The organism is Marinobacter sp. ST-43 (assembly GCF_030541085.1).
Taxonomy (GTDB): Bacteria; Pseudomonadota; Gammaproteobacteria; order Pseudomonadales; family Oleiphilaceae; genus Marinobacter; species Marinobacter nauticus.
Genome location: NZ_JASSVO010000018.1, coordinates 1 through 57,671, shown reverse-complemented (window position 1 = coordinate 57,671; position 57,671 = coordinate 1). Strand labels below are relative to the sequence as shown.

Here is a 57,671-nt window from a genome sequence, read left to right as displayed (position 1 = left end):
CGGAAGGTCACCGGGGCTGTTAACGAGGTATAGGTTTCCAGCTGGCGCAGGGAGGTAAGCAATCTCGGTACGCCGAAATCCAGATAGGGATCGGCAAAAAACAGGTTGTCGGTGTGTTCAGACAACGCCTTGGCAATTCGGTAGCCGGCCTGGCCGTTCAGAAACAGTACCCGGGCGTTGTCAAAAAAGTGCCCCAGCTCAGTCTGCGTATGGCGTACCGCCCATTCCTGTAAGATACCCCGGAGGCCGGCACCGGTCGTCACCGGTTTGTCCGGAATACAGGCCTCAAGGCGAGCCGTATCGGGATGTTCCAGCTGTTCACGGCCCACCTGGTAGTGATCATGAATCATGCTCAGGCCAATGGCATCGGCCTCCCCGCAAACGGAATCCAGCACCGCCTCAGCACGCTCCAGGTTGCCATCCGTGCCTACCCGAATAATCCGGAAAGGCTGTTCCAGGAATGTGGTTTCCAGTTCGTAATCGTATTCCGATGATCCCTGGCTGACACTAACGACCGTTTTCATGGCGCGGGCATCCTTGTTGTTTTGTTATGCAATCAGTTTAGAAGATGGAGCGCTCAGCTGCTTTAGCTCAGATCAAATAGCAGGCACAAAATAACCGGCTAAACTCATGCTGTGTCGAATCCTCAAACCCCAGTCCGATTCAGGGAGGCTCCATGACCATTCAGGAAGAACTCAACGCCACCATTGCCGATCTGGTGCAACCGGGCAAAGGTATTCTGGCCGCAGACGAAAGCTCACCGACCATTGCCAAACGCTTCAAAGCCGTAGGCGTTGAATCCACGGAAGCCACGCGGCGCGAATACCGAAGCATTATTTCTCCACGCCCGGACTTGGCGACCACATCAGTGGCGTGATTCTTTACGAAGAGACCCTGGAACAACTGAGCCTGGAAGACGTTGCTATTCCCAAGCTCCTTGCCAGCCAGGGCATGGTGCCGGGTATCAAGGTCGATCAGGGCAAGGGGCCTCTGGTGAATGCTCCTGGTGACGAGATTACCTACGGGCTGGATGGCCTGGCTGCCCGGCTTGAGCACTACAAGGCCATGGGTGCCCGCTTCGCCAAGTGGCGGGATGTGTTCCATATCTCGGATACCCTGCCCTCGATCCAATGCCGAGGTGCTGGCCCGCTATGCCGCCGTGTGCCAGTCGATGGGTATTGTGCCGATTGTTGAGCCGGAGGTACTGATTGACGGAAATCACACCATTGAGCGGGCTGCAGAAGTTAGCGAAGACGTATTGCTGGAAGTGTTCAAGGCCCTGCATCGGCACCGGGTGAACCTGGAATGCATGGTGCTGAAGCCCAGCATGGTGATACCGGGCAAGGAATCCGGCAAAGCCACACCTGAACAGGTTGCCGAAGCGACGCTCAGCGTTTTCCGGCGAGTGGTGCCGCCGGCTGTGCCGGGGATTTTCTTCCTTTCCGGAGGCCAAACGCCGGAAGAATCCACCGAAAACCTCAATGCTTTGAACAGCATGGGCTACCATCCCTGGGAGCTGAGTTTCTCCTATGGCCGGGCTCTGCAGGAACCTGCCCAGAAAGCCTGGGCCGGAAAGCTGGAGAATGCAGGGGCAGCACAGGCGGCCATGAAAAAACGGGCCAGGCTCAATGGAAGCTGATAATTAGGCTGCGTTGGTGTGGCGCTGCGGCAGATCTAACGTCTGATCCAGACAGGCCAGCATCGGCGCTACTCCCCGGATTTTACGGGCCTGGGGCCAAAGCGCCTCGGCTTCGGCAAAGCCCTGGCGCAGGTAATTGAGCCATTGCTTGATCCGGCCGGTCACATATTTGTCTTCCAGGCGGGTTTGCAGGGCGGCCGCGTATTCCCGCACCAGCACGACAGCCTCTGCCCAGCTCATGGGGTCCCGTGTTTCACCGCTCTGGGAGGCCTTGATCTGGGCCGCCAGGTCTGGCCTGGCGATCAGGCCACGGCCGATCATTACATCGTCGCAGCCGGAGACTTTCCGGCAGCGCCAGTAGTCTTCCACGGTCCAGATTTCGCCATTGGCAATCACATGGCTGTTCACGGCTTCGCGTACCCTGGCGATTTCTTCCCAGTAGGCGGGCGGCTTGTAGCCATCTACTTTGCTGCGGGCGTGAATCACGATTTCCGAGGCCCCGGCGGCTTCCAACGCCTGGCCACAGGCCACACCCATGGAACGGTCGTCATAGCCCAGGCGCATCTTGGCGGTTACCGGAATATCCGCAGGCACGGCTTTGCGAACGGCCGCAGTGATTTCATACATCAGCTCCGGTTCGCGCATTAGCACGCAACCACCTTTGTGTTTGTTCACGGTCTTGGCCGGGCAGCCGAAATTGATGTCCACCTGCCCTGCTCCAAGCTCGGCAGCCTTGGCACCGTGACGGCCCATCATGTCGGCGTTGGAGCCCAGCAGTTGAACGGCCACGGGTGTACCTACTTCTGTGAGCGCACCGTTGTGCAGCTCCGGAGCGTACTTGTAGAAAATCCGGGGCGGCAACATGCCGTGGGTCACGCGAATAAATTCCGTCACGCACCGGTCAATCCCACCGACCTTGGTCAGGGTTTCACGAATGGGTGCGTCGACCAGCCCTTCCATCGGGGCAAGGATGATTCGCATGAAGGCTCCAGAAACTGAGAGAAGTGAATCAGAGTGCGGCTGATCAAAAATCAGGCGGAGCGGATTGTAAGGAATTCGGGGGGAAATAGGTAGCCGGGCATCCCGAAACAGGATGCCCGGCTTATCACTACAGATTTACTTCTTCACGTCGAAGCGGTCATTGTTCATGACCTTGGCCCAGGCGGCAACGAAGTCGTTCACGAACTTCTCCTGGTTGTCGTCCTGAGCGTACACCTCGGCGTAGGAACGCAGGATGGAGTTGGAGCCAAACACCAAGTCTACACGGCTAGCCGTCCACTTGGTGCTACCACTTTTGCGATCCACGATGTCGTAGACATTGTTGCCCTTCGGCACCCAACGGTACGACATGTCGGTCAGGTTCACGAAGAAGTCGTTGGTGAGCTGGCCCTCGCGATCGGTGAAAACACCGTGCTTGGTGCCACCGTGGTTGGTACCAAGTACTCGCATACCACCGACCAGTACAGTCATTTCCGGTGCGGTCAGGCCCATCAGCTGCGCCCGATCCAGCAGCATTTCTTCCGGTTTGACCACGTACTCCTTTTTCTGCCAGTTTCGGAAGCCATCCGCCAACGGCTCCAGCGGCTCAAAAGATTCCGCATCCGTCATCTCATCGGTGGCATCGCCACGACCTTTCAGGAAAGGCACGTGTACCGGATAACCTGCCGCTCTGGCAGCCTTTTCAATACCCAGATTACCGCCAAGCACAATGACATCGGCAATGCTGGCACCGGTATCAGCGGAGATCTTTTCGTAAACCTTCAGCACCTTGGCCAGACGCTGGGGTTCGTTGCCTTCCCAGTCCTTCTGGGGGGCCAGGCGAATACGGGCACCATTGGCACCGCCGCGCATGTCGGAGCCGCGGAAGGTACGGGCGCTGTCCCAGGCCGTTGTGATCAGCTCGTTAAGGGTCAGTCCGGCTTCGTCGATCTTCTCTTTGACCACTTCCTCGATATAGTTGGTCTCGCCCTGGGGAATCGGATCCTGCCAGATCAGATCTTCGGCCGGCACATCCGGGCCGATGTAGCGGGATTTCGGCCCCATATCCCGGTGGGTCAGCTTGAACCAGGCGCGGGCGAAGCAGTCCTTGAAGTACTCCGGGTCCTTCATGAACTTTTCACAGATCGGCCGGAAAGTCGGGTGCATCTTCATGGCCATATCCGCATCGGTCATGATCGGATTGTGGCGTTTGGAAGGATCCGTGGCGTCTACCGGCTTGTGCTCTTCCTTGATATCAATCGGTTCCCACTGGTTGGCACCGGCTGGGCTCTTTTTCAGCTCCCACTCGTAGCCAAACAGCAACTCGAAGTAACCCATGTCAAACTGGGTCGGGTTAGTAGTCCAGGCACCTTCAATACCGGAAGTGATGGCGTTAGCCGCTTTTCCACACATATTCGGGTTGTGCCAGCCCAGGCCCTGCTCGTGCACATCGGCACCTTCAGGCTCGGGGCCAAGGGCGCCGGCATCACCATTACCGTGGGTCTTGCCAACGGTATGCCCACCGGCTGTCAGTGCAGCAGTTTCTTCCGCATTCATCGCCATACGGGCGAAGGTTTCCAGCACCTGGTCACCGGACTTGATCGGATCGGATACGCCGTTAACGCCCTCAGGGTTTACGTAAATCAGACCCATCTGTACCGCTGCCAGCGGATTTTCCATGGTGTCTGGCTTCTCTACGTTCTCATAACGTTCGTCGGAAGGTGCCAGCCACTCCTTCTCAGCACCCCAGTAGATATCTTTCTCCGGATGCCAGATGTCTGCCCGGCCGTACGAGAAACCGAAAGTCTTGAAGCCCATGGATTCATAGGCAATGTTGCCGGCCAGGATAAACAGATCGGCCCAGCTCACCTTGTTGCCATACTTCTTCTTCAAGGGCCAAAGAAGTCTGCGGGCCTTGTCGAGGTTGCCGTTATCAGGCCAGGAATTCAGAGGAGCGAAGCGCTGGTTACCGGTACCACCGCCGCCACGCCCATCGGCCAGTCGGTATGTGCCTGCTGCGTGCCAGGCAAGCCGGATCATCAAACCACCGTAATGCCCCCAGTCAGCCGGCCACCAGTCCTGGCTGTTAGTCATCAAGTCGTGCATGTCCTTTTCGAGGGCTTCGTAGTCGAGTTTCCTGACCTCTTCGCGATAATCGAAGTCTTCCCCCATGGGGTTGGTCTTTTGGTCGTGCTGGTGCAGGATGTCCAGGTTCAGGGCCTCAGGCCACCAGTTGGTATTGTCCTGGGCGTGGGCGGTACTACCGCCGTGCATAACCGGGCACTTACCACCAGAATTCGTCTCACTCATCGTACTCTCCTGCTTCTGCGTCATTGGCAAAAAGGCGATTCTTATTCAAGAGCAACTATCAATATAGATCATTCACAGTTGGCTGCTTGAATGTTTCCTACCGCCAGAATAGTGAAGGACTATCGACTCTCCCGCTTCACTGGCAAATCTGTAACTCACTGGGCAATCGCATAATTCCCGCAGTAATCCGCCAGAATTCCCAGAGAGTCACTCCATGCTACCGATGTGAGATAGGACAACGCTGACATAGGGCAACTCCTGTGTTAACGAGAACACCGTTACCTTACCGCCGACGCCTTCAAGAGGAACAATTAATTAAAAATAAATTTACGAGAGCTTTTATTTATCGATTAAAGGCGCTCGATAGAGGTGAACTTTCCGGCATCGTCAAACAGGATGCGGAAGCTGCCACGTACGCCGTCGTTGAGGAAAAAACGGGAGAGGATACGGGCCGGGAAGCGGACAGAACGTCCGTCCCGGGCCGTGGTGTGAACATCGGTGGCCACGCCCTGATAGAGCTTGATCCACTCATCAGGGCTGATGCTGATGTCCACAATGATCTGCTGCATTGGCGCGCCTGGCTCAGTTGGCCAGTTCAAGCAGCAGTCGGTTCAGGCGGCTTACGTAGGCGCCCGGGTCTTTCAACTGCTCACCACTGGCCAATGTGGCCTGATCGAACAGAACGGCAGACAGCTCCTTGAAGCGCTCTTCGCCCTGTTCGGTTTCCAACCGCTGTACCAGCGGGTGATCCACATTGATCTCAAAGATCGGCTTGCTCTCCGGTACCTTCTGGCCCGCGGCTTCCATGATCTTCTTCATCTGGGCGCCCATATCGAACTGCCCCACCACCAGGCACGCCGGTGAATCGGTCAGACGGTTGGTTACCCGTACTTCCTGCACCTGATCTTCCAGAGCGGTCTTGATGCGCTCCAGCAGATCCTTGTGCTCTTTGGCGGCTTCTTCCTGGTGCTTCTTGTCTTCCTCGGTTTCCACTTCACCCAGGTCGAGATCACCACGGGCAACGTCCTGGAACTGCTTGCCATCGTATTCACTCAGATAGCCCATCATCCATTCGTCGATGCGGTCAGAGAGGATGAGTACCTCGATCCCCTTCTTGCGGAATACTTCCAGGTGCGGGCTGCTCTTGGCGGCGGCAAAGTTGTCGCCGGTGATGTAGTAGATCTTGTTCTGGCCTTCCTTCATCCGGCTGATGTAATCATCCAGAGACACGTTCTGGGTGGCTTCGCCGGTATGGGTGGTGGCAAAGCGCAACAGTCCCGCAATTTTTTCGCGGTTGCTGAAGTCTTCAGCCGGACCTTCTTTCAGAACGGTACCAAACTCGTCCCAGAAGCCCTGGTATTCGTCGCCGCCTTTCTTGGCCAGCTTGGACAGCATATCCAGTACCCGCTTGGTCAGCGCTGTACGGATGCTTTCTACAGTACTGTCATTCTGCAGAATCTCCCGTGACACGTTCAGGGACAGATCGTTGGAATCGATCACACCCTTGGTGAAGCGCAGGTACAGCGGCAAGAACTGCTCGGCGTCGTCCATGATGAACACACGCTGCACGTACAGCTTCAGGCCACGGGGCGCTTCCCGGTTGTACAAATCGAACGGCGCACGCTTGGGGATATACAGCAGGCTGGTGTAGTCCAGCTTGCCTTCTACCTTGTTGTGGGACCAGGTCAGCGGGTCTTCGAAGTCGTGGGCGATGTGTTTGTAGAACTCCTTGTACTCTTCGTCTTTGATCTCGGTACGGGGCAAGGTCCACAGGGCGGTGGCATCGTTTACCGTCTCTTCTTCGCCCTTCTTGTCCTCTTCTTCCGATTCGGACTTCATTACCACCGGGAACGAGATGTGGTCAGAGTACTTCTTCACCAGGCTGCGCAGCTTCCAGCCATCGGCAAACTCTTTATCCTCGGGTTTCAGGTGCAGCACGATTTCGGCACCACGCTGCTCGCGGGTCACCGGCTCGATGGTGAACTCGCCATCGCCCTTGGATTCCCAGTGCACGCCGTTGTCGGCAGGCTCGCCCGCCTTGCGGGTGAACACTTCCACTTTGTCCGCCACGATGAACGCGGAGTAGAAACCAACACCGAACTGACCGATCAGCTTGCTGTCTTTTTTCTCGTCGCCAGACAGCTGCTTGAGGAACTCGGCGGTGCCGGACTTGGCGATGGTGCCCAGGTTGGCAATCACATCGTCGCGGTTCATGCCGATGCCGTTGTCGGCGATGGTGATGGTTCCGGCATCTTTGTCGTAGTCCAGGCGGATTCTGAGGTCGGAATCGCTTTCGTAGAGTTTGTCGTCTTTCAGGGCGGCGAAGCGGAGTTTGTCTTCGGCGTCTGAGGCGTTTGAGATGAGCTCACGAAGGAAGATCTCTTTGTTCGAGTACAGAGAGTGGATCATCAGGTGAAGCAGTTGCTTCACTTCGGTCTGGAATCCCAGGGTCTCTTTGTTGGCTTCTACCGTCATGGCTGGTTTGGTCTCCTGCTGTGTCACAAATAAAGAAACAGTTTTATGAGCAAGAGAGTGGGGGTTGGCCGGAGTATTTCAACCCCGGCGAGCACCCAAAATCAGTCTTCGAGCAGGAAGTGAGCGCGGGCGGTAGCGATGGGCTGGGAGCGAGACTTCTGCCAGGCGGAGATCATCACATTGGCCACGCGGTTACCCTGGCGGGTAAGCCGGCACTCGGCGTAGGTTTCCCGGTTCAGGCCGGCCCGAAGATAGTCGAGGGAGAAATCGACAATTCGGGGCATGCGGAAGGTGTCCTGGGACATAATCAGATAAATAGCCGCAGACATTTCCATAAAACCACCAATCACACCGCCATGAATGGCAGGCAGGATCGGATTGCCCAGGTTCTCTTCCTTTGCGGGCAGGCGGAAGATCAGGTCATCACCAAATCGGTCGCACTGCAGGCCAATCCAGCTGGCGTACGGGATACTCTCCATCATGCGCGAGAAGTCGCCGGTTTCCTGGGTGTAGCGCAGAATTTCCGGGTCGGTCATTCCTCACCTCCGGTGATCAGGTCGCGATAGGATTTCGGCGTGGCTTCTTTGCCAATGCGCATGAAGGTACCCACACAGTTGGCGATGGTTTCACCCCCCTCCTGATAGGCCTCGCAGCGCGTAAAGATGATGTTACGGGTGATCTTGTAGGTCTCTGCCCTCGCGTACACCGGCTTCCGGGGCTCCGCCGGGCGCATGTAATCCACTCTGAGATCCAGGGTCGGACACAGCTCAAATTCGTCCAGACCACAGATCATTACCGAACCGGAGGCAGTATCCATCAGGGTGGTGATGGCGCCACCGTGGATAACGCCGGTGTCCGGGTTGCCAATAATCTTGTCGCTGTAAGGTAATTCCATGACCAGGTAACCTTCACCCGCATCCGTTGCGTTCAAACCCAGTTCCCTTGCCTGGTTGAGTGTGCTGATAAACCGGTTAACGCGGTTTATTCGGGTTTCATCATTCATTCAGGACTGTCCTGCAGATCAGCTCTTGGATTTCACGTCCGCGTCGGCACGGGCGGGTATGGCCTCTTCGAAGACCTTGCCGTCCCGCAGGGCGGATAATGCGTCTGAGTGGAATTCCCGGCGGTAGAGTACGTACACCACCAGGGTTGAGGCGGCCATAAAGGCCACCGGATGAATGAACCAGGCCACCACCGCCAGCGCATAGTAGTAAGAACGCAGCCCCAGGTTGAAGGCGTCGCCGGCCAGGTTACAGATGTTTCCCGCGCTGCGGGCAAAGGCTTCCCTCGCTGCCGGGCTGGTTTTGCTGTCATCTGGCAGGGGCGCACTGCCAATCATGACGGCCACGAAGTTGTACATTCTCATGGACCAGGTGAACTTGAAAAACGCGTAAATGAAGACCACCAGCAACACCACCAATCGCAATTCCCAGATTTCCCGGCTGGGTACGGCGGAAAATGGCATGGTGGCGAAAATCTCCATGGCCTCGCGGGTATACCCCAGGGCGGTGATAATACCGGCGAGAATCAACAGACAGCTGGAGGCAAAAAACGCACCATTGCGTTCCAGGTTGCCGACAACCGAGGCGTCTGAAATGCGGTTTTCACGCTTGAGCATGACCCGCATCCAGTCTTCCCGGTATAAATCCAGGGTGTTCGACAGACACGAGCGAGAGTTGGCGCGATTGCGCGAATACCAGGTGTACCCTCCCCAGCAGACAAAAAACCAGATCAGTGCCAAAAATTCCAGATAGTAGCTCATTGGGTGGTTAAAAAAGCCTGGATTGGGGAGATAAATAGGGCGAAAACTTCCGTTATGATACGCCAAGGGGAGCGCGCCGACCACTGTCTGTCGGGCGGTGCCGACGTCGGAAACCGGTCTGTGCTATAAACTTACCCCAACGTTAAGGAGACATAAGTGAGACCCGGAATGTTGACCAGATATATCGCGATAGCGGCAATCGCCCTCACACTGACAGGGCTGGGTGGGTGTTCTGTGAACCCGGTAACCGGAGAGAAGCAGCTGTCTCTGATTTCAGAGAACCAGGAGCTGGCACTGGGGGCGGAACAGTACACCCCCACACAACAGACCCAGGGCGGCCGCTTCTACATCGACCCGGAACTTTCCATTTATGTGCGTGATGTGGGCCAGAAGCTGGCGCGCGTGAGTGACCGACCAGACCTTCCCTATGAATTTGTCGTGCTCAACAACAGCGTGCCCAATGCCTGGGCCCTGCCCGGCGGCAAGATAGCCATCAACCGGGGCCTGCTGGTAGAGCTGGAGGATGAGGCACAGCTGGCATCCGTACTGGGCCATGAGATTGTCCATGCCGCGGCTCGCCACAGCGTACAGCGCATGCAACAGAGCATGCTGATCAGTGCCGGAGTGGCCGGGCTGGGGTTCGCTCTTTCCGATAATGAGTGGGCCGGGCTGATCATGGGCGGTGCGGCTCTGGGCGCACAGCTGGCACTGGCCCAATACAGCCAGGGGGATGAACTGGAATCCGATGCCTACGGTATCCGATATATGAAAGAAGCCGGCTATGATCCGCAAGCCGCCGTGGAGCTGCAACAGCTGTTTCTGAAGTTATCGGAAGGGCGCCAGAGCGGATGGCTGGATGGCCTGTTCGCTACACACCCGCCCTCTGCAAAACGGGTTCAGGAAAACCAGGAACTGGTTCAGAACATCGGTTCCGGCGGTTATCGCGGCCGGGATGTTTACCAGCGTCGTATCGCCAAGCTCAAGGAACTTCAGCCGGCCTACGATGCCCATGATGAAGCGATGAAGCTGGCGTCGGAAGGCAAGTTCGAAGCCGCACTCGATCAGGTCAACAAGGCCATCAAGCTGGAGCCCCGGGAGGCCATGTTCTTTGCCCTGCGCGGCCGGATCTATCGCGGCATGGAGCAGCCGGAGAAGGCCAAGGCCGACTTCGACAAGGCCGTGTCGCTTTATCCGGAGATGTTCCAGTATCAGCTGTACAGCGGTTTGAACGAACTGGAGCTGAACAACCTTGGCAAGGCAAAAAACCATCTGGAGAAAGCCAATCAGGTGGTACCCACTTCCATTGCCTATCTCCGACTGGGTGATATCGCGCGGCAACAGGGCCAACGCAGTGAGGCGGTAGCCTATTATTCCACCGCCGCCGAAGCCGGTGGTGATGTGGGGGCTGAAGCCCAACGCAAGCTGGCCGAGCTCAGCAACTAAGCCTTTGCTGTGTCGAAAAAAGCCGGGCGCCAACACGCCCGGTTTTTTTATGGCTGTCACATTTGCTGACCTGACACAAAAACCGCGTCAACGATTGCATTGACTTCTAGAGCAATAACTCTAAAAATCAGGATAACCAACAACAATCGGATGGCGACCATGATGGTAAAACGACTTCAGCCGATGATGTCCCACGCACGGCGCAGCTATGTAGAGCTGATGTTCCAGGTGATGGGGCGGGCGCTGCAGGCAATCAGCGAGGTGGATGAAACCACCCGCAACGAAACCCGCGAACTGCCAGAGGGCTTCCTGTTCGAGATGCAGGTGATGCCCAACGGGCCGAAGCTCATCGTAGAACATACCGGCAACGGCAAGCTGCTTTTCCACGGGGATGAGGCTCCGCGTCCCGTTGACCTCTCGATACAGTTCAAGCACATCGCCCATGCCTTCCTGGTGCTTTCGTTTCAGGAGAAGACCTCCGTTGCCTTTGCCAACGATCGCATGCTGGTGGATGGCGATGTGAGTTACGCGGTGCGGATGACCCGGGTTCTCAACCGACTGGAATCCTTCATCCTGCCCAAGCTGATTGCCGAGCGGGCAGTCAAGGAATATCCGGCAACCATCAAACTGCCTGAAAAACTCATCAGTGCCGCCCGCATTTATCTGAAAGTCGCCACCCAATTTGTCGAGACAGTGAGAGCATAATGACCAACAAATACTACGAGTTCTTCTGCCCGGTAAAAGTGATTGCCGGTAAAGCCGCGCTGGAGCACATTCCCTATGAACTGACAGGGCTGGCAGCCAAGCGGCCCATGATTGTGACCGATAAAGGGGTGCGCGCGGCGGGCCTTCTCGACCCGGTGATTGCCGCTTGCGAAGAAAGCGGGCTGGAAATTGTCTCCATCTACGACGATGTGCCGCCGGATTCCTCCACCTCGGTGGTGAAAGACATTGCCGGCGTTTACCGTAAGGAAAAGTGCGACTCGATCATTGCAGTGGGCGGAGGCTCCGCCATTGATACCGGCAAGGCGGTGAATATTCTGGTGTCTGAAGGCGGCGACAATATTGCCAAATACAGTGGTGCCGGTGTTCTCAAGCATCCCCTCAAGCCGTTCTTTGTTGTACCTACCACCGCGGGTACTGGTTCCGAAGTGACCTCGGTGGCGGTCATCACCGATGAGAAAAAAGGCGTAAAACTGCCGTTTACCTCATCATTCCTGCTGCCGAACGCGGCCATCATCGACCCGCGTATGACCCTGACCCTGCCGCCCCACATTACGGCAGCCACCGCCATGGACGCCCTCACCCATGCTACCGAAGCGTTCACCTGCATGGCCAAGAACCCCTTGAGCGACGCCTATGCTACGGCGGCCATCAAGAAGGTGAGCCAGTCCCTGCTTGCGGTCATGGATAACCCGAAAGACAGTGATGGCCGGCTGGAACTGGCCCAGGCTTCCACCATGGCGGGCATTGCCTTCTCCAACTCCATGGTGGGTCTGGTGCATTCTCTCGGCCACGCTACCGGAGCCATCTGCCACCTGCCCCACGGCTTGTGCATGAGCCTGTATCTCCCGTACGTACTGGAGTTCAACCTTGAGAGCATTCGCGAGCCTTTAGGCGAGCTGCTTCTGCACCTGGAAGGCCCGGAGGTCTATTCCGCCACACCCGCGAGCCGACGCGCAGAGGTCAGCATTTCCGCCATTCGTAAACTGCGGGATGCCCTCTACAAGCGCTGCGAACTGCCCCGTACGTTGAAAGAAACCGGCAAAGTACTGGAAAATCAGCTGGAAAGCATTGCCAAGCTGGCCCTGGACGACGGCTCGATCATGTTCAACCCCCGGGAAGTGAGCCACGAAGATGCCATGGCGGTGCTTCGTCGCGCCTGGGCCTGATACCTCAGAGGCATATCTCGCCCCGGCCCTCTCTGGCCGGGGTTAGCCTAAAGTCAGATTCACAATAATTGAAATAAAATAGTAAGAAGGTAATATTTAGCGGGCATTCTGGCAGGGAGTTGGCCGGGTATCGATCTAACCAGCGTATGGGCCTGTCCTATCCAGAGTTCCGCCATGAAGAAACTCCTTTTCAAGCTCTCCTTTACCGCGATCCTGTTGAGCCTGCTAACCACTTTCAGTGGCAATGCCGCTGCCGAAGTGGACAATCAGGAGCGGGTGTTCCGCTTCAACATCTCTCCTAACGGCTACCCACCTTATCTGATCGTTGATGGCAGCAAGCCCTCCGGTATTATGTGGGACGTGGTAAACCTGATTGTCCCCCGCCTGGGCTACGAGGTGGAACCGGTAAAAATCCCCAGAAAACGGGTAGACCCTATGCTTGCCGACGGCTACATTGACGGCACGCCAAGGGCCATAGAGTGGACGGAAGAGCCGGAGAAGTTCCTGTTTACCGACCCGGTCGTTCACGTGGAGGAAGTATTCTTCTTCCCGAAGAGCTCTGAGCTTGAATACAAACACCCCGCAGACCTCTACGGCAAGACGATTGTCACCCCACTGGGATACTACTATCCCTTTCTCGAGCCCTATTTCAAAGATCATCGCATTAAGCGATTTGACGTCTCCAGAGATCGGGAGATTTTCACCTTTGTACTGCATGGCGAGCAGTTTCACGCAGCGCTTGCGGATCGGTTGGTCGGGCAATGGATTCTCAGGAACGAAGGACTGACCGAGCACTTTCGCTCTTCTGTGGAAGGAATCAGCCAGTTCGGCTTCCGGATCATGCTGCGTAAAGACTGGAAAGCGTTTGCCGAGGCCTTCAACCAGGAGCTGGCAAATATCCAGGAGAATGGCGAACTCGACGCCATTCTCTCAAACTATCGCTAAAACCCGATCACTCGAGGCGACGAAGCAGTAGCATCGGCGATACGCTAAGCACTGGTCGTAATTGCCAGCGGCCAAACAACGCCAACAGAATGGCTGCAATCAGCGGTACTGGCAGCATCACCTGCCAGTGCCAGCGGAAAGTGCCCTCGAACATTCCGGCCTGGAGCGCATATACCGCCCCTTCCGCCGCAATCACACCAAGCGTGCCGGCAAAGAACCCCAACAGTGCGAATTCCAGCATGGTACTGCGTGCCAGCAATGACTGCTGGCCGCCCAGGGTTCGCAGCAACGCCCCCTCCCTCTGACGATCCCGCAGGGTGGCACTGACAACTGCTGCCATCACCACCAGGGCGGCCGCGAGAATCAGCGCCAGGATTGCCTCAATGGCCTGAGTTACCTGCTGCACAATCTGCTGGATGCGATCAATGATATGGTCTATCTCCAGCACCGAGACCGTCGGGAACTGGCGCGAGAAGTCGTTCAGAGCCAGTTTATTGTCCGGGTTCAGATAGAACGCGGTAATCCAGGTGGCGGGCATGCCAGTCAGACCGCCATCGGGCGGAAAGGCCATGTAGAAATTGGGTTTCATGCTGTCCCACTGCACAGTACGAATACTCGTTACTGGCTCGGTCACCTTGCTGGAGCCGATGGTGAAGGTCAGCCGATCACCCAGCTGCAAACCGAGTTTCTCCGCCAGCTCAGCTTCTACCGAAACCCCCTCGGTTTCGCCCGGCCCGAACCACTGGCCATCCACAATCCGGTTGTCTTCCGGCAGCTCCGGCATCCAGGTCAGATTCAGCTCCCGGTTCAGCGCACCAACCCGCTCATCCTTGCTGACCGCTTCTTTCACCGGCTCGCCATTCAGTTCGGTCAGGCGACCGCGAACCATCGGATAAAGCGTCTCCAGGGGCGCGCCGCGAGTGGCCCAGAATTCCTCAACATCATCCACCGCATCCGGGGCAATGTTGATCAGGAAATGGTTTGGCGCGTCGTCCGGCAGCTGGGCCTGCCAGTCGTCCAGCAGGGAGGAACGCACCAACACCAGCGTAGCAGCCAGCATAAGCGTCATGGCAAAAACCGCCATCTGCGCCATGCTGGCACGTCGGTGCCGATATAAGCCCACCAGGGCCAGGCGCCAGGAGTTGCCGCCACCCTTCACTCTGCGCAAGAGGGCGACCATGCCCCACCCCAGCAGACCGAGCACACCCAGCAGCAGTACCAGCCCGCCCAAAAGTGCGGCCACCAGCATCAGCTCGCCGGCGTACATCCATACCAACCCAAACACGGCGACCACCGCCAGCAGGATATCCGGAATGGCTTCCCGGCCGGTTTCGCCGGGCTGGGAGCGTAATACCCGCATGGCGGGAACATTACGCAGGCGGCGAATGGGCGGATAGGCAAATGCGAATAGAGAAACCAGTGCCGTTAACAGGGAGGGCGTTAACGCGGAAGGATCCAGGTAGAAATCAACGGGCCGTTCCAGCAGGTCGCTCAGCAAACGCACCAACAGCCAGAACAATGGTAACGCCACTGCCAGACCACCCAACACGCCAACAACACCCCACAGAGTGAGGCGGCGCAGGTAGAGCTCACCAATGCCCCGGCTGGATAATCCAAGGGTTTTCAGCAATGCCACCGTGTCCCTCTGAGACAGAGCGTATTGCCGGCTGGCCACCGCCACGGCTACCGCCGCCAGCAACACCGCAAGACTGCCACCCAGCAGCAGGAAGCGTTCGGCCCGCTCCAGGGAGCGCGAGAAGGTTTCACCGTCTCTGACCCCTTCCCACTCGTGACTGGGCTCCAGCTGTGGTTCCAGCCACTGGTAATAGTCTTCAAGCACACCTTCGGCGCCGGCAAACAGGTAGACATATTCCACGCGGCTACCTTCCTGGACCACACCGGTGCCGGCAACATCGTCCACATGCATCATCACCCGTGGCGCCAGTGATGACAGCCGGAAGCCGCCGTCCGGCTCGCGGATTAATAAGCGGGTGATTTCCAGTTTAAGATTGCCGACTTCCAGAGTATCGCCGATGTCCAGTTCGAGCAGACGCAGCAACCGTGGATTCACCCACACCTGGCCGGGGCCGGGGCCCTGACTGACAATCTGTCTCGGCTCTGCAGCACCGGACTGGATCTCGATTTCGCCGCGCAACGGATATTCGTCGCTCACGGCTTTGACCGAGACCAGCTGAAACCCGCTTTCGCCGAAGACCATGGTGGAGAACTCCACCATGCGCCCGGTTTCGAGGCCTCGGGACTGGGCATTCTCCAACCATTCCGGTGGGATCGGACGGCCGTTCTCGGCTTCCAGTTGCCGGTCTGCCGCCAGAAAGGAGCTGGCAGACGATACCAGGGTACGCTGCAACTGGCTGGCGAACAGCGCAATCGTGGCTACGGTGGCAACAGCAATAATCAGCGCAACCAGCACCACACGAACATCGCGCTCTCGCCAGTCTCGGCTCACGGACATAAGTTTGTTGGAGGCTCTCATCAGTGTGCCGGCTCCCCGACCAGATCCGGCTCAGTCAGCACTCCCGCCTCGATGTGCAGCTGCCGGCCGCAACGTTCTGCAAGGTGTTCATCATGGGTAACCATTACCAGTGTGGTGCCCTGCTCCCGGTTCAGGTCCATCAGAAGGTCAGATACCGCCTGTCCGGTTCGGTTGTCCAGATTGCCCGTGGGCTCATCCGCAAACAGAATGGCGGGGTCGGAGGCAAAGGCCCGCGCAATCGCGACGCGCTGCTGCTCGCCACCGGACAACTGACGAGGGGTATGGTTCAGCCGTTCCCCCAAACCTACACGATCAAGCAATTCTCTGGCCCGCTGCTCCGGTGCCTCCGTGCCACCCAGTTCCAGCGGTAGCATGACATTTTCAAGCGCGGTTAACGCTGGCAGCAACTGGAACGACTGGAACACAAATCCGACCCGACGGGCCCGCAGTTTGGCACGCTCATCTTCACTCAGCTTGCTGATGACCGCACCATCCAGTTCAACGGTGCCTTCCGTGGGTGTATCCAGGCCCGCAAGCAAGCCAAGCAAAGTCGTTTTACCGGAACCGGAGCGACCAACGATGGCTACGGACTCTCCCCGATTGATTTCCAGACTGACCCCCTGCAAGATCGTGAGCGTATCGGTTTCCAGGCTGACCCGGTGGGTCAGATCAGTCACCCGCAACATAGGGTTGCTATCGGTATTACTGAGATCCGTCATCTGGTTCACGGTGACTCCATTGTCTGTATCGTTGAATCTGTAAAGGGTATATGAATTTACTATGCATACGATATCGCTGTACGTCAGATCAATCGTACTATCGGCTCTGTTCTTGCTCACCTTGCCCGCGCTGGCCAGCCAGAACACAGTGCTGGTGGTGGGTGACAGCCTGAGCGCCGCCCACGGCGTACCCTCGGAAACCGCGTGGGTGGAGCTGCTGAGGGACCGTATCAACAGCCGGGAACTGAACTGGACCGTGGTGAATGCCAGTATCGGCGGCGAAACCACCGACGGTGGCCTGCGGCGCCTGCCAGGTCTGCTGGAAACCCACGATCCCACGATTGTAATCATTGAGCTCGGCGGCAATGACGGCCTGCGGGGGTTCCCACCCAATGTGATTGAATCCAATCTGGCCAATATGATCGAGCAGGTACGCGGCATCGGCGCCACACCTTTGCTGGTGGGTATGCAGATCCCGCCAAACTACGGCCAGCGCTACACCACCATGTTCGCCGATATCTTTCCGACTCTTTCAGACCGATACAATACGCCCCTGGTTCCTTTCTTTCTGGACGGCATTTACGATCAGGACGGCTTGATGCAAGGTGACGGCATTCATCCGACGGAAGAGGCACAACCCCGGCTGCTGGATAACATCTGGCCAAAGTTGGAACCGCTGCTGAACAAACAGGCCAGCAGCTGACTACTCAGATTACCTGCCGGACAAACCCTAAAGCTCGGCGTTCAGACCAGTAGTAACCGTCCCGGGCATGTTGGACAAACCCCACATGCCCACCCCACTTCGGGATTTCCATCTGGACGTGATGTCCCAATACCTGACGACTGTCCGGAAAACAGCGGGCCGAAAGGAACGGGTCATCTGCTGCATTCACTACCAGAGCTGGCACCCGGATATCACTCAACCGGAACAGAGCAGAACACCGGGCCCAATAGTCGGCCGCGTCCTGGAATCCATGCAGTGGTGCCGTATAGCGATTATCGAATTCATGAAAACTCCGGATATTTTCAAAACCGCTAACGTCTATCAGATCAGGGAACTTTTCAGCTTTTTCCCGCATCTTGACCTGCAGATCGGTTAAAAACCGTTGCATGTAAATACGCCGGCTGGGTCGCGCCAGCACGTCCGCGCTGCCCGCCAGGTCCAGAGGCACCGAGTAGGCCACCGCACCACTGATACGGCTGTCCACACGCTCCCCCTGCTCGCCCAGGTACAGCAGCGTGAGATTCCCTCCCATACTGAAACCTGACAGGAAGAGGTTCTGATACCGCCGCCCCAGCGCGTGACTGACGACGGCATGCAGATCCGAAGTGGCGCCACTGTGATAGAAGCGCGGCTGTTGATTCATCACCCCGCCGCAGGACCGAAAGTTCCATGCCAGCACATCCCAGCCGTCGGCCATCAATGCTCTGGCCAGACCCAGCACGTAGGGCCGGCGGCTGTGGCCTTCCAGCCCATGGGATATCACCGCCAGCCGGTCACTGCCCTGGCGATACCAGTCCAGATGCAGTTCGTCGTCATCGTCGGTGGCCAGTATGTCGGTTTCCGGTTCCGGCAGGGTCACTTTCCGGAACAGGGTCGGCCATACCGACTGGACGTGGCCATTACGCAACCACACCGGCGGACGATAGGCTTCAAGCTTAGCTTTGTGCAAATTTTGACCTTTCATTTCAGGGGGTTGACGAACCTGATTAAAGTACTTAATATGCGCGCCACATTGATGCTGTTCCCCGATAGCTCAGTTGGTAGAGCAACGGACTGTTAATCCGTTTGTCGCTGGTTCGAGCCCAGCTCGGGGAGCCACTTATTCCGAAAGGCCGCTGATCAGATATCAGCGGCCTTTTCTTTTGGGCCTCAGAAAACCTCGGCCCGCTGCATGAACTCCCGCAACACCTGGAACAGCGTATAACCATCCCGTGTACCGATCATTTCACGAATCGAGTGCATGGCAAACTGGGGTACGCCGATATCCAGCGTGGTCACTCCAAGATTTCCCGCGGTCAACGGCCCGATCGTGCTGCCACACCCCATGTCACTACGCACCACAAATGTCTGGTGCGGCAACCCCAGTTCATCGCTGATGTGGCGATACAGGGCAGCGGAACGACTGTTGGTGGCGTAACGCTGATTGTGGTTTACCTTGATGACCGGCCCCTGATTCAACAATGGCCCATGATTCTCATCATGTCGGTCTGCGTAGTTTGGATGGATACCGTGGGCGTTATCCGCGGAAATCATCATGGAACGAGCAATGGCACGGCTTTTCCCGGCGCCACACCAGCGGTCCAGCACCGCCGTGAGAAACGGCCCCTGGGCACCTTCGGCGGACATACTGCCCACTTCCTCATGGTCATTACAGACCAGTAGTGCCGGCTCGTCACCAGAGGTTTCCAGCAGGGCCTGCAGGCCGATATAACAACTGAGCAGATTATCGAGCCGTGCGGAGGCCAGGAACTCTTCATGCAGCCCCACCAGAGCTGCACCCTGTGCATCGTAAAAACTCAGCTCATAGCCCAGAATCTTGCTGGTCTGCAGCCCGGATTCTTTGGCAATCTGCTGTTTCAGCAACTCGGCAAAGGTGGTGGTATCGGTTTCCGGCACCTGCATAACCACCGGCGGAAGATCAGTCTGGGCATTAACGGTGCGACTGCTGTTCGCCTCCCGGTCCAGATGGATGGCCAGGCTCGGAATGATCGCCACCGGCTTGCGGAAATTCACCAGGGTGTCCCGTACTTTGCCGTTGTCGTCCAATACCGTCACACGGCCGGCCAAAGAAAGATCCCGGTCAAACCAGGGGTTCAGCAATACGCCCCCATACACTTCCACACCCAACTGGAAAAAGCCCTTGCGGCGAATCTCAGGGTTCGGTTTGGCCTTCAGGCAGGGGCTGTCGGTATGGGCTCCCACCATCCGGATGCCGGAACTGACCACATCCTTGGTGCCGGTACGAAAGGCAACAATAGACGAGCCATTACGGGTTACGTAGTAGCCCTGCCCTGGCTGCAACGACCATTCTTCGCGCTCGTCCAGCGGTTGAAATCCCGCTGCTTCAAGACGCGTTTTCATGGTATTGACCGCATGCCACGGAGTCGGCGAGGCATTCAAAAACTCAATCAAGTCTTTATTGAATTCAGTGTGTTCCATGATCTTCCTGATTGCATGATAATGGCGGCTACAGTATGGCATGAAGCCGCGCCGGCTCCTACCGGGTACGCTGCGCACCGCCATAAGCACTCACCGAAGATTCCGGAGTTCACTGTGTCACTACCCCGCTTTCTGGATATCGAATACTGCCAGACCGACGACGCCCTGTTTCCCACGGCCATCGCCTGGTCCCTTGCAGACGGCCAGATGAAAACCGTGGTAATTGCACCGGAGGATGCCTGGTTGCCCGAAGATGGCGACCTGGGCGATGTAGACCTGCTGTATCTGGAAGAACAGGGGGTACCCCTGCTGGAACTGGCCAGGGAGCTGCACGAGGATCTGCCGGACCAGACCGTATACGTGGATGGACTGGATCCGGACGAAATCCTGATAGACCTGATCTTCAGTGCCGTTCGCCAGGAGGCCCCGTTTGAAATCGCCCCCATTTCCGAGCTGATTACCGGCCTGGACAGCGAAGCACTGGAAGACCGCCGCCGGCAGTTGCTCTTTGATGAAGGGCTTGAACCGCAGCTGCCGGAAAACGGCGTATATTCCCTGCTGTTGCTGGCCCGTGAGGAAGGCTACCTGGAGGATTGAGGTCCGGCCCCTGATCACGGGGAACTGTGACATGAGTCCGCGTAACATTGCGTTACACAAGGCAGAATCGGGCGTCAGTACCGTTACTGACAGGAAGCCTGATAATAATGAACAAGGTCACACCCCGTTTCCTCACATCCAGCCTGATAGCGCTTGGCCTGTTTTCTTGCGCCGCCTTTGGCCAGGAGACCCCTCGCTCCGATAAACACTATGTCGGACTGTTGGCGACAGCCATTGAACACCGCTCCATCGGGCAATCCGACGAGGATTGCTGGGGCCAGGCAGCGACACTGGTGATTGGCGGCCACCTGAGCGACCTGATTCATGCAGAGGTGAGGCTGGGGGGCGGCTTGGCAGACGCCGAGATTTCCCGTGGCGACCTGAGCCTGGCCGTCGACTACTTCGGCAGCTGGTACATGGGCCTGCACTACCCCATCGGTGAGCTTGGCAATGTCTATGCCCAGGCTGGCTTTACCCATGTCAGCGGGGAGGCAACCCTCGACAACCGGGATGCCGACGCCAATGCCCAGTTTCGGGATATCGAGGGCGATTACCCGAGCAGCAGCTTCAGCTTCAGCTGGCTGGCCGGCCTGGACCTGGAACTGATGGATAACACCTACCTGGTTTTCGAGGGCGGCAAGCTGTTTGAAGACACGGACACCAGCGCCAATGCCTTCCAGTTCTCCTCAGGTATCCGTTACGAGTTCTGATGCCGGATATGCCAGCACCGATGGATTTTCGGGTTGCGCTGAAAATCCTTGTCCAGAGTGCTGGCACTCACCTCTTTCACTTCAAACTCTGACTCCAGCGCCTCATCCAGCCTGAACTTACGGAAGTTATTGGAGAAAATCAGCAGGCCATCACTGGACAGTCGTGCCATGCACTGCCGCACCAGATCGGCATGATCGCGCTGAATATCGAGAACGCCAGCCATCCGGGCTGAGTTTGAGAAGGTGGGCGGGTCCATGAAAATCAGATCAAAGGTCTGATTCGCGGTTTTTCGGTCTGCCAGCCAGGCCAGACAGTCTGCCTGTTCGACGACATGCTTGCGCGGATCTGCCGAGTTGAGAGCCAGGTTATCCTGAGCCCAGCTGACGTAGGTTTTGGACATGTCCAGGCTCAGGGTGCGGCTGGCTCCGCCAACCGCTGCGTGCACGGTCGCTGCGCCGGTATAACAGAACAGGTTCAGAAAACGCTTGCCCCTGGCATGTTGCTGGATCCAGTAACGTACCGGGCGATGATCCAGGAACAGGCCGGTATCCAGATAGTCTTTCAGGTTCACCTTCAGGGCGCAGCCGTGCTCGTGCACGTTAAAGTACTCGCCGGTCGCCGCCTGTTTTTCATATTGCCGGGTACCGGTCTGGCGCTGACGTTGCTTGCACACCAGATCCTCCGGCGCGACCTCAAGCACTTCCGGGATCACCGCCATGGCTTCGGCAAGGCGCTCTCTGGCTGCCTTTTCGTCGACGGATTTCGGGGCCAGGTATTCCTGAACATGCACCCGCCCCTCGTAGATATCGATCGCCAAGGCATATTCCGGCATATCGGCATCGTATAGGCGGTAACAGCCAATGTTCTGCTTCCTGGCCCACTGGCCAATCGTTTTCAGATTCTTCTTGAGACGGTTACGCAGCATGTCTGCCCGTTCGGCGTTGGCGATGCGAGGCATAATCTGCCCCGGCGCGGCCGGATCACGGGGCGTGCGGGCATTCTCCGGCTGTACATCGAACAGCAACAGCTGCGCCGGCAGCTTGCCATTGAACAACTTGTACTGCTTGAAGCTTCGCAAACCGAGGGATTTTCCGAACTCCGGCGCACCGGTGAACACCCCCAGGCGCCATCCGGTGAGCTCCCGGGCCACAACCTCTCCAAGGGCCTGGTACAGGGCCGCCAGTTCCTTGCGCTCACTCAACCGCTCACCGTAGGGCGGGTTGGTCAGCACCAGGCCAGTATCGCTCCAGTCATTCTTGCGAGTGAATTCGGAGATCGGCCTGGCTTCTACACGAACGATACCTTCCAGGCCAGCTCGCAGGATGTTCTTCTCCGCAGTCGCAATCACGCGACCATCCCGATCAAAACCATAAAAAGTGGGAATGCGCCCCTGCTTGCCCTCATGGGCCCGACGCTCCGCTTCCTGGCGCAGCGACAGCCAAAGCTCGGGCTGGTGTCCTGGCCACTTTTCGAACCCGAACCGCTCCTGCTTCCGCCCCGGCGCAATGTCCAGCGCCATCAACGCAGCTTCAACCACCAGCGTACCGGAACCGCACATCAGGTCCACAAAGTCACCACCGTTAGCGGCAATCTCTGGCCACCCTGCCCGCAGCAGCAAAGCCGCTGCAAGGTTTTCTTTCAAGGGCGCGATACCCTTTTCGGTTCGGTAGCCCCGCATATGAAGGCTGTGACCACTCAGATCAATCCCCAACGACAAGCGGCCCCGGTTCAACCGCGCCGATACCGTGACATCCGGGTCTTTCGGCGCAACCGAGGGCCTGGGTGCACCGGCACCCCGAATGCTGTCAACAATGCCATCTTTCACTTTCTGGGCGCCAAACTGAGTGTTCCGGATGGCTTCGTTCTGGCCAAGAAACGTTACCCGGAAGCTCCCCCCCGCGGGTATATGGGCCTGCCAGTCAAGATCCACGACACCGGCATAAAGTTCGTCGGCGCTCCGGGCATCCACATCCGCCACATTCAGAATCACCCTGTTCGCCAGACGGGACCACAGGCAGGCCCGATAGCCACTCTCCAGCTCGCCCTCAACCCAGACACCAGCGGGTGCATTCCGCACAAGGTTCAGGCCGAATTCTTTCAATTCATCGGCCAGGAGGTACTCGACGCCTTTGGGGCAGGTTACGAAAAAGACATGCTTGGACAAGATCAACTCCTGGTTTTCTGAATAGGGCCGGTAAGTTTCCGGAATGGCAGTAAAAGCCTTTTAGCGACTGTCATCGTTATTTCACAAAAATATAAAAGAAGCGCCATATAGATGAAATAAATAGTGTACACCGGCGCGAGGTTCGTCTTACCTTGTAGTTGACGCGTCGTTCCGGAGGCCGAATAAAAGTCTCCGTTAACAGGATCCTGACTGCTCTGACCGGAGCTGGCAATAGTGGGTTGTCCCGGAGAGGCTCCCGACTGCCAAGGTCACTGCAGATGTGTACACGCTTGTTCTGTTAATCCATCAGTGAGGAACGGCATGAAAAGACAGAAGAGAGACATGTACGCTCGTGCATTCAAGCGGGGTTATCTCGCTGGCGTGTCCGGCAAATCCAAAGACAGCTGCCCGTTAGAACAACCGGAAGTCCGCCAGGAATGGCTGAACGGGTGGCGAGAAGGCCGCACAGATAACTGGGAGGGCATGACCGGCGTCTCCGGCATCCATAAACTGGCCAACGTAACCGCAACGTAATGGCCAACCCCGTTTAACCCTGATCTGTTTTTTTCAATTTTTACGCACAAATCACAATCAGAGCAGTAACCAGAGCAACCCAAACGGGGCCTCCCGCCCCGTACCATGCGAAGAAGCGCTACGGGGTTTATTCCCCGCAAGGGCCCGCTCAGCGGGCCCACCTTCTTTCTGGCCTCAGCTGATTTCTTTCCGGATTGCTTCCACAGCTTCGTTGATCAACGACGGGCCTCGATAAATAAACCCGGTATAGATCTGCACCAGCTTTGCGCCTGCGCGAATCTTCTCTGCCGCACTGTCGCCATCCGTGATGCCGCCCACGCCAATAATCGGCAGCCGATCGCCCAGCTCAGCATACAGCCCCTGAATCACTTTCACAGACGCTTCCCGTACCGGTGCACCGCTGAGACCGCCCGCCTCCCGCTCGTGAGCGTGCCCCTTCACCGCCTCCCGGCTGATCGTGGTGTTGGTGGCAATCACACCATCCAGGCCAGCTTCGAGCAATGCTGCAGCCACAAAGCGAATGCCCTGCTCATCCATATCCGGGGCGATCTTTACAGCCACCGGCACATAGCGGCCATGCTTTTGCTCACACGCTGCCTGCTCTTCCTTTATGGCGTGCAAAAGCTGCTTGAGCGAATCGCCAAACTGCAGATCCCGGAGGCCCGGCGTATTGGGAGAAGATACATTAACGGTGATGTAGTCGGCATAGGGGTAAACAGCCGCTATTCCTTTACGGTAGTCCTGTTCAGACTGCTCATTCGGGGTGTCTTTGTTCTTGCCGACATTAATGCCCAGTACGCCCCGGTAACGGCGGTGGCGGACATTGGTAATGAGGTGTTCCAGGCCTTCATTATTGAACCCCATGCGGTTAATGATGGCCTGGTGCTCCGGCAACCGGAACATTCGGGGTTTTGGATTACCGGGCTGTGCCAGAGGCGTAACAGTGCCCACTTCGATAAACCCGAAACCAAGAGCACCAAGAGCATCAATGTGGTCGGCGTTTTTGTCCAGCCCAGCAGCCAATCCAACCGGATTCGGGAATTCCAGGCCCATCACGTTTACCGGGCAAGGCTCCGGCTGTCGGGTAAATGTATTCAGGATGCCCAGTTTTTGAGCAACATCCAGGCTGCCAAGGGCAACATTATGGGCCCGCTCCGGTGGCAATCGGAACAGCAGGTTTCTCAGAAGGCCGTACATCGTCAAACTCCTTTCTCCGGGTGGCAGGAGTATACCGAAAGTTTTCCACACCATCTTGTGTAAACCCCAATTAGTCCCGAATACCCCGCCCTGTATAGCCTCCCGACGCTTTTCCACGGAATCTGTGGATAACCCTGTTGAAAATTGCCGAGCAAGCGCCCCGACCCCTTGATAACTGCGCCAGCCTACAAATTGATCATTTTTTGATCAGTTATTTTCCCTTTATTTATCAATAGCTTAAATAGATAAAATTATCATTTGACGGCTTTGGTAACAAAATGCTAACGGGTAACCAATTCGTCATGATGTGCATAAATCGATCACAGCCAGGCCATTAATTCCACCCATTTCTACGTTTAATCCCGTTATACTGCCCTCATCGCGAAAAGCCCGGAGTGAATCCAATGGAACAGCCTGATCAACCCAGCCAGCAGCGCCAGAATAATCTCGAATCCGAGAAGCATGCGGCGACCCGGGTCACGATCATTGGCATGATTCTCGATGCCGTTCTGGGCATCATAAAAGTCATTGGCGGCACTCTTTTTAATTCCCAGGCGCTACTGGTGGATGGTATCCATTCATTTACCGATGTGGCATCGGATTGGGTGGTTCTGGCGGTCATGCGTCTGTCCCGTAAGGAGCCAGATGCGGACCATCCTTACGGACACCAGCGAATCGAAACCCTCGGCACTCTGGTACTGGGCAGCATTCTTATTGCCGTGGGCGCGGCCCTGGCCTGGGAGAACATTCTCAGGCTCCTGTCCGGTGAAGCGCAGCTGGTTCCGGGCTGGCCAGTGCTGGTAGCGGCCGCGGCCTCGGTAGCAGGCAAGGAATGGATCTACCGTTATACTCGCCATGTTGGCATGAAAATCCGCTCAGACCTGATCATTGCCAACGCCTGGCACAGCCGTACCGATGCATTTTCGTCAGTGGTCGTTCTGGTATCTACCATCGGTGCCATGCTGGGTTTCGTCTGGCTCGACGTGGTAGCCGCCGTCCTCATTGCAGCCATCATTGTGCACATCGGCTGGAAATTCACCTGGGACAGCGTGAAAGAACTGGTCGATACAGGTCTGTCCGAAGATGATACCCGGATGTTGAAAACCATTGCCCTGGAAACGGATGGCGTGCGAAATGTTCATGAACTGCGCAGCCGGCGGATGGGGCACGACATCCTGCTGGACGTACACCTGGTAGTTCGCCCGGAAATCAGCGTTTCCGAAGGGCATCAGATTGGTATGAAGGTGGTCACGGGCATGCGGGATGCCCTGGAGAACATTCGGGACATCAACTTCCATATCGACGCCGAGAATGATGAAAAAGTGCCCCACGCCACCGACCCGGGGCTACCCGATCGCGAAGCACTTCGTCGCCTGCTGACAGAGAAGCTGGGAGAGCTACCACCACAAAGCCGGCTCCGGCTTCATTACCTCAAGAATCGCATCCACCTGGAAATCTTCCTGGATGAAAACCATTCCGGGCCACACCTGACCACGGAACAGGTTCGAGCGGTTCTGGCAGACTACCCCTGGTTTGGCAGCGTCCGGGTCTGGGTCGCTGCCAACTGACGCGCCGGTTTAACGGCGCCGGTTCTCCTCCATGCGCGACAGAAATTCCTGCATCACCAGGGTATACAGCTCTCCGCCCAGAAACTTGTCTTCCACACCCGAGTCGATACTCGGGTTGTCATTCACTTCAATCACCGCCACCCGATTCCCGGCTTGTTTGATGTCGACACCGTAAAGCCCATTACCGATCAACCGGGTCGAATTCAATGCCGCCTGGATGACATTGCGAGGCACCTCGTAGGTGGGCATGGTTTCAAAACCGCCACTTTCCACTGTGGCACCACCGTGCTGGTAAATCTGCCAGTGACCTTTCACCATCAGATATTTACAGGCATAGATGGCCCGGCCGCCAAGCACACCAATACGCCAATCGTAATCCGTGTAGAAGTACTCCTGAGCCAATACCAACGCAGACTGTTTGAACAGGTCTTTCAGCCCTGCCCGAAGTTCCTTTTCGTCCTTGGCTTTGATCACACCACGGGAAAAGGCGCCATCCGGAATTTTGATGACCACAGGAAAGCCCAGTTCATTACTCACCTGCTGTACCGCATCCTTCTGATCCTTTGAAAGGATCAGCGTTTTCGGTGTTGGCACCTTGTTGTTTTTAAGCAGGTCCGCCAGAAACACCTTGTTGGTACAACGCAGAATCGACACCGGGTCGTCAATTACCACCATCCCCTCGGCCTCTGCCTTGCGAGCAAACCGATAGGTGTGGTGATCAATAGCGGTGGTTTCACGAATAAACAGACCATCATATTCTGGCAGGCGCATGTAATCCCGGCGGGTAATGCGCTCCACGTTAATTCCCAGCTTTCTGCCAGCACGCTCAAAACGCTTCAGAGCCATCTCATCGCTCGGAGGCAACTCTTCCTCCGGGTTCACCAGCATAGCCAGATCAAAACGGTAGCGGCGACGGGTGCGGGGTTTTCGCCAGATCATGCTGCTGAAGCGATCCAGGGCGGCCGCGAACAAATCCTGCTCGCGCTCGTCAAGATCCGCCGGTGCCGCCGGCTTCATGGTTTCGATCTGCCATTGTTTGCGGTGACGGAACACCACTTCCAGAATCGGGCACGGAAACCGCTCGAACAGGGCACGGGCCACGGGCTTCAGGTCTGGATGTTCGGCCTGGCCAAAATAGGTTCGGATTCGTACTTCATGGGTGGCGTCCCGGTCATCGGTGGCGGGATCGATTTCGGAGGCTGATTTTTCCAGCCACTGGATGACACTGCTGTCCAGCTCTTCGAGTTCAAGCGAAAACAGTCCCTTCCGGCTCAGGTCGTTGAGCGTCATAACCGATGGCACCACGTGGTGCCCGCGCGCTTCCGCAAGCAACGAACAGTAGTAGCCCCGGCTCAGATACCTGGCACTCTGACACAGGTTTATCACCCGCACGCGGCTGTTAACCGGGGCGGTAAACTGAAGGTATTGATCGAAAGTAAGCACGTCTTCGCTGGGGTAGTACGGTGCCCAGTCTTTGGCGCGATCTACAACGATGAGCAATCGGGACATAAAGCGGCATTCCTCCCTGAAGGTAGAGCCTGATAATTCCGGCAACAATACGCCCCATCCCCTTGCCAGACAATCGCCTGAAGATGCGTGCTTTTACGCATCATCCGCTGCTATGACGGGATGGCATCTGTCTACCATAATAGCGGCAATGAGCGTGCCCGCCAGGCGCTACCTTTTTTTGTTTAACCGGGTTCACCAGACCATGACCGATGTAATGCTCCGCCAAGCCCATGCCAGTGATCTGGATGCCCTCGTTCAGCTGGAGAACCGCTGTTTTACCGAGGACAGGATATCCCGGCGCAGCTTCCGCCGCTTTCTGGAGATGCCCAGGGACCGACTGGTTATCGCCGAACTGAACGGCGAACTGGTGGGCTACTGCCTGGTGCTGATGAATGCAGCCACCCGGCTGGCTCGGATTTACTCGATTGCAGTCTCACCCGTTGCCCGCGGCCGCGGTGTGGGTGAAAGACTGGTCCGTGAGGCGGAGAAGGAAGCGGTTGAGGCAGACCGTATCATCATGCGGCTGGAAGTGCGTGAAGACAACATCGGGGCCATTTCCCTGTATCGTCGGCTGGGATATCGGCAGTTTGGCACCTACCGGGACTACTACGAAGATCACGGCGATGCCTTGCGGTTCGAGCGACGGATTCTCTACTACGAGCCCTCTCGCGAATTTCTTCCGGTGCCCTATTACCCCCAGACCACCGAGTTCACCTGCGGTCCGTCTGCATTAATCATGGCGATGGCGGCCCTTGACGAACAGCAACCAGTAAGCACGCTGGAGGAGCTGAAAATCTGGCGTGAAGCCACCACCATCTTCATGCTGGCCGGGCATGGCGGTTGTGGCCCCCATGGGCTTGCGCTATCTGCCTGGCACCGGGGCTTCGAGGCCAGTGCCTGGATCAGCCAGGAAGGCGCGCTGTTCAAAGATACGGTCCGCAACGAAGATAAAAAGCGGGTACTGGAACTGGTGCACGAGGGGTTCCTGCACGATATCGGGCAGACTGAAATCCAGCTGCATCACGACCCGCTAACCCTGGAGGCAATGGAGAAGGCCCTGCATGACGGGCGCATCCCTGTCATCCTGATCAGCACCTGGCAACTGAACCGGAGCCGGGTGCCGCACTGGGTAACCGTATGTGCCATCGACGAGGATTTCGTGTACCTGCATGACCCGGAAATCGATACCGAGGAAGGGGAAACCGTGGCCGACAAGCAATACCTGCCCATCGACCGACGGGTATTCGACAAGATGTCGCGCTATGGCCGCAACCAGCCCCTGCAGGCGGCAGTGATTGTCGGCCCCAAACGCCACTGATCAGCCGGTCCGCAGGGCCGCTTCCTTCAGTTCCGAAATCTGATCCCGCAGGCGCGCCGCGGTCTCGAAATCCAGATCCGCGGCGGCTTTGTACATCTCGTCTTCCAGTTTCGCCACTTCCTTGAGGACATCTTCCGGCGAGCGATTGCCTACCTTTACGCGATAATCCTCGGCTTCTTCAGCAGCCTTCTGCCCGGGACGCTCCGCTTTGCGCCGGCCACGACCCCCGCCGCCCGCGGCACCCTCCATAATATCCGCGATCTTCTTGTTAAGACCGATGGGGGTAATACCATGCTCCTCGTTGTGTGCCATCTGCTTGGCACGACGACGCTCGGTCTCATCAATGGCCCGCTGCATGGAACCGGTGATCCTGTCGCCATACAGAATGGCCTTGCCGTTCACGTTACGGGCGGCCCGACCAATGGTCTGTATGAGCGAACGCTCTGAGCGCAGGAAGCCTTCTTTATCCGCATCCAGTATTGCCACCAGTGACACTTCCGGCATATCCAGCCCCTCCCGGAGCAGGTTGATGCCCACCAGCACGTCAAACTCGCCCCGCCGCAGATCCCGAATAATCTCTACTCGCTCCACGGTATCGATATCTGAATGCAGATAACGCACTCGGATGTCGTGCTCCATCAGGAAGTCGGTCAGATCCTCGGCCATGCGCTTGGTGAGCGTTGTGACCAGCACCCGCTCATTCACCCCGACGCGCTGGTGAATCTCGGACAGCAGATCGTCAACCTGGGTAGAGGCGGGCCGAACCTCAATCTCCGGGTCCAGCAGCCCGGTCGGTCGCACCACTTGCTCCACCACCTGGCCAGCATGCTCGGCCTCATAATTCCCCGGGGTGGCCGAGACAAAGATCATCTGGGGCGCAATTCGCTCCCACTCCTCAAACCGCATGGGGCGGTTGTCCAGTGCTGATGGCAGGCGGAAACCGTACTCCACCAGAGTTTCCTTACGTGACCGGTCGCCCTTGTACATGGCGCCAATCTGCGGGATGGTCACGTGGGACTCGTCCACTACCAGCAAAGCGTTGGGTGGCAGGTAGTCAAACAGTGTGGGTGGCGCTTCACCGGGGTTACGCCCGGAGAGATAGCGGGAGTAGTTCTCGATACCATTGCAGTAACCCAGCTCCAGCATCATCTCGATGTCGTAGCGGGTACGCTCCTCCAGCCGCTGAGCTTCCACCAGCCGGTTGTTATCCCGCAACTGCTGCAGCCGAACATCGAGCTCCTGCTTGATATGCTCGACCGCATCCAGCACGGTCTGCCGGGGCGTGACATAGTGGGACTTCGGGTAGATGGTCACCCGCGGCACCCGCCTGAGCACCTCTCCGGTAAGCGGGTCAAAATAGCTCAGGTTCTCCACTTCATCATCGAAAAGTTCGATGCGAATGGCTTCCTTCTCGGATTCTGCCGGGAAGACATCAATGACATCGCCCCGAACCCGATAATTGGCACGGTGGAACTCGATGTCATTGCGGGTGTACTGAAGTTCCGCCAGCCGGCGCAGGATATACCGTTGATCCATCTGGTCACCCCGGTCCAGGTGCAGCATCATTTTCAGATAGGACTGCGGATCACCCAGACCGTAGATGGAAGAAACCGTCGCGACAATGATGGCATCCGGCCGCTCCAGCAGAGCCTTGGTGGCCGACAGCCGCATCTGCTCAATGTGCTCATTGATGGAGGCGTCTTTTTCGATAAAGGTATCGGAAGACGGTACGTAGGCCTCTGGCTGGTAGTAATCGTAGTAGGAGACAAAGTACTCCACCGCGTTATCGGGGAAGAACTCCTTGAACTCGCCATAGAGCTGTGCCGCCAGGGTCTTGTTGTGGGCCATGATGATGGTTGGCCGCTGGACCTGCTGAACCACATTGGCAATCGTGAAAGTCTTGCCAGAACCGGTTACCCCGAGCAGGGTTTGATGGGCAAGCCCGGATTCAATGCCGTCAACCAGTCCCGCAATCGCTTTGGGCTGGTCACCAGCAGGTTGGTAGGGCGAATCAACGCGAAAGGCCCCTTCCCTTGCACTGGATGCTTTGTTGGCCATATCTGGCGTTTTAACCTCCGGACACCGGAAACGACGGAATATTTGCGTCGCATCCTCAAGAAATTTAGCGTTCTGGCAGCTTCATGATACCATCTGTGCGATCGACGGCTGGGTGAAAAATCAGCCAGTAACTTTGGCTCCAGTTGCCCGGCCGATCGCAGCCCAATAAGACGCAGCTTTAAGGAGCTCAAGTTTGGACCTTCAACTTTCCAGCCGAGTACAGGCGATCAAGCCTTCCCCAACCCTCGCAGTTACCAATAAAGCCGCTGAACTCCGTGCGGCCGGCCAGGACATTATTGGCCTCGGTGCTGGCGAGCCTGACTTCGACACCCCCGATCACATCAAACAGGCGGCTATCGACGCCATCAACAACGGCCAGACCAAGTACACTGCCGTGGATGGTACGCCCGCACTGAAGAAAGCGATTATTGCGAAGTTCAAACGGGACAACGGCCTGGAATACGAAGCCAACCAGATACTGGTAAGCAGTGGTGGCAAACAGAGCTTTTTCAACCTCGCCCTGGCAACATTGAATGAAGGCGACGAGGCCATCATTCCCGCACCCTACTGGGTTTCTTATCCGGACATGGTGCTGGTGGCCGAAGGCAAGCCGGTGATCATCGAGACCACCGCAGAGACTCGCTTCAAGATCACGCCGGAACAGCTGGAAAACGCCATTACTGAGCGCACCCGCCTGTTCGTGATCAACAGCCCGTCCAACCCCAGTGGCATGGCTTACACCATGGAAGAGCTGCAGGCCATCGGTGAGGTGCTTAAAAAGCACCCGAACATCATGGTCGCCACCGATGATATGTACGAGCCGATCCTGTGGACTGGCAAGCCGTTCTGCAACATCCTGAACGCCTGCCCGGAGCTTTATGATCGCACCTTCGTATTGAACGGTGTCTCCAAGGCCTACTCCATGACTGGCTGGCGCATCGGCTATGCCGCTGGCCCGGCAAAAATCATCGGTGCCATGAAGAAGATCCAGTCCCAGAGCACCTCCAACCCCTGCTCTATCTCCCAGGCCGCCGCAACAGCCGCACTGGACGGCGATCAGGCGTGCGTGGGCGAGATGGTCAAGGCTTTCAGGGAACGTCACGACTGGCTGGTAGCGGCCCTGAACAAGCTGCCTGGTGTGGACTGCCTGAACGGTGACGGCACGTTTTATGTCTTCCCGAGCTTCCAGGGTGCCATCGATGCCACTGACGGCGTGAGCACCGATGTCGAATTCGCCGAGAAGCTGCTGACCGAAGCCGGCGTGGCTCTGGTTCCGGGCTCTGCGTTTGGCTGCCCGGGGCACATGCGGCTGAGCTTTGCCACCAGCATGGATAACCTGCAGAAGGCGGTCGAGCGTTTGCAGAAGGCTCTTGGCTAAAATTTTAAGCTGAGGGGTTGACGGGGCGGTATGGCCAACATAATATACGCGCCTCGTCACACGACGACGTTCCCCGATAGCTCAGTTGGTAGAGCAACGGACTGTTAATCCGTTTGTCGCTGGTTCGAGCCCAGCTCGGGGAGCCACTATTTCGAAAGCCCGCTAGTTCTCTGAATTAGCGGGCTTTTTTCGTTAGACCTCGTATTCGTATAATCGCCTGCCGGGCACGGACGGGTGTCGCTCCCGAAAATGTCGGAGGCCATGGATGGCCGGAGAGAAGCGCACATGGATGTGCTTGTAGCGGTTTTCGGGAGCGACACCCGTCCGTGCCCTACCCGCCAAACCGGAAAGCTAGGGACAGGACCCGAAACGGGGGAGAAACTTAGACCGCTACGACCTCAGCGTGAATGGATTCCAAAGCAGCCAAGGGGTCCGGCGCCTGGGTAATCGGGCGACCAATCACCAGGTAGTCAGATCCAGCCTTAAGGGCATCGGTCGGGGTCATGATGCGTTGCTGGTCCCCTTTGTCTGCGGTCAGCGGTCGAATTCCCGGCGTGATCAGTTGGAAGTCACTGCCCTGCTCCGCTTTCAGACGCGGGGCTTCCTGAGCCGAGCAAACCACGCCGTCCAGGCCGCTGTTTTTGGTCAGGGTTGCCAGACGGGAAACATGGGCTTCTGCCGAACCGGTAATACCGATACCAGCAAGGTCCTCGTCAGACATGCTGGTCAATACAGTGACCGCAATCAGGAGCGGGCGGTCATTGCCGAACGCTTCCAGGCGTTCACGGCAGGCCACCATCATCTTCTCGCCGCCTGAGGCATGCACATTCACCATCCACACGCCCAGTTCCGCAGCTGCGACCACCGCGGCCGAGGTGGTATTAGGGATATCGTGAAATTTCAGATCCAGGAAGATATCGAATCCACGACTCTGGAGCGCTTTTACCAGATCCGGGCCTGAGCGCGTAAACAGTTCCTTGCCCACTTTCAGGCGGCATTTTGCCGGATCAAGCTGATCTGCCAGGGCCAAGGCGGGATTCTTGGAAGGAAAGTCGAGCGCGACGATGATTTTCGGGTCGTTCAGGTTTTGCACGTTCAGGTTCCTGGGTAGAAAGGTAATCGGGATGGGTCAAAGCGAGGTTATTCCGCCTCTACGCCCTGAATGGGACGCACGGTTTCCCACTGTTTGCAGCTTGGGCACAGCCAGTGTAACTGTTGGCCGGAGAATCCGCAGCTTACGCAACGATAGACCGGGCGGTTGGCGAGAATCAGGTGCCCTATTCTGCTGACAAGGCGCCCTTCATCGGTGGTCATGCCTTTTTCATAGCCCGCCATCTCCACCAACCGCAAAAGCCCTCGCACGGAGGGCCTGGTCTCCAGCTCCATGCGCAGTAGATCAATGGCCGCCGGCCGGCCGGAGGAACGCTCAACTGACTCCACCAGGGCCAGCAGCAAGCTGGTACTGGGATACTGCTCATAGAGCTTACGAAGCTTTTTATAAAGGCGTGAAACATCACCATGCTCACGCTCCAGCTTCATCAATCGGTCTATCGCTTCCGGACCGAACTCCGGATTCTGGTCGAAAATTTTCAGGGACTGGTTTGCCGCCTCCCGAAAATTGCCCTGCCGAATCTGGAGCTTCATCAGCAGCAGGGTTGCCCGCACACAGGAGCGGTCGTAATCCAGCGCTTCTTTCGCCAGCTTCTGCGCTGTCCAGCGGTCGTCGTTACGGCTCAGGGCGCCATCAGACAATTCGCAGGTAATGTAGGCCAGCGCTTTGAAGGTAGCAGGATCCGCATCACCACGAGTGAGGGTTTTTGCCACCTGGGCAGCTTTCTCCCACTCTCTCTCCTGCTGATAGAGCTCAATCAACGCAATGGCTGAGCGGCGCCCGTACTCGCGGTCGCCCATCAACTGGTGAAACAGTGCTTCGGCCCGGTCGAGCAATCCGGCGTTAAGGTAATCCATTGCCAGCTCCAGGGTAACCTGGGGCGAATAGCGGGCCGGGAGTTCAGGCCGGGCAAGCAGGTTCTGGTGAATCAGAATGGCGCGGTCTGTCTCTCCCTTGTTCCGGAAATGGCTGCCAATGGAGAGATGCAAGCTGACGGTGTCTTTGTTGACGGCAAGGGATTGAACGAAGTTCTCGACGGCCTGATCAGAGTAGTTGGTAAAGAGAAACTGCAGACGGTCCCGAACGGAATCCTCGTCCATAATGGCTCGGGAGGCGCGGCCAGAGCGGTTTCCGTATCGACCTACAGCCCAGCCAGCGGCAACGGCCGCCGTCAGAAGCAGCCACTGAAACAGCATGTCCATCAAAGTGCCCGGTCGTTTTGTGCCCTGGATTTTTCGAGTGCGTGCTCTGTCCGCTCAAGACGCTTCTGCAGATGACGGCGCGATACAGACGTCCGGACGGTAGCCATGGTAGTCACAAGCACCCCAACCAGCGCACCAATCACAAACGCCATGATGATCCAGACAGCAACGCCATGGGGCTGGGTTTCGAACAACAGGAAGTTGAGCGAGACCGCCATCTGATTATTCAGGGAAAACACCAGCGCCAGAAGAATCAGAACCAGAACCAGCAAGGTAATTAGGATCTTCCGCAGTCCTGCCATGTCTTAAGCGCTCCCAACGGGTCAGATGCCCGGTATGTGAGGTTTCGTGTGTTAATTGCCTTCTCGGGGCCTCAGAAACCTTTTTTCATGCTGTCGTTGACCTGCTCTCGCAGCTCTTTGCCGGGCTTGAAGTGCGGCACAAACTTGGCTGGCAGTTGCACGGCGTCTCCGGTTTTCGGGTTACGTCCGGTGCGGGCAGCCCGATGATGCAGGGAAAAACTGCCAAATCCACGGATCTCAATTCGCTGGCCGTCGGCAAGGGACTGAGACATATGCTCGATGATGCTTTTCACCGCGAGCTCAACATCCTTTACGGAGAGCTGAGTCTGCTTCGAAGCGATCAGTTCAACCAGTTCGGACTTCGTCATGAGGCTTTTCCCACTGTCGTTATTATTCCGCAGCAAATTACCGGGTTCCAATGCCTCTAGTTTAGCCAAACCAGAAAAAAACACAAAAAAAACGGGCTCTTAGAGCCCGTTTTTTTGACACCAACCGGAAACTTAGTCCTTGTTAGCGTTCTGCTGCTGCATCTGCTCCTTGATCAGGTCACCGATGGTGGTGGCACCTGAGGATTCTGCAGCCTTACTGCGTACGTTTTCCAGAGCCTGCTTGTCGTCCTCAACGTCTTTGGACTTGACAGACAGGTTGATCACGCGGTTCTTGCGATCGATGCTGATGATCTTCGCTTCAACTTCTTCGCCTTCCTTCAGAACGTTACGCGCGTCTTCTACGCGGTCACGGCTGATTTCAGAGGCTTTCAGTACCGCTTCAACTTCTTCGTTCAGGGCAATGGTGGCGCCTTTGGCGTCAACCGCAGATACGGTGCCCTTAACGATGGAGCCCTTGTCGTTCAGCTGAACGAACTCGGCAAACGGATCGCTTTCCAGCTGTTTGATGCCCAGGGAGATGCGCTCACGCTCTGGATCAACAGACAGGATAACGGTTTCAACTTCGTCGCCCTTCTTGTATTCGCGAACGGCTTCTTCGCCAGTCTCGTTCCAGCTGATGTCAGACAGGTGAACCAGACCATCGATGCCACCGTCCAGGCCGATGAAGATACCGAAGTCCGTGATGGACTTGATCTTGCCGGAGATACGGTCGCCCTTGTTGAAGTTGCTGGAGAAATCTTCCCACGGGTTGGCAACGCACTGCTTGATGCCCAGAGAGATACGACGACGCTCTTCGTCGATATCCAGGATCATCACTTCTACTTCGTCACCTACCTGAACAACCTTGGACGGATGGATGTTCTTGTTGGTCCAATCCATTTCGGATACGTGGACCAGACCTTCAACACCCTCTTCCAGCTCGGCAAAGCAGCCGTAGTCGGTCAGGTTGGTTACGCGAGCAGTAACCTTGGAACCTTCCGGGTAACGACCTTTGATGTCGACCCAGGGATCTTCGCCCAGCTGCTTCAGACCCAGAGACACACGGTTGCGCTCACGGTCAAACTTCAGGACTTTAACATTGATTTCGTCGCCCACATTCACGATTTCGCTCGGATGCTTGATGCGCTTCCAGGCCATATCAGTGATGTGCAGCAGGCCGTCAACACCGCCCAGGTCTACGAATGCACCGTAGTCGGTCAGGTTCTTGACGATACCCTTGATTTCCAGACCTTCGGTCAGGGTTTCCAGCAGAGCTTCACGCTGCTCGCTGTTTTCAGCTTCCAGAACGGCGCGGCGGGAAACAACCACGTTGTTACGCTTCTGGTCCAGCTTGATAACCTTGAATTCAAGCTCTTTGTTCTCCAGGTGCGCAGTGTCGCGAACCGGACGAACGTCTACCAGGGAACCCGGCAGGAAGGCACGGATGCCGGCCAGATCAACAGTGAAACCACCTTTGACCTTGCCATTGATAATACCCTTGACCACTTCTTCAGCTTCGAAGGACTTCTCGAGAACCTTCCACGCTTCAGCGCGCTTGGCCTTTTCACGGGACAGACGGGTTTCACCGAAACCGTCTTCAACTGCATCGAGAGCCACATCGACAACATCGCCGACAGCTACTTCCAACTCGCCTTTTTCGTTCAGGAACTGGGAGGCGGGGATAACGCCTTCGGACTTCAGTCCGGCGTTAACGGTGACCCAGTCGTTGTCGACGTCAACTACGGTTCCCTGGACGATGGAACCCGGTTGCATGTCAATTTCTTTTAGACTTTCTTCAAAAAGATCCGCAAAGCTCTCGCTCATTATGTGCCCTATATGATCAACGCAAGTGTGCTCCGTGTCACCAGCAACACGGTCTGTTAACGATGTCCGGAATCAGCCAGCGGCTGGCAGAGTACGCTGTTCCGGCATTTCAACGACAAAAAGGTGTAGTCAGGCCTGACCTGCTGCGGCCATACACCTGTCTAACACCTCTTCGATACTCAAACCCGTAGAATCAATGACTTGCGCATCATCTGCAGGCTTGAGGGGGGCCGCAGAACGGTTTATATCCCGCTCGTCACGTACCCGTATCTCCTCTAAAAGGGCGTCAATGTTAACATCGACACCTGCTTCCTTCAACTGATTGTAGCGCCTGCGGGCCCGCTCCTCGGCACTGGCGGTCAGGAAGATTTTGACCGGTGCATCCGGAAAGACCACCGTACCCATATCGCGGCCATCGGCCACCAGCCCGGGCGCCACCCGGAAATCCCGCTGGCGCTGCAATAAGGCATCGCGCACCGGTTGCATGACGGCGACTTTTGACGCGTTATCACCGCAGGTCTCGGTGCGGATTTCGGAGGTAACATCTTCCCCGGCCAACAGAACCTTCGCAGGCTCACCCGGAGGCGTCGGCATGAACGCAACATCGAGCCCTGCGGCAACCCGAACCAGTGCCGGCTCGTCGTCCAGCGCAACCCCCTGGCGGGCAGCCGCCAGGGCCGTCAGCCGATACAAGGCACCACTGTCGAGCAGATGCCAGCCCAGTTTGCGGGCCAACATCTGGGTAACGGTACCCTTGCCAGAACCGCCAGGGCCGTCAACCGTAATTACCGGTGCCTTGCTATCACTCATCAATCACTACCTTCTGCGTTAATTCGAATACCTGTCTGCAATGCCAGATCAACAAAACCCGGGAACGATGTGGCGACGTTGGCGCAATCGTTGATCCGGATAGGTCCGGTTGCGCGCAATGATGCCACCGCAAACGACATGGAAATGCGATGATCACCATGGCTTTCCACGGTACCGCCGCCTATTTCCTGGCCGCCATCTATAATGATGCCGTCGGGTGTCACGGTGGTCTCCACACCCAGAGCCGCGAGACCGTCCGCCATCACCTGGATACGATCACTCTCTTTCACCCGAAGTTCCTCGGCGCCGCGCAATACCGTGCGCCCTTCCGCACAGGCAGCGGCGATAAACAGTACCGGGAACTCGTCAATGGCCAGCGGCACCTGCTCTTCCGGAATGTCAATGCCCTTCAAGCGGGCTGACTGTACCCGAAGATCGGCTACCGGCTCTCCACCGATGACCTTCTCATTGAACACTTCAATGTTGGCACCCATCTGTTTCAGGATATTGATTACACCTACACGGGTGGGGTTCATGCCAACGTGGCGAAGCGTCAGGTCAGAATCTTCGGCAATACTGGCCGCCACCAGGAAAAACGCGGCCGAGGAAATATCAGCCGGCACATCAATGGCGCAAGCAGACAGTTTGCCTCCACCGGTGACACTGGCAGTCGCACCATCGCGGTGAACGTGGTAACCGAAACCCTCCAGCATGCGCTCGGTATGATCCCGGGTTGGCGCCGGCTCGGTCACCGAGGTAACACCCTCAGCGTAGAGTCCCGCCAGCAGCAGGCAGGATTTCACCTGGGCACTGGCCACCGGCATTTCGTAATGAATGCCCGTGAGTGCATGTCCACCCCGAATCTTCAACGGCGGCCGACCACCCTCACCGGTGTCGATGACCGCTCCCATGGCACGCAGTGGATCTGCCACGCGCCCCATAGGCCGCTTCGACAAACTGGCATCGCCCGTGAGCTCAGAATCGAAGGGCTGAGCGGCCAGCAATCCGGCAAACAGGCGCATGGCCGTACCCGAGTTACCCAGATACAACGGGCCACGGGGCGCCTGCAGGCCTTTCATACCGACGCCGTGAATGCGCACGAAGCCGTCATCCGGACCTTCGATGGTGACGCCCATATCCCGGAACGCCTGCAGGGTGGCAAGACTGTCCTCCCCCTCCAGGAAGCCCTTCACTTCGGTTGTCCCCTCAGCCAGGGCACCGAGCATGATGGAACGGTGAGACATGGACTTGTCGCCCGGAACCCGGATGTCACCTCTCACGGTGCCGCCCGGCTGCATTTGGAAAGTCACCTGTTTATCGCTGTTGTTAGTCACGTACGCCTGTCCTGAAAGCATTTTGGAAAAATGTTCCCGCGCCGCCTTGGCACGGCTGAAAACCCTGAGCAACGTGGCACCATCGCCACAGGCAATGGCAGCGCGGAGTTGATCCAGATCTTCGGTAAAATGGTCTATTACCCGGAGTACGGCATCCCGGTTGGAGAGAAAAATGTCGTGCCACATCACCGGATCGCTTGCGGCAATCCGGGTAAAATCACGGAACCCCCCTGCGGCATAGCGGAAGATATCCATATTCTCATCTTCGCCCGCCAGAGTGTCTACCAGCGAAAAAGCGATCAGGTGGGGTAAATGGCTGGTGGCCGCGAGCACCTCATCGTGATACCCCACCGACATGGTAAGCACGGTCGCACCGGCACCTTCCCAGACGGTCCGCAAACGATTCAGGCCATCTTGGTCGGCATTTTGCGACGGCGTCAGGATCACCTTGTGATTGGCAAAGAGATCGGTCCGGGCCGCACGAATACCGCTCTTCTCGGAACCGGCGATGGGATGGCCCGGTATCACCCAGGGTGGCAGTTCTCCGAATACCGCCTCCACATCGGCAACAAAACTGGACTTGGTACTGCCCACATCAGAAAGGATGGCGCCCTCTTCGATGACGGGCCGAATTTGTTCCAGCACCGCACGGGTGGCCCGCACCGGAACGGCCAACACCACCAGATCACTGCCCTTTACGGCCTGCTCGATGGAATCCGCAGCCTCGTCTATTACACCCAGTTCAACGCCGAGAGCCAGTTCATCCTGACGGGTATCAAAACCGGTCACCATTCCCGCAAGCTGTTGCGTGCGTATGGCGCTGGCCAGAGAACCGCCAATCAGCCCCAGGCCGATAACCGCAACCCGACGAAAAGGCGCACTCGGAACTGTCACTTCATGCCCCCAGCCCTGCTGACGCCAATGCCTCAGCCAGCGCATCAAGAAAACGTTCATTTTCTTGCGGAAGGCCGACCGATACACGCAGGTGCCGGGGCATGCCATAACCAGCGACGGGCCGAACAATCACGCCATGGGCCAACAAGGCCTGATAGATACCGGCGGCTGGCTCACCCACTTCCACGGCAATGAAGTTGCCTGCCGAAGGGATGTAGGAAAGCCCCATGCGATCGAAGCCTTCCGCCAGTTGTTGCAGGCCGGCTTCGTTCACCTCCCGGGATTTCTGCAGATAGGCCTCATCCTCAAGAACTGCTGTGGCCGCCGCCAGGGCAACGGTATCGACATTGAATGGCTGGCGAACCCGGTTCAGGATGTCAGCAATGGCCGGAGAACTGATGCTGTAGCCCACTCGCAACGCTGCAAGCCCCCACGCCTTGGAAAAGGTGCGGCAGACAATCAGGTTCGGGTATTTGTCCAGCAGTCGAATACCATCCGGGTACTCGTCACCAACAAGGTATTCGCAGTAGGCTTCATCCAGAACAATCAAAACCTGTTCAGGGATACGATCCAGAAACGCTTCAATCGCATCGGCGGTGTGCACGGTACCGGTGGGATTATTCGGATTAGCAACAAACACCAGCTTGGTGCGCTCGGTCACCGCATCGGCCATGGCATCCAGATCGTGCCCCCAGTCTTTTGCAGGCACCGCCACACCTCGGGCGCCAATCGCCTGGGTTACCAGCGGGTAAACCGCGAAGGCATACTGGGAGAACACCACTTCGCTATCAGAGTCGGCGAAACACCGGGCAATGACTTCCAGCACATCGTTGGAACCATTACCGAGGGTGATCTGGCTCATTTCCACGCCAAAGCGACGAGCCAGAGCCTGCTTCAGATCAAAGCCATTGCCGTCCGGGTACAGGCACATTTCATCGAGGGCATTTCGGGCGGCCGATACCGCTTTCTCACTCGGCCCAAGCGGGTTCTCATTGCTGGCCAGCTTGATGATCTCCGACGGATTCAATCCCAGCTCCCGGGCCAGCTCTTCAATCGGCTTGCCGGGCTGGTACGGAGACAGAGCCTGAACACCTTTTACCGCAAGACTCTGGTAATCCACTGCCATTGAACTCTCCTCAGGATCGACATTCGAAATCAAAGTACGCCGATGGGATAGGACCCCAGGCGCTTCAGCTCCACGGCTTCTTCATCAATTTCAGCCAGTACCTTGCTGATCCTGTCATCCTGCATGTGACCTTCGAAATCAATGTAGAAAACATAAGCCCAGGTGCCACTGGGCGAAGGCCGCGTTTCAATCCGTGTCAGACTGATGCCGTGACGGTGGAACGGCTCCAGCAGCTGATACAGAGCGCCCGGTTTGTTGCGCATGGAGACCAGAATCGAGGACTTGTCCTGGCCACTGGCCGGCACCTCTTCCCGCCCAATGATCAGGAAGCGGGTGGTATTGTCCGGGCGATCCTCAATGCTGTTAGCCAGCTTTTCCAGACCGTACAGCTCCGCCGCCATATCTCCGGCAATCGCCGCCGCGCCCGGCTCTTCAGCCGCGCGGCGCGCCGCCTCGGCATTGCTGGAAACGGTAATACGCTCAATACCGTAGCGATGTGTATCCAGCCACTGCCGGCACTGGGCGAACGACTGTTGATGGGAATAGATGCGGGTAATTTCCTCATCCTTGTGCTTCGGCGATACCAGCAGATGATGATGAATGCGAAGCTGCACCTCACCGCAGATTTTCAACGGCGAAGACATGAACATATCCAGGGTGTGATTGATCATACCCTCAGTGGAATTCTCCACCGGCACCACACCGTAATGCGCCGCACCGGACTCCACCTCGCGGAATACCGCATCAATCGCGGGCAGCGGCACGCTGACGACAGAGTGGCCGAAGTGTTTGAGCGCCGCCGCCTGGGTGAAGGTGCCTACCGGGCCCAGGAAAGCAATATGCATGGGCTTTTCCAGCGCCAGGCAAGCCGACATGATCTCACGGAACAGCCGCGCCATTTCTTCAGCGGGCAAAGGCCCCGGGTTCTTTTCCTTGATCCGGCGCAGCACCTGAGCTTCGCGCTCAGGCCGGTAAAAGAATACATCCTCACCGGGATTGGCCGCCATTTTGACATGGGCCACTTCCTGCGCACATTTCGCCCGGGCACTGATCAGCTCCATGATCTGCTGATCGAGGGCGTCGATCTCCTCCCTTAATTCCCCCAGGCGGGTCTTCTCATCCGTCATGATCAGCCCCGCTCCTTCGCAAATTCCGCCATGTAGTCGATCAGGGCGTCGACACCTTCTTCCGGCATGGCGTTGTAGATGCTGGCACGCATACCACCGACGGAGCGATGCCCCTGCAGGTTGAGCAGATGCCGGGCTTCAGCGCCTTTCAGAAATTCAGCATTAAGCGCATCATCGGCCAGAGTGAACGGTACGTTCATCCAGGAGCGGAAGCGTGGTTCAATGGGGTTGGCGTAGAAATCGTTGGCATCAATGAAGCCATACAGCTTCTTTGCTTTCCGGGCGTTCATCTCGCCCATGGCTTGAACACCGCCCTGCTCTTTCAGCCACTTGAACACCAGCCCGGACAGGTACCAGGAATAGGTCGCCGGGGTGTTGTACATGGAGCCGTTATCGGCAATGACCTGATAATTCATCATGGTCGGTGTCTCTTTCCGGGCCTTACCCAGGAGATCCTTACGGATAATCACCACCACCAGGCCCGAGGGGCCGATGTTCTTCTGGGCACCGGCATAGATCAGGCCGAATTTGCTAATATCCAGCGGCCGGGACAGCATAGTGGAAGACATATCCGCCACCAGCGGTACATCGCCGCTGTCTGGAATAAAGTCGTATTCCAGACCACCAATGGTTTCATTCGGCGTGTAATGCAGGTAAGCGGCATCGGCGCTGGTATTCCAGCCGGACTGATCCGGAATGGTGGTAAACCCGCTGTCTTCAGAGCTGGCGACGACATTCACATTGCCGTAGCGCTTGGCTTCGGCAATGGCCTTTTTCGACCAGATACCGGTGTTCACATAATCGGCCGAGGTTTTGTCGCCAAGCAGATTCAGCGGAATGGTCGAAAACTGGCTGGAAGCTCCACCCTGCATGAAGAGTACGGCGTAATCATCTGAAATACCGGCCAATTCACGAAGATCCTTCTCAGCCGCTTCGGCGATGGCAACAAACTCATCGCTGCGATGGCTCATCTCCATCACTGACATGCCAGTGCCACGCCAATCGAGCATTTCGCTCTGGGCCTGCTTCAGCACAGCTTCCGGCAAGGTGGCCGGACCAGCACAGAAATTGAACGCCCTGCTCATTCTTCGGTTTCCTCGCCTTCCACTTCTTCTTCGTCATCGGATTCTGCAATCCGCTCCACGCCCACCAGGCGCTCATCTTCCTGGGCCAGACGGATCAGACGCACGCCCTGAGTATTCCGGCTCAGTACCGACACTTCATCGGTGCGGGTGCGCACCAGTGTGCCCTTGTCGGAGATCAGCATCATCTGGTCGCCATCAAACAGTTGCAGCGCAGTCACCAGATTACCGTTTCGCTCGGAGCACTGCATGGCGATAACGCCCTGACTGCCACGGCTGTAGGCCGGGAACTCATCAATGGCTGTGCGCTTGCCATAACCATGCTCACTGGCCGTCAGAATCACACCGCCTTCCTGCGGAATGATCAGGGACACGACATGGTGGCCTTCCGGCATCTTGATACCGCGGACACCACGAGCCGTCCTGCTCATCGGGCGAACCTGCTCTTCCTGGAAGCGCACCGCTTTACCGGCACTGGAAAACAGCATCACTTCGGCAGAACCATCGGTAATGGCGGCACCAATCAGGGTGTCACCCTCATCGAGATTCAGGGCAATCAGGCCACTGCTGCGCGGGCGCGAGAAGTTCGGCAGCGGTGTCTTCTTGACCACACCAGCCGAGGTGGCCATCAGCACAAACTGGTCTTCCGGGTAATCCCGCACCGGCAGGAAGGTGGTAATACGCTCTCCTTCGTCCAGCGGCAGGATGTTCACCATGGGCCGGCCACGGGACCCGCGGCTGCCACGGGGAATCTCGAATACCCGCAGCCAGTACACCTTACCCTTGTTGGAGAAGCACAGAATGGTGTCGTGGGAATTCGCAACCAGCAACTTCTCGATAAAGTCTTCGTCCTTCATCGACGTTGCCGCTTTACCCCGGCCACCACGGCGCTGGGCCTGGTAATCCTCAACGGCCTGGGTCTTGGCATAGCCACTGTGGGAAATAGTCACCACCAGATCTTCTTCGTCGATCAGGTCTGCAATGGTCAGGTCGCGACGGGAGCTGGTGATCTCGGTACGGCGCTCATCGCCATACTGGCTGACAATTTCTGCCAGTTCGTCACGAATCACCTGCATCAGACGCTCGGGGTCGCCCAGGATATCCAGCAGATCGGCAATCTTCTCCAGGATTTCCTTGTACTCGTTCTGGAGCTTTTCGGTTTCCAGACCGGTCAGGCGGTGCAGTCGCAGATCCAGAATCGCCTGGGCCTGCTCCGGCGACAGGTGGTACAGGCCTTCTCGGAGGCCATAAATCTCCGGCAAATCATCCGGGCGGCAAGCATCTTCACCTGCACGCTCCAACATCGCGAGTACGTCGCCAGGCGCCCAGCCCTTGTCCATCAGCTTTTCTTTCGCTTCTGCAGCAGAGGGCGACTGTTTGATCAACTCGATGATTTCATCAATGTTGGCCAGGGCAACGGTGAGACCTTCCAGAATATGGCCCCGCTCACGAGCCTTGCGCAGCTCATAGATAGTGCGGCGGGTGACCACTTCCCGACGATGGCGCACAAACGCATCGAGCATTTCTTTCAGGTTCAGGGTCTTGGGCTCGCCGTTGATCAGCGCCACCATGTTGATACCGAACACGGTTTCCAGCTGGGTCTGGGCGAACAGATTGTTGATGATCACATCCGGGTTCTCGCCCCGGCGCAATTCGATCACAACCCGGATACCTTCCTTGTTCGATTCATCACGCAGCTCAGAGATACCTTCCAGACGCTTTTCTTTCACCAGTTCCGCGATCTTCTCGATCAGACGGGCCTTGTTCAGCTGGTAAGGCAGCTCGGTGATGATGATGGATTCGCGGCCGGTTTTCTTGTCCTGCTCAATCTCGTGGCGGGCACGGATATAAATGCGGCCACGTCCTGTGCGGTAGGCTTCCACGATACCGGCACGGCCATTGATGATGCCCTGGGTGGGGAAGTCCGGGCCCGGGATGAATTCCATCAGCTCATCGACCGTGAGATCCGGGTTATCGATCAGTGCCAGGCAGCCGTTCACCACTTCCGTCAGGTTGTGGGGCGGAATGTTGGTGGCCATACCCACGGCAATACCGGAGGAGCCGTTCACCAGCAAATTGGGCACACGGGTCGGCAGGACTTCCGGAATACGTTCGGTGCCGTCGTAGTTGTCTACGTAATCGACGGTTTCCTTGTCGAGATCCGCCAGCAGCGAATGGGCGATCTTCTCCATGCGGATTTCGGTGTAACGCATGGCGGCGGCATTGTCGCCGTCAATGGAACCGAAGTTACCCTGGCCGTCTACCAGCGGGTAGCGCAGGGAGAATGGCTGAGCCATTCGAACGATGGTGTCGTATACCGCAGAGTCACCGTGGGGGTGATATTTACCGATAACGTCACCCACCACACGGGCAGACTTCTTGTAGGCCTTGTTCCAGTCGTTACCCAACTCGGACATGGCGAACAGTACCCGGCGGTGTACCGGCTTCAGGCCGTCCCGGACATCGGGTAATGCCCGGCCAACGATAACGCTCATGGCGTAGTCGAGGTAGGACTGTTTCAACTCGTCTTCAATATTGACCGGCAGGATCTCTTTGGCTAACTCACCCATCGAGAAAGGTTCCTTTGCGTTATCTGGAAGTCGTTCCGGGGCCGTTTCCGGGCCCCGTCTTTATTCTTCAACAAGCCGCCAAGCATACCACAGACCGCCCCCACCGGGGGCAACTGTGGTAAAGCCTTAATCAAACACCACGGTCTTGTTTTCGTAGGTAATCACGCGGTCTTCAATGTGGGACCGCAGGCCCCGGGCCAGAACATTTTTCTCCACATCCTTACCCAGACGAACCATGTCTTCGATGGAGTCGCTGTGACTGATCCGAATGACGTCCTGCTCGATGATCGGGCCCTCGTCCAGATCCTCGGTGACATAGTGGCAGGTGGCACCAATCAGCTTCACACCCCGGCTGTAGGCCTGATGGTATGGGCGGGCACCCGCAAACGACGGCAGGAAGCTGTGGTGAATATTGATCACCTTGCCGGAGTACTTTCCGCAAAGCTCGGCAGGCAGAATCTGCATGTAACGGGCCAGCACCACCACGTCGGTTTCGTATTGCTGGAACAGCTCGTCGATATGAGCGAAGGCCTCAGCCTTGTTCTCTTTACTCACCGGCACATGGTGGTAAGGAATCTCGTGCCACTCCACCATACGGCGCAGATCATCGTGGTTGGAAATCACCGCAACGATCTCGCAGTTGAGCTCTTTGCTGTGCCAACGGTGCAACAGATCGGCCAGGCAGTGTGATTCCTTGCTGCACATCAGGATAACCCGTTTGGGGCGCGCGGAATCAGCAATGTGCCAGTTCATGTTGAACTCGCGGGCAATCGGCTCAAAGGCGGCACGGAACTGGTCCAGCCCGAACGGTATCGATTCGGCCTTGATTTCATGCCGCATGAAAAACCAGCCGGCCTGGGTATCGGAGTGGTGGCTCGCCTCGGTAATCCAGCCGTTATAGGTGGACAGAAAATTACTCACCTTGGCAACAATCCCGACCCTGTCCGGGCAGGAAATAACAAGACGATAGGTATGCTCCATGAAGCCTTTCCTTAACTTGAATCCGGGGAAAGCGGGCGCGACAGGAAACCACAAACCGGACATTCACGGCGATGGTCGGTACGCACCGGTAAAAATGACCGGCTATGATAGCCTATCTGACAGCCAGAAACGAGGAATCCGACCATGGACAGAGTGATCTACAGCCCCGCTTCGAAAATCAGCCACAGGCGGCTCTGGAGAGCGACAGCCACGCTGATGCTTTTCCTGCTTGCCAGTAGCACAAACGCCAACGAACAGGCCATTCTGGAAGGGGAGCGCTTCCATCCGGTACAGGGCTCCCAGGGTATGGTTGCCACCAGCCACACCCTGGCCACAGAGGTTGCCCTGAAGGTATTGAAAGACGGGGGCAACGCCATTGATGCCGCTGTTACCGCCGGCTTCGCCCTGGCCGTCACCCAACCCCGTTCCGGCAATATTGGCGGTGGCGGCTTTCTGGTCTACTCGCCCGGTAACGGCGATGCCCCGGAAGCCATTGATTATCGCGAAACCGCACCGGCTGCAGCCACCGAAACCATGTTTCAGGATCAGGACGGCAATGTCGTGAGCGAGCGCAGCCGGTTCAGCCATAAGGCCGCCGGGGTACCCGGCACCGTAGCCGGGCTGGCGCTGGCACTGGAGCGGCACGGCACCCTGAGCCTGAGCCAGGCCCTGGCCCCGGCGATTCGACTGGCCCGGGAGGGTTTTGTGGTACCCCACCGATTCACCGAAGGCCTGGAGCAGGCCCGGGACCGCCTTGAACGCTGGCCAGCCACCCGCGCTACCTTCTATAAAAAAGATGGATCGGCCCCACAACCTGGCGAAGTGTTTCGCCAGCCGGAACTGGCCGACACCCTCCAGCGCATTGCCAAGCAGGGCGTAAAAGGCTTCTATGAAGGTGAAACCGCACAGTTGATTGTGGCGGAAATGCGACGGGGCGAGGGTCTGATTACTCTGGAAGACTTGCGCAACTACGAACCCGCCGTTCGCCAGCCGGTCCACGGCACCTATCGGGGATTTGATATCTACTCCATGTCGCCGCCCTCCTCCGGCGGCACTCACATCGTGCAGATCCTCAACATTCTGGAGGACTACCCCATCGGCGACTGGGGGCACAACTCCGCAAACACCATCCACCACATGGCCGAGGCCATGAAACTTGCATACGCAGATCGCTCGGAATACCTGGGGGATACAGACTTCGTAGCTGTGCCGCTGCAAGGGCTGACCAGCAAGGGCTACGCCGACCAACTTCGCGCATCCATCAAGGCAGACAAGGCCCGGCCCGCCAGCGAGATCGCGCCTGGAAAACCTGGGCCCCGGGAAAGCCCGGAGACCACACACTTCTCGGTGGTGGACCGCTGGGGCAACGCGGTATCAAACACCTACACCATCAATTTCAGCTATGGCTCGGGCATTACCGTGGCCGGTGCCGGCTTTCTGCTCAATAACGAGATGGACGATTTCAGCGCCAAACCGGGGGTTCCCAATGCCTATGGCCTGATCGGCGGCGAAGCCAACAAAGTGGAGCCAGGTAAACGCATGCTCAGCTCCATGTCGCCGACCATCGTACGGAAGGACAACCGGAATTTCCTGGTAACCGGCAGCCCCGGCGGCTCCCGGATCATCACCACCACCTTGCAGGTGATCATGAATGTGATCGACCATAATATGAACATACAGACAGCCGTCAGTGCGCCGCGTATCCACCACCAATGGTTACCGGACGAGATTCGGGTGGAACAGGGTATCAGCCCGGACACTCTGGACCTGCTACGGGCGCGAGGGCACACCATCAACACCGGCTCGGCCATGGGTGCCATCCAGAGCATCCTGATTGGCGAAGACGGCACGCTTTACGGCGGAGCCGATCCCCGGCGCAGCACCTCGTCTGCCATGGGATTCTGAGCCATTCAATATTGACCGGGCGCATACCGGACAGGAGGTAACTGATGTATCTTTCCGTACAACTGAGCTGCTATCCGCTCAAGGACGATTACAAACAACCGATCTGGGATCTGATTGCACGCCTGGAGCAGACCAGCCTTGAGGTCCACCCTGGTCGCATGAGTACCGAGATCTTCGGCGAGTATGACGAAGTGATGAAAGTGCTCTCAGACACCATGAAATGGTCTTTCGAGACCTACGGCAAATCGGTGTTTGTAGCGAAAATCATGGAGGGTGACCGGAGGCCGAAATGACACCCAGCAACGAACCCGGAAAGCAGGATCAGTCACCGCAGCCGCAACCGGCGATACCCAACCAGTACTCGTTTCTGTGGTTGAGCGCGGCCATTTTCCTGATGTTCCTGTGGCTACAGGGCAATAACCAACAGCAACAACAGGAACTGGCTTATTCCGAGTTCAAACAGGCCGTCATGAGCGGCCAGGTTGCCGAAGTTACCCTGCGTACCGAAGAGATCAGCGGACGCTTTACGGATTCCGGTGCCAGCCGGTTTGCCAACGACAGCCGGCCACCGTCGAGCAGTTTCATAACGCTCAGGCCACAGGTGGAAGACCCGGAGCTACTACCACTACTGGAAAGACAGGAAGTACTGGTTCGAGGCTCCCGCTCCGGCCGCCCCTGGTGGCAGGAGCTGATCCTGGGCTTCCTGCCCTGGATCCTGTTATTGGCGCTGATGTTCTGGTTCTGGGGTGCCGCCCAGAAACGCATGACTCAGGGCGGCGGCCCCTTTGACTATGGCAAGTCCAGGGCCCGCCGCGCCCGCAGAGAAACCTCCACCACGACACTGGACGATGTAGCGGGCATTGAGTCCGCAAAACGGGACATTTCGGAAATTATCGACTTCCTGAAGTCGCCGGATAAGTATCGTCGTCTGGGCGCCGTGATGCCTAAAGGGGTTCTCCTGGTTGGCCCGCCGGGCACCGGCAAGACTCTGTTGGCGCGGGCCATTGCCGGCGAGGCGGAAGTCCCCTTCTTCAGCATCAGCGCCTCGGAGTTTATCGAAATGTTCGTGGGCGTTGGCGCGGCACGGGTTCGGGACATGTTCCAGACGGCTCGCAAGGAAGCCCCGGCACTGATCTTTATCGATGAGCTGGACGCCGTCGGACGCTCACGGGGAGCTGGCCTGGGGGGCGGCCACGACGAGCGCGAACAGACCCTGAACCAGATTCTCACGGAAATGGACGGTTTCGAGGCCCATGAGAACGTTCTTGTGCTGGCCGCCACCAACCGCCCGGATGTATTGGACACCGCTCTGCTGCGCCCGGGCCGGTTTGACCGGAAAATCACCCTGGACCGCCCTCACCGGGAGGCCCGGGAAGCTATTCTGAAGGTACATGTGCGCAAGGTGCCGCTGGCTGCGGATGTGGACCTGACGCAGGTGGCCGCGCGCACGACCGGCTTCTCCGGCGCCGACCTGAAAAACCTGGTGAACGAAGCGGCCCTTACAGCCGCCCGAGACAACCTCGTTGAGGTAAACAACCACTGTTTTGAAGTGGCTCACGATCGCCTGATTCTGGGTGAGGAAAGGGACGCCCAGTTAACACCGGAAGAGCGTGAAGCCGTGGCCTACCACGAATGCGGGCATGCCATTATGGCCTATTACATGCCCAAGGCAGATCCTCTCACCAAGATCACCATTATTCCCCACGGCATGGCCATGGGAGTGACCGAACAGACCCCGAAAGAAGACAAATACAATTACACCGAAAGTTACCTGGAGGACCGCATCAAGGTGATGCTGGGCGGGCGTTCTGCCGAAAAGATCATCTACGGAGAGGTCAGCACCGGCGCCCAGAATGACCTGAAAGAAGCCACCAAACTATTGAGACGAATGGTCGGCCAGTGGGGCATGAGCGAAAAGATCGGCCCGCTGGGCCTGGGCATCGGCGAAGAACATGTGTTCCTTGGCCGGGAAATGGGCGCGCCCCGGGAGTACAGCGAAAAACTCGCGGAAATGATCGACTCGGAAATCCAGTCGCAATTACTGGCCTTTGAAGCCTTTACCGTGAGCTTCCTGACCGAACACCGGCAGGAACTGGATGCCCTTGCCAGAGCCGTCATGAAAAGGGAAACCCTGTCAGCCGGGGAAATAACCGAGGTGCTGGAGGAAGCTCGCAGCCGGGAGACCGCCTGAACAACTGCCGGCACAACAGCGGTTTGCTCAGGGCGTGATGGTGACCGGTAGATTCAGTTGGCAAAGCAGGGACTCCGCGCCTTGCTGTTCAAACAGGCTGCACTGACGGCTGATCACCAGCTGTGCTGCTCCCTCCTCCCGCACGGCCCTCGCCATGGCAGCAGCACCGGCTTTGGGCAAACGCCTGACCCGGGCAGCAATGCCCCCGGCTTCAAGCATGGCTGCAAGCTCCTCAAGCAATTCGCGATCATCAGCGGCGTCTGAGCGCACCAGAACCGTCAGCGCCCGCTGCCCACGCCTGGCCAGCTCCACGCCTACCCGCACAGCCCGATGATTCGCGCCCTGATCGTGGTTCAGCAACACCACCACCCTGCCCGGTGGTAATGAGCGCGATTCCGGCCACAACAGCACATCTCCCGGCGCCTGCCGCAACAGGCCCCGCGCGGTTGAGCCCAGCTTGAAAGATGAAATACCGGACCAGCCAGCCCCGCCGAGCACCAACAAATCATCAGGCTGTACCAGCCCCAATACCTGCTCTACCACTTCACCCCGGCATAATCTCAGTGCCTGGGCCACACCCCAGGGCGCCAGGGTTCGCTCGAGAGTACGGCGAAGCTTCTCTGCAGTTGCTTGCATACGGACTTCCAGAGCGTCGACATCCATGGGCCTCGCCACGCCGGAACTCCGGCCCACTTCCCGGGCAAAACCGTAACCGGCACTACGCAGCAGGCTTACTTCCTCCACAAAGATACCCAGAACTTCGGCTTGCTGCGCACGAGCAATGTCTGCCGCAGCCTCCAGGGCTGCCAGACTCCGCCTGGAACCATCCAGCAACACCAATATCCGCCGGGCTACGGCGGGGTCTGGCTCCGGAGTTTTATGACTGACCGTTGTGTCCGCCATTGCCATTATCCTGACCCGTGTCTTTGTCCTTGCTTTTGCCAACCTCGGCAAACGCGGCCAGCCTGTCTGCCACGCGTCGGTTAAAGCTGCCCTCAGGGAACACGCCATCAGCATCCGGTTGCCCCGGCTCCAGGCCCGTCAACAACTCAATGGCCTGGTCGATATGGGTAACGGGATAAATGGAGAACCTTCCGTCCTGCACCGCTTCCCGCACCGATTCATTCAACATCAGATGCTCCACATTGCTGGCCGGCAACAAGGCACCCTGGCTGTTTACGCCGCCGTCCTGCCGGCAGACATTGAAGAAGCCTTCAATCTTTTCGTTGACGCCACCCACCGCCTGCACCTCACCATGCTGGTTCATGGAGCCGGTAACCGCCAGGGACTGCTTGAGCGGAACGCCGGCGATGGCGGACAACAACACACAGGTTTCCGCCACCGAGGCAGAATCCCCTTCCACGCCACCGTAGGATTGTTCAAAGGCCAGACTGGCCGACAGTGAAAGCTCATTCATCGGCGCATAACGATTGGCCAGGAACCGGGACAGAATCATCACCGCCTTGCTGTGGATCGGCCCACCAAGCTTGGCTTCCCGCTCGATATCCACCACCTGGCCCTTGCCAGGGCGCGCCGTAGCTGTAATTCGGGTGGGCTGGCCAAAGCGGGTGGCGCCTAGCTGCAGTACCGACAGACCATTCACCTGCCCCACCTGCTCGCCCTGAGTGGCAATCATCACCACGCCCCGGCGAATCTGCTCCAGACTACGCTCGCGGACCCGGCTCGCCCGGTAGTCCCGCTCGTCAATGGCCTGCTGCACATGGCTGGCGCACACGTATGGGCTGTCGGCCACACCAGCCCAATGATCCGCCTCGGTGAGCAGATCTTTCAGTACACGATCATGGGCCGTCAGCTTGTTCTGATCGCTGGCCAGACGGCTCGCGTGTTCAATCAACCTGGCAACCGCCTCCCTGTCCAGGATTCTTACGCCAGCCGACCGGGCCATGGTGGCAATCATCCGGGCGTAGAGTATGTAGCTGGCCTCATCCCGCTCCATGTCGTCTTCAAAATCCGCTTCCACCTTGAACAGGTCCAGAAAGTCCGGATCGTAGTGGGACAGCAGGTAATACAACATCCGGTCGCCAAGCAGCACCACCTTTACCGAAAGCGGAATCGGCTCCGGTTGTTGGCTTACCGTGGTGGCGAGGCCATACAGGCGCTCCAGGGATTCGATGCGGATCTCGCCGGAAAAGAGTATGCGTTTGAGGCTTTCCCAGGCCATCGGCTGCGACAGTACGCGCCGGGCATCCAGAATCAGGTAGCCGCCGTTGGCCCGGTGCAGAGACCCGGCCCGAATCAAGGTGAAATCCGTGTACAGGTTACCCTGGTGGGCCCGGTGTTCGATCTGGCCCGCCAGGTGCTGGTGGTTGGGAAGATCTTCATAGATGACGGGGGCCCCACGGGTCTCGGCATTATCCACCAGCAGATTCACCCGGTAACGGTTCAACAACCCTGCCGGTGCGCCGTTTTCGGTATCCTGAAAGGCCTCGGCATGCTCCACCACATCCTCTCGAACCGCGTCCAGGTGCGCGACCACGGCCGGCACATGCGCCCACTTCTCGCGCAGCTCACCCATGGGCCCGCCCAGGGTAAGCTGGACCATTTCCTCATTCAGGGCATGGACCCGCTCCCGAACTTCCTTGCGCAGCCGGGGCACCTGCTGTATGGCCTGCTGCAGCTTTTTCTGGAGGTCTTCCACCTTGGATTCCACCAGTTCCTTTTCTTCATCGGAGAAGGTCTTGTATTCCTCAGGCTCGATCACCTCGCCGTTGCGCATGGGCGCAAAGGTGAAACCGGCCGGGGTGGTGAGCATGGCAATATTATTGGCGTTTGCCTCTTCCTGAATCGCAGACAGGCCTTGCTGCTGGCGCCGGGTAACCTCTTCCTGCAATTCCTGAATACGGGCCTGGTATTCCTCGCTTTCAAAGGTGGCCGGTATGGTAGTCTTCAGTTCGTTGGCCAGTTCGCTCATATCGGCCTTGAACAAGCGACCCTCCCCCGGCGGCAGCTCAATGGCCCCGGGTTTGTCCGACTGCTGAAAATTGAACACATGACACCAGTCCGACGGCACCGGTTTTTCCGCGGCATGGTTGGCCAATACCCGCCGTACCAGCTCATGCTTGCCGGCACCGGAGGGCCCCAACACGAACAGGTTAAACCCCTGGGCCTTCATGCTGGCCCCGAATTCCAGGGCACGCAGTGCCCGGTCCTGACCGAAGGGCAGAGCCAGATCTTGCAGACTTTCCGTGGTTTCGAAATCCAGTTTGTCCAGCGGGCACCGATGGTAGATCTGTGCTTCGGTCAGAGCGTCGGGCAGAGCCATCCGTCCTCCTTATGGCTTAGGCGTTGCCTTCCAGTTTGTCCTGGGTGCGCAAATCAAAATCGCTGGCATCGTGCCGCTCGTGCAGCTGGGAGGCAAGATCGCCCCAGGCCTTGTTCACCATACGGCCACGCTTTACTGCCGGGCGTTTGGCCACCTCGTCGGTCCAGCGAACCACGTTGGTATAGGTGTGGGCTTCCAGGAATTCGGCCGCCTCGTACACCATGTTTTTCACCAGGGCTCCGTACCAGGGCCAGATGGCCATGTCGGCGATGGTGTATTCATCACCGGCAATGTACTGGTTATCCGCCAGCTGACGATCGAGCACGTCCAACTGGCGCTTCACTTCCATAGTGTAGCGGTTGATGGGGTACTCGTACTTTTCTGGCGCGTAGGCATAAAAGTGACCAAAGCCGCCTCCCAGGAAAGGCGCACTGCCCATCTGCCAGAACAGCCAGTTCATGGTTTCGGTGCGTTTGGCCGGGTCCCTGGGCAGAAACGCATCAAACTTCTCCGCCAGGTAGAATAGAATGGAACCAGACTCGAAAACCCGGATTGCCGGGTCCACACTACGATCCAGCATGGCAGGGATCTTGGAGTTGGGATTCACCTTCACGAACCCGCTGCTGAACTGATCCCCTTCGGTGATGCGAATCAGCCAGGCATCGTATTCCGCCTCCTTGATGCCTTTTTCCAGCAGCTCCTCAAACATGACCGTTGCCTTAACACCGTTGGGCGTTGCCAGGGAATAAAGCTGGAACGGATGCTCCCCCACCGGCAGCTCTTTTTCATGGGTAGGCCCGGCGATGGGGCGGTTGATGTTAGAGAACTTGCCGCCGTTGTTCGGATCCCATTTCCAGACTTTCGGAGGTGTGTAAGTTGGGTCACTCATTCCGTTTTCTCCCATTGGCTTTACAGGGTTAGTGGCATGACTGTAACCGAATCCGGCACGGGTACGCACGTGGAATACGTCTGCGCGGGATTGTAATCCTGTAATCCCCCCAAAAAATAATCGAGGTTTTGAGTAGAGACTTTTACAATGATCGCAAAAGGAGCGACAGATGAAGAGGTCTCGATTCACCGACAGCCAGATCATGGCGATCCTGAAGCAGCACGAAGCCGGCGTTCCGGTGTCTGAGCTGGCAAGGGAACACAATGTCAGTACGGCACTGATCTATCAATGGCGCTCGAAGTTTGGCGGCATGGATGCATCAATGATGAAACGCCTGAAGGAACTGGAAGCCGAGAATGCCCGCCTGAAGAAGATGTACGCCGAAGAGCGGCTTAAGGCCGAGCTCCGTCAGGAAGCGCTGGAGGGAAAGTTGTAAGGCCATCTCAACGCCGGGAGATGGCCAGAAAGGGCGTGGCCAAACATGGCATCAGTATCCGTTTGGCCTGCTTGGTGTATGGCATCAGCGAGACCTGCTATCGGTACCAGGCAAAGCTCAGTGGCGAGAACGCTCTGGTGGCTGACTGGCTATTGCGCCTTACCCAGACCCACAAACGCTGGGGCTTTGGTCTGTGCTTCCTGTATCTGGGCAATGTGAAGGGCTACACCTGGAACCATAAGCGCGTGTATCGTATTTATCGGGAGCTGGAGCTGAACCTACGCATCAAGCCACGTCGACGAATCCAGCGGGATTATCCGGGCGAGCTGGATGTTCCGACATTATCCGGGCGAGCTGGATGTTCCGACGGCACCGAACCAGGTCTGGTCGATGGACTTCATGAGTGATCAACTAGTCAGCGGTAAGACGTTCCGGACCTTCAATGTGATCGACGACTACAACCGGGAAGGACTGGGCATCGAAGTCGACTTGTCATTACCCGCACTGCGGGTGATTCGTGCTCTGGATCAGGTCATTAAATGGCGTGGCAAGCCCGCCGCCATTCGCTGTGACAATGGGCCAGAGTATATCTCACAGTCATTGATAGACTGGGCCAACAGAAACCGGATAACGCTGATCTACATTCAGCCCGGCAAGCCCACTCAGAATGCCTACATCGAGCGCTTCAATCGAACTGCACGGCATGAATGGCTGGATTTGCACCAGTTCGAAAGCATTGCCCATGCTCAGCTTCTGGCAACTCAGTGGCTGTGGCAGTACAACAACGAACGACCGAACACGGCTATTGGAGGAGTTCCACCTTCCAGACTGCGGAAGGCAGCTTAACCTCTACTCAAATGAGCGGTTAAAAATGGGGGGATTACAACATGTTATGAGTTTTCACTGTGGTAAGCGTTCATCAAGGAATTTAATCTTGCTGTCTCGGGCTTTTGGTTGAATAGCTCTGGGTCTCGCTCGAAAAGCATTTCGATGTAGTTGTGCATGATTTTGTACTCTCGAATGCTGCGAATTTTTCCCCGTCTCAAGATCGGGTTAACTTGAAACCCGAACACGTGCCGGTCAAGCACGATGACGCCGAACCTCAACAAGGCGAAGACCACCACTAATAGAGCAAACATAAGAATCAATGGCACCCAACTTTCCTCAATTTACTCATAACGCCCGGCTCATGCGCCGGTTTGGAGCCGCGAAGCGGCGGAAAACCGGTCGCTGTGCAGCCGATTGTTAAGCTTACCAATCATGTGAAGTGGACCCCAAATTTTGGACAGGTGCCTAAGCTCTGATTCATCATCTCCATAAGGAGGAGAATCATGAGCAAGAAACGCAAGCAATACAGCGCATCATTCAAGTCCAAAGTTGCC

The 57,671-nt window shown here is 57.4% G+C and carries 45 protein-coding genes, 2 tRNA genes and 2 pseudogenes (1 of these 49 running past the window's edge); 18 read left to right on the top strand and 31 right to left on the bottom strand.

Annotated features, from left to right (window positions below; all coding sequences use genetic code 11):
• Positions 1-524: the 5' end (the start) of a dehydrogenase gene (locus tag QPL98_RS16395; protein ID WP_303293630.1), read on the bottom strand. The gene continues 1,522 nt to the left of window position 1, outside the view; only the first 524 of its 2,046 coding nucleotides appear in the window; the start codon lies at positions 522-524; its stop codon lies off the left edge, out of view.
• Positions 525-676: 152 nt separating this feature from the next.
• Here QPL98_RS16395 and QPL98_RS16390 point away from each other — a divergent pair.
• Positions 677-1,639, top strand: a pseudogene (locus tag QPL98_RS16390) (class I fructose-bisphosphate aldolase).
• A 3-nt stretch (positions 1,640-1,642) separates the two neighbouring features.
• On the opposite strand, the gene QPL98_RS16385 reads toward QPL98_RS16390, so the two are convergent.
• From QPL98_RS16385 to QPL98_RS16355, 7 genes are all read right to left on the bottom strand, one after another.
• On the bottom strand, positions 1,643-2,620 hold the full coding sequence (locus tag QPL98_RS16385) for a tRNA-dihydrouridine synthase (protein ID WP_199451801.1): 978 nt from the start codon (positions 2,618-2,620) through the stop codon (positions 1,643-1,645).
• A gap of 135 nt (positions 2,621-2,755) precedes the next feature.
• Positions 2,756-4,927: a catalase/peroxidase HPI gene (gene katG, locus QPL98_RS16380; RefSeq protein ID WP_199451800.1), complete on the bottom strand. Its 2,172-nt coding sequence runs from the start codon at positions 4,925-4,927 to the stop codon at positions 2,756-2,758.
• Positions 4,928-5,277: 350 nt separating this feature from the next.
• A complete protein-coding gene (locus QPL98_RS16375) occupies positions 5,278-5,496 on the bottom strand; it encodes a DUF2835 domain-containing protein (RefSeq protein WP_011784565.1) in 219 nt (72 codons plus the stop codon).
• Positions 5,497-5,509: 13 nt separating this feature from the next.
• Positions 5,510-7,402, bottom strand: coding sequence for a molecular chaperone HtpG (gene htpG / locus QPL98_RS16370; protein WP_303293629.1), 1,893 nt, complete (start codon positions 7,400-7,402; stop codon positions 5,510-5,512).
• 101 nt (positions 7,403-7,503) lie between these two features.
• Positions 7,504-7,938 (bottom strand): PaaI family thioesterase, encoded by a 435-nt coding sequence (locus tag QPL98_RS16365; RefSeq protein ID WP_011784563.1) that lies wholly within the window; start codon positions 7,936-7,938, stop codon positions 7,504-7,506.
• Positions 7,935-8,405 (bottom strand): PaaI family thioesterase, encoded by a 471-nt coding sequence (locus QPL98_RS16360; RefSeq protein WP_153741076.1) that lies wholly within the window; start codon positions 8,403-8,405, stop codon positions 7,935-7,937. Before QPL98_RS16360 ends, QPL98_RS16365 begins: the two co-directional genes overlap by 4 nt.
• Positions 8,406-8,423: 18 nt before the next feature.
• Positions 8,424-9,164 carry a DUF599 domain-containing protein gene (locus QPL98_RS16355; RefSeq protein ID WP_153741075.1) on the bottom strand — a complete coding sequence of 247 codons (741 nt, stop codon included), beginning with the start codon at positions 9,162-9,164 and terminating at the stop codon, positions 8,424-8,426.
• Between the two features lie 168 nt (positions 9,165-9,332).
• On the opposite strand from QPL98_RS16355, the gene QPL98_RS16350 reads away from it, so the two are divergent.
• The 4 genes from QPL98_RS16350 to QPL98_RS16335 all read left to right on the top strand — a co-directional run bounded on the left by QPL98_RS16350 (position 9,333) and on the right by QPL98_RS16335 (position 13,444).
• Positions 9,333-10,607 carry a M48 family metalloprotease gene (locus QPL98_RS16350; RefSeq protein ID WP_303293628.1) on the top strand — a complete coding sequence of 425 codons (1,275 nt, stop codon included), beginning with the start codon at positions 9,333-9,335 and terminating at the stop codon, positions 10,605-10,607.
• 159 nt (positions 10,608-10,766) lie between these two features.
• Positions 10,767-11,312 (top strand): hypothetical protein, encoded by a 546-nt coding sequence (locus QPL98_RS16345; RefSeq protein ID WP_303293627.1) that lies wholly within the window; start codon positions 10,767-10,769, stop codon positions 11,310-11,312.
• Positions 11,312-12,499, top strand: a complete 1,188-nt coding sequence (locus tag QPL98_RS16340; protein ID WP_303293626.1) for an iron-containing alcohol dehydrogenase — start codon at positions 11,312-11,314, stop codon at positions 12,497-12,499. Before QPL98_RS16345 ends, QPL98_RS16340 begins: the two co-directional genes overlap by 1 nt.
• Before the next feature lie 174 nt (positions 12,500-12,673).
• Positions 12,674-13,444, top strand: coding sequence for an ABC transporter substrate-binding protein (locus QPL98_RS16335; protein WP_121206322.1), 771 nt, complete (start codon positions 12,674-12,676; stop codon positions 13,442-13,444).
• A 7-nt stretch (positions 13,445-13,451) separates the two neighbouring features.
• Here the strand turns inward: QPL98_RS16335 and QPL98_RS16330 are convergent, their stop codons facing one another.
• Both QPL98_RS16330 and QPL98_RS16325 read right to left on the bottom strand, forming a co-directional pair.
• Positions 13,452-15,938: an ABC transporter permease gene (locus QPL98_RS16330; protein ID WP_303293625.1), complete on the bottom strand. Its 2,487-nt coding sequence runs from the start codon at positions 15,936-15,938 to the stop codon at positions 13,452-13,454.
• Complete coding sequence (locus QPL98_RS16325) at positions 15,938-16,657, bottom strand: ABC transporter ATP-binding protein (RefSeq protein WP_228224743.1); 720 nt, start codon at positions 16,655-16,657, stop codon at positions 15,938-15,940. The genes QPL98_RS16330 and QPL98_RS16325 overlap by 1 nt, the downstream gene beginning before the upstream one ends.
• 61 nt (positions 16,658-16,718) lie before the next feature.
• On the opposite strand from QPL98_RS16325, the gene QPL98_RS16320 reads away from it, so the two are divergent.
• Positions 16,719-17,360 (top strand): arylesterase, encoded by a 642-nt coding sequence (locus QPL98_RS16320; protein WP_278350867.1) that lies wholly within the window; start codon positions 16,719-16,721, stop codon positions 17,358-17,360.
• 4 nt (positions 17,361-17,364) lie between these two features.
• On the opposite strand, the gene QPL98_RS16315 is transcribed toward QPL98_RS16320, so the two are convergent.
• On the bottom strand, positions 17,365-18,330 hold the full coding sequence (locus QPL98_RS16315) for a YheT family hydrolase (protein ID WP_368389062.1): 966 nt from the start codon (positions 18,328-18,330) through the stop codon (positions 17,365-17,367).
• Between the two features lie 73 nt (positions 18,331-18,403).
• On the opposite strand from QPL98_RS16315, the gene QPL98_RS16310 reads away from it, so the two are divergent.
• Positions 18,404-18,479 (top strand) — tRNA-Asn (locus tag QPL98_RS16310).
• Between the two features lie 51 nt (positions 18,480-18,530).
• Here the strand turns inward: QPL98_RS16310 and QPL98_RS16305 are convergent.
• Positions 18,531-19,820: a M18 family aminopeptidase gene (locus tag QPL98_RS16305; protein ID WP_278350865.1), complete on the bottom strand. Its 1,290-nt coding sequence runs from the start codon at positions 19,818-19,820 to the stop codon at positions 18,531-18,533.
• 114 nt (positions 19,821-19,934) lie between these two features.
• On the opposite strand from QPL98_RS16305, the gene QPL98_RS16300 reads away from it, so the two are divergent.
• Together QPL98_RS16300 and QPL98_RS16295 are read left to right on the top strand one after the other, a co-directional pair.
• Positions 19,935-20,417, top strand: a complete 483-nt coding sequence (locus tag QPL98_RS16300) for a hypothetical protein (RefSeq protein WP_014421807.1) — start codon at positions 19,935-19,937, stop codon at positions 20,415-20,417.
• A gap of 107 nt (positions 20,418-20,524) precedes the next feature.
• The gene (locus tag QPL98_RS16295; protein ID WP_303293623.1) at positions 20,525-21,127 is read left to right on the top strand and encodes an outer membrane beta-barrel protein; all 603 of its coding nucleotides are present in this window, start codon (positions 20,525-20,527) and stop codon (positions 21,125-21,127) included.
• Here QPL98_RS16295 and rlmKL read toward each other — a convergent pair.
• Complete coding sequence (rlmKL, locus tag QPL98_RS16290) at positions 21,115-23,292, bottom strand: bifunctional 23S rRNA (guanine(2069)-N(7))-methyltransferase RlmK/23S rRNA (guanine(2445)-N(2))-methyltransferase RlmL (RefSeq protein ID WP_286714959.1); 2,178 nt, start codon at positions 23,290-23,292, stop codon at positions 21,115-21,117. The genes QPL98_RS16295 and rlmKL overlap by 13 nt on opposite strands.
• Before the next feature lie 321 nt (positions 23,293-23,613).
• Here rlmKL and rmf point away from each other — a divergent pair, with 321 nt between their 5' ends.
• Positions 23,614-23,826, top strand: a complete 213-nt coding sequence (gene rmf / locus QPL98_RS16285) for a ribosome modulation factor (RefSeq protein ID WP_011784548.1) — start codon at positions 23,614-23,616, stop codon at positions 23,824-23,826.
• Positions 23,827-24,000: 174 nt separating this feature from the next.
• On the opposite strand, the gene QPL98_RS16280 is transcribed toward rmf, so the two are convergent.
• Positions 24,001-25,023, bottom strand: coding sequence for a quinone-dependent dihydroorotate dehydrogenase (locus QPL98_RS16280; RefSeq protein ID WP_303293622.1), 1,023 nt, complete (start codon positions 25,021-25,023; stop codon positions 24,001-24,003).
• Between the two features lie 404 nt (positions 25,024-25,427).
• Between QPL98_RS16280 and QPL98_RS16275 the strand changes: the two genes are divergently transcribed.
• Positions 25,428-26,591: a cation diffusion facilitator family transporter gene (locus tag QPL98_RS16275; protein WP_014421812.1), complete on the top strand. Its 1,164-nt coding sequence runs from the start codon at positions 25,428-25,430 to the stop codon at positions 26,589-26,591.
• A gap of 9 nt (positions 26,592-26,600) precedes the next feature.
• Here QPL98_RS16275 and QPL98_RS16270 read toward each other — a convergent pair whose 3' ends face one another.
• Positions 26,601-28,100, bottom strand: a complete 1,500-nt coding sequence (locus QPL98_RS16270; RefSeq protein ID WP_014421813.1) for a RimK family protein — start codon at positions 28,098-28,100, stop codon at positions 26,601-26,603.
• 202 nt (positions 28,101-28,302) lie between these two features.
• On the opposite strand from QPL98_RS16270, the gene rimI reads away from it, so the two are divergent.
• Positions 28,303-29,418: a ribosomal protein S18-alanine N-acetyltransferase gene (gene rimI, locus QPL98_RS16265; RefSeq protein WP_011784544.1), complete on the top strand. Its 1,116-nt coding sequence runs from the start codon at positions 28,303-28,305 to the stop codon at positions 29,416-29,418.
• Here the strand turns inward: rimI and uvrB are convergent, their stop codons facing one another.
• Entirely contained in the window at positions 29,419-31,476 is a 2,058-nt protein-coding gene (gene uvrB / locus QPL98_RS16260; protein ID WP_303293621.1) for an excinuclease ABC subunit UvrB, read from the bottom strand.
• A gap of 193 nt (positions 31,477-31,669) precedes the next feature.
• Here uvrB and QPL98_RS16255 point away from each other — a divergent pair, with 193 nt between their 5' ends.
• The gene (locus tag QPL98_RS16255) at positions 31,670-32,854 is read left to right on the top strand and encodes a pyridoxal phosphate-dependent aminotransferase (protein WP_199451793.1); all 1,185 of its coding nucleotides are present in this window, start codon (positions 31,670-31,672) and stop codon (positions 32,852-32,854) included.
• 70 nt (positions 32,855-32,924) lie between these two features.
• Positions 32,925-33,000 (top strand) — tRNA-Asn (locus QPL98_RS16250).
• Between the two features lie 236 nt (positions 33,001-33,236).
• On the opposite strand, the gene pyrF is transcribed toward QPL98_RS16250, so the two are convergent.
• The 12 genes from pyrF to purU form a co-directional block, all read right to left on the bottom strand.
• Positions 33,237-33,947: an orotidine-5'-phosphate decarboxylase gene (gene pyrF / locus QPL98_RS16245; RefSeq protein ID WP_303293620.1), complete on the bottom strand. Its 711-nt coding sequence runs from the start codon at positions 33,945-33,947 to the stop codon at positions 33,237-33,239.
• Between the two features lie 47 nt (positions 33,948-33,994).
• A complete protein-coding gene (gene lapB, locus QPL98_RS16240) occupies positions 33,995-35,167 on the bottom strand; it encodes a lipopolysaccharide assembly protein LapB (RefSeq protein WP_303293619.1) in 1,173 nt (390 codons plus the stop codon).
• Positions 35,167-35,469 carry a LapA family protein gene (locus QPL98_RS16235; RefSeq protein WP_011784539.1) on the bottom strand — a complete coding sequence of 101 codons (303 nt, stop codon included), beginning with the start codon at positions 35,467-35,469 and terminating at the stop codon, positions 35,167-35,169. The genes lapB and QPL98_RS16235 overlap by 1 nt, the downstream gene beginning before the upstream one ends.
• A 71-nt stretch (positions 35,470-35,540) precedes the next feature.
• Positions 35,541-35,837 carry an integration host factor subunit beta gene (locus QPL98_RS16230; RefSeq protein WP_011784538.1) on the bottom strand — a complete coding sequence of 99 codons (297 nt, stop codon included), beginning with the start codon at positions 35,835-35,837 and terminating at the stop codon, positions 35,541-35,543.
• A 132-nt stretch (positions 35,838-35,969) separates the two neighbouring features.
• Positions 35,970-37,661: a 30S ribosomal protein S1 gene (rpsA, locus tag QPL98_RS16225; protein WP_011784537.1), complete on the bottom strand. Its 1,692-nt coding sequence runs from the start codon at positions 37,659-37,661 to the stop codon at positions 35,970-35,972.
• A gap of 129 nt (positions 37,662-37,790) precedes the next feature.
• Positions 37,791-38,471, bottom strand: coding sequence for a (d)CMP kinase (cmk, locus tag QPL98_RS16220; protein WP_303293618.1), 681 nt, complete (start codon positions 38,469-38,471; stop codon positions 37,791-37,793).
• On the bottom strand, positions 38,471-40,699 hold the full coding sequence (locus tag QPL98_RS16215) for a bifunctional prephenate dehydrogenase/3-phosphoshikimate 1-carboxyvinyltransferase (RefSeq protein WP_303293617.1): 2,229 nt from the start codon (positions 40,697-40,699) through the stop codon (positions 38,471-38,473). The genes cmk and QPL98_RS16215 overlap by 1 nt, the downstream gene beginning before the upstream one ends.
• A 1-nt stretch (position 40,700) precedes the next feature.
• Positions 40,701-41,825: a histidinol-phosphate transaminase gene (gene hisC / locus QPL98_RS16210; protein WP_023008144.1), complete on the bottom strand. Its 1,125-nt coding sequence runs from the start codon at positions 41,823-41,825 to the stop codon at positions 40,701-40,703.
• Between the two features lie 29 nt (positions 41,826-41,854).
• A complete protein-coding gene (gene pheA / locus QPL98_RS16205; protein ID WP_011784533.1) occupies positions 41,855-42,952 on the bottom strand; it encodes a prephenate dehydratase in 1,098 nt (365 codons plus the stop codon).
• Positions 42,953-42,954: 2 nt separating this feature from the next.
• On the bottom strand, positions 42,955-44,037 hold the full coding sequence (serC, locus tag QPL98_RS16200) for a 3-phosphoserine/phosphohydroxythreonine transaminase (RefSeq protein ID WP_303293616.1): 1,083 nt from the start codon (positions 44,035-44,037) through the stop codon (positions 42,955-42,957).
• Positions 44,034-46,604, bottom strand: a complete 2,571-nt coding sequence (gene gyrA, locus QPL98_RS16195) for a DNA gyrase subunit A (protein ID WP_014421825.1) — start codon at positions 46,602-46,604, stop codon at positions 44,034-44,036. The genes serC and gyrA overlap by 4 nt, the downstream gene beginning before the upstream one ends.
• 126 nt (positions 46,605-46,730) lie before the next feature.
• Complete coding sequence (purU, locus tag QPL98_RS16190) at positions 46,731-47,585, bottom strand: formyltetrahydrofolate deformylase (RefSeq protein ID WP_153741059.1); 855 nt, start codon at positions 47,583-47,585, stop codon at positions 46,731-46,733.
• A gap of 144 nt (positions 47,586-47,729) precedes the next feature.
• Between purU and ggt the strand changes: the two genes are divergently transcribed.
• Genes ggt through ftsH form a run of 3 tightly spaced genes read left to right on the top strand, consistent with a single transcriptional unit; the run spans position 47,730 to position 51,681 of the window.
• Entirely contained in the window at positions 47,730-49,490 is a 1,761-nt protein-coding gene (ggt, locus tag QPL98_RS16185) for a gamma-glutamyltransferase (protein ID WP_303293615.1), read from the top strand.
• A 44-nt stretch (positions 49,491-49,534) separates the two neighbouring features.
• On the top strand, positions 49,535-49,783 hold the full coding sequence (locus QPL98_RS16180) for a YkoF family thiamine/hydroxymethylpyrimidine-binding protein (protein WP_011784528.1): 249 nt from the start codon (positions 49,535-49,537) through the stop codon (positions 49,781-49,783).
• Entirely contained in the window at positions 49,780-51,681 is a 1,902-nt protein-coding gene (gene ftsH / locus QPL98_RS16175) for an ATP-dependent zinc metalloprotease FtsH (RefSeq protein ID WP_153741057.1), read from the top strand. The genes QPL98_RS16180 and ftsH overlap by 4 nt, the downstream gene beginning before the upstream one ends.
• A 27-nt stretch (positions 51,682-51,708) precedes the next feature.
• Here the strand turns inward: ftsH and QPL98_RS16170 are convergent, their stop codons facing one another.
• The 3 genes from QPL98_RS16170 to yghU are packed head-to-tail and all read right to left on the bottom strand — an operon-like array spanning position 51,709 to position 55,853.
• Positions 51,709-52,584, bottom strand: a complete 876-nt coding sequence (locus QPL98_RS16170; RefSeq protein ID WP_227548916.1) for a universal stress protein — start codon at positions 52,582-52,584, stop codon at positions 51,709-51,711.
• Entirely contained in the window at positions 52,559-54,964 is a 2,406-nt protein-coding gene (locus tag QPL98_RS16165; RefSeq protein WP_303293614.1) for a Lon protease family protein, read from the bottom strand. Before QPL98_RS16165 ends, QPL98_RS16170 begins: the two co-directional genes overlap by 26 nt.
• A 16-nt stretch (positions 54,965-54,980) precedes the next feature.
• Positions 54,981-55,853, bottom strand: a complete 873-nt coding sequence (yghU, locus tag QPL98_RS16160) for a glutathione-dependent disulfide-bond oxidoreductase (RefSeq protein WP_022992571.1) — start codon at positions 55,851-55,853, stop codon at positions 54,981-54,983.
• 169 nt (positions 55,854-56,022) lie between these two features.
• On the opposite strand from yghU, the pseudogene QPL98_RS16155 reads away from it, so the two are divergent.
• Positions 56,023-57,135 (top strand): annotated as a pseudogene (locus tag QPL98_RS16155) (IS3 family transposase).
• The last annotated feature ends 536 nt before the right edge of the window (positions 57,136-57,671 follow it).

Coding starts and splice junctions, on each gene's coding strand:
- QPL98_RS16385 (WP_199451801.1), bottom strand. CDS start 2,620: ATGCGAATCATCCTTGCCCCGATGGAAGGGCTGGTCGACGCACCCATT.
- katG (WP_199451800.1), bottom strand. CDS start 4,927: ATGAGTGAGACGAATTCTGGTGGTAAGTGCCCGGTTATGCACGGCGGT.
- QPL98_RS16375 (WP_011784565.1), bottom strand. CDS start 5,496: ATGCAGCAGATCATTGTGGACATCAGCATCAGCCCTGATGAGTGGATC.
- htpG (WP_303293629.1), bottom strand. CDS start 7,402: ATGACGGTAGAAGCCAACAAAGAGACCCTGGGATTCCAGACCGAAGTG.
- QPL98_RS16365 (WP_011784563.1), bottom strand. CDS start 7,938: ATGACCGACCCGGAAATTCTGCGCTACACCCAGGAAACCGGCGACTTC.
- QPL98_RS16360 (WP_153741076.1), bottom strand. CDS start 8,405: ATGAATGATGAAACCCGAATAAACCGCGTTAACCGGTTTATCAGCACA.
- QPL98_RS16355 (WP_153741075.1), bottom strand. CDS start 9,164: ATGAGCTACTATCTGGAATTTTTGGCACTGATCTGGTTTTTTGTCTGC.
- QPL98_RS16350 (WP_303293628.1), top strand. CDS start 9,333: ATGTTGACCAGATATATCGCGATAGCGGCAATCGCCCTCACACTGACA.
- QPL98_RS16345 (WP_303293627.1), top strand. CDS start 10,767: ATGATGGTAAAACGACTTCAGCCGATGATGTCCCACGCACGGCGCAGC.
- QPL98_RS16340 (WP_303293626.1), top strand. CDS start 11,312: ATGACCAACAAATACTACGAGTTCTTCTGCCCGGTAAAAGTGATTGCC.
- QPL98_RS16335 (WP_121206322.1), top strand. CDS start 12,674: ATGAAGAAACTCCTTTTCAAGCTCTCCTTTACCGCGATCCTGTTGAGC.
- QPL98_RS16330 (WP_303293625.1), bottom strand. CDS start 15,938: ATGAGAGCCTCCAACAAACTTATGTCCGTGAGCCGAGACTGGCGAGAG.
- QPL98_RS16325 (WP_228224743.1), bottom strand. CDS start 16,657: ATGACGGATCTCAGTAATACCGATAGCAACCCTATGTTGCGGGTGACT.
- QPL98_RS16320 (WP_278350867.1), top strand. CDS start 16,719: ATGCATACGATATCGCTGTACGTCAGATCAATCGTACTATCGGCTCTG.
- QPL98_RS16305 (WP_278350865.1), bottom strand. CDS start 19,820: ATGGAACACACTGAATTCAATAAAGACTTGATTGAGTTTTTGAATGCC.
- QPL98_RS16295 (WP_303293623.1), top strand. CDS start 20,525: ATGAACAAGGTCACACCCCGTTTCCTCACATCCAGCCTGATAGCGCTT.
- rmf (WP_011784548.1), top strand. CDS start 23,614: ATGAAAAGACAGAAGAGAGACATGTACGCTCGTGCATTCAAGCGGGGT.
- QPL98_RS16280 (WP_303293622.1), bottom strand. CDS start 25,023: ATGTACGGCCTTCTGAGAAACCTGCTGTTCCGATTGCCACCGGAGCGG.
- QPL98_RS16275 (WP_014421812.1), top strand. CDS start 25,428: ATGGAACAGCCTGATCAACCCAGCCAGCAGCGCCAGAATAATCTCGAA.
- QPL98_RS16270 (WP_014421813.1), bottom strand. CDS start 28,100: ATGTCCCGATTGCTCATCGTTGTAGATCGCGCCAAAGACTGGGCACCG.
- rimI (WP_011784544.1), top strand. CDS start 28,303: ATGACCGATGTAATGCTCCGCCAAGCCCATGCCAGTGATCTGGATGCC.
- uvrB (WP_303293621.1), bottom strand. CDS start 31,476: ATGGCCAACAAAGCATCCAGTGCAAGGGAAGGGGCCTTTCGCGTTGAT.
- lapB (WP_303293619.1), bottom strand. CDS start 35,167: ATGGACATGCTGTTTCAGTGGCTGCTTCTGACGGCGGCCGTTGCCGCT.
- QPL98_RS16235 (WP_011784539.1), bottom strand. CDS start 35,469: ATGGCAGGACTGCGGAAGATCCTAATTACCTTGCTGGTTCTGGTTCTG.
- QPL98_RS16230 (WP_011784538.1), bottom strand. CDS start 35,837: ATGACGAAGTCCGAACTGGTTGAACTGATCGCTTCGAAGCAGACTCAG.
- rpsA (WP_011784537.1), bottom strand. CDS start 37,661: ATGAGCGAGAGCTTTGCGGATCTTTTTGAAGAAAGTCTAAAAGAAATT.
- cmk (WP_303293618.1), bottom strand. CDS start 38,471: ATGAGTGATAGCAAGGCACCGGTAATTACGGTTGACGGCCCTGGCGGT.
- hisC (WP_023008144.1), bottom strand. CDS start 41,825: ATGGCAGTGGATTACCAGAGTCTTGCGGTAAAAGGTGTTCAGGCTCTG.
- pheA (WP_011784533.1), bottom strand. CDS start 42,952: ATGACGGATGAGAAGACCCGCCTGGGGGAATTAAGGGAGGAGATCGAC.
- serC (WP_303293616.1), bottom strand. CDS start 44,037: ATGAGCAGGGCGTTCAATTTCTGTGCTGGTCCGGCCACCTTGCCGGAA.
- gyrA (WP_014421825.1), bottom strand. CDS start 46,604: ATGGGTGAGTTAGCCAAAGAGATCCTGCCGGTCAATATTGAAGACGAG.
- purU (WP_153741059.1), bottom strand. CDS start 47,585: ATGGAGCATACCTATCGTCTTGTTATTTCCTGCCCGGACAGGGTCGGG.
- ggt (WP_303293615.1), top strand. CDS start 47,730: ATGGACAGAGTGATCTACAGCCCCGCTTCGAAAATCAGCCACAGGCGG.
- QPL98_RS16180 (WP_011784528.1), top strand. CDS start 49,535: ATGTATCTTTCCGTACAACTGAGCTGCTATCCGCTCAAGGACGATTAC.
- ftsH (WP_153741057.1), top strand. CDS start 49,780: ATGACACCCAGCAACGAACCCGGAAAGCAGGATCAGTCACCGCAGCCG.
- QPL98_RS16170 (WP_227548916.1), bottom strand. CDS start 52,584: ATGGCGGACACAACGGTCAGTCATAAAACTCCGGAGCCAGACCCCGCC.
- QPL98_RS16165 (WP_303293614.1), bottom strand. CDS start 54,964: ATGGCTCTGCCCGACGCTCTGACCGAAGCACAGATCTACCATCGGTGC.
- yghU (WP_022992571.1), bottom strand. CDS start 55,853: ATGAGTGACCCAACTTACACACCTCCGAAAGTCTGGAAATGGGATCCG.